The sequence below is a fragment of the Gordonia malaquae genome, from assembly GCF_037148075.1.
Lineage (GTDB): Bacteria > Actinomycetota > Actinomycetes > Mycobacteriales > Mycobacteriaceae > Gordonia > Gordonia malaquae.
In genome coordinates this window covers 227,886-275,012 of sequence record NZ_JBBCUB010000006.1, presented here as the reverse complement: position 1 = coordinate 275,012, position 47,127 = coordinate 227,886, and the positions used below count along the sequence as shown (strand labels likewise).

At 67.0% G+C, this 47,127-nt stretch carries 43 protein-coding genes and 1 riboswitch (1 of these 44 cut by a window edge); of the genes, 25 read left to right on the top strand and 18 right to left on the bottom strand.

Annotated elements, in window-relative coordinates; all coding sequences use genetic code 11:
• Positions 1-134 precede the first annotated feature (134 nt).
• Together WFK36_RS20020 and WFK36_RS20015 are read right to left on the bottom strand one after the other, a co-directional pair.
• A complete protein-coding gene (locus WFK36_RS20020) occupies positions 135-1,628 on the bottom strand; it encodes an MFS transporter (protein ID WP_336793776.1) in 1,494 nt (497 codons plus the stop codon).
• A 361-nt stretch (positions 1,629-1,989) separates the two neighbouring features.
• Entirely contained in the window at positions 1,990-3,396 is a 1,407-nt protein-coding gene (locus WFK36_RS20015) for an amidase (protein ID WP_336793774.1), read from the bottom strand.
• Between the two features lie 65 nt (positions 3,397-3,461).
• On the opposite strand from WFK36_RS20015, the gene WFK36_RS20010 reads away from it, so the two are divergent.
• Positions 3,462-4,658, top strand: a complete 1,197-nt coding sequence (locus WFK36_RS20010; protein WP_008379597.1) for an acyl-CoA dehydrogenase family protein — start codon at positions 3,462-3,464, stop codon at positions 4,656-4,658.
• Positions 4,659-4,685: 27 nt separating this feature from the next.
• The gene (locus tag WFK36_RS20005) at positions 4,686-5,801 is read left to right on the top strand and encodes an acyl-CoA dehydrogenase family protein (RefSeq protein WP_336793771.1); all 1,116 of its coding nucleotides are present in this window, start codon (positions 4,686-4,688) and stop codon (positions 5,799-5,801) included.
• 29 nt (positions 5,802-5,830) lie between these two features.
• Here WFK36_RS20005 and WFK36_RS20000 read toward each other — a convergent pair whose 3' ends face one another.
• From WFK36_RS20000 to WFK36_RS19990, 3 genes are read right to left on the bottom strand one after another with little or no spacing between them, the layout of a single operon-like run.
• Positions 5,831-6,481, bottom strand: a complete 651-nt coding sequence (locus tag WFK36_RS20000) for a TetR/AcrR family transcriptional regulator (RefSeq protein WP_336793769.1) — start codon at positions 6,479-6,481, stop codon at positions 5,831-5,833.
• Between the two features lie 40 nt (positions 6,482-6,521).
• Complete coding sequence (locus WFK36_RS19995) at positions 6,522-8,279, bottom strand: ABC transporter ATP-binding protein (protein WP_336793767.1); 1,758 nt, start codon at positions 8,277-8,279, stop codon at positions 6,522-6,524.
• Positions 8,276-10,057 (bottom strand): ABC transporter ATP-binding protein, encoded by a 1,782-nt coding sequence (locus WFK36_RS19990; RefSeq protein WP_336793765.1) that lies wholly within the window; start codon positions 10,055-10,057, stop codon positions 8,276-8,278. The genes WFK36_RS19995 and WFK36_RS19990 overlap by 4 nt, the downstream gene beginning before the upstream one ends.
• Positions 10,058-10,236: 179 nt before the next feature.
• Here WFK36_RS19990 and WFK36_RS19985 point away from each other — a divergent pair, with 179 nt between their 5' ends.
• From WFK36_RS19985 to WFK36_RS19960, 6 genes are all read left to right on the top strand, one after another.
• The gene (locus WFK36_RS19985; RefSeq protein ID WP_336793763.1) at positions 10,237-10,698 is read left to right on the top strand and encodes an SRPBCC family protein; all 462 of its coding nucleotides are present in this window, start codon (positions 10,237-10,239) and stop codon (positions 10,696-10,698) included.
• A 115-nt stretch (positions 10,699-10,813) separates the two neighbouring features.
• Positions 10,814-11,521 (top strand): phosphatidylserine decarboxylase, encoded by a 708-nt coding sequence (locus WFK36_RS19980; RefSeq protein ID WP_336793761.1) that lies wholly within the window; start codon positions 10,814-10,816, stop codon positions 11,519-11,521.
• Positions 11,521-12,549 carry a CDP-alcohol phosphatidyltransferase family protein gene (locus tag WFK36_RS19975; RefSeq protein WP_419717517.1) on the top strand — a complete coding sequence of 343 codons (1,029 nt, stop codon included), beginning with the start codon at positions 11,521-11,523 and terminating at the stop codon, positions 12,547-12,549. The genes WFK36_RS19980 and WFK36_RS19975 overlap by 1 nt, the downstream gene beginning before the upstream one ends.
• A 3-nt stretch (positions 12,550-12,552) precedes the next feature.
• The gene (locus tag WFK36_RS19970; protein ID WP_336793759.1) at positions 12,553-14,763 is read left to right on the top strand and encodes an AAA family ATPase; all 2,211 of its coding nucleotides are present in this window, start codon (positions 12,553-12,555) and stop codon (positions 14,761-14,763) included.
• 109 nt (positions 14,764-14,872) lie between these two features.
• Positions 14,873-15,313, top strand: coding sequence for a hypothetical protein (locus tag WFK36_RS19965; protein WP_336793758.1), 441 nt, complete (start codon positions 14,873-14,875; stop codon positions 15,311-15,313).
• Positions 15,314-15,751: 438 nt separating this feature from the next.
• Positions 15,752-16,675 (top strand): type IV toxin-antitoxin system AbiEi family antitoxin domain-containing protein, encoded by a 924-nt coding sequence (locus WFK36_RS19960; RefSeq protein WP_336793757.1) that lies wholly within the window; start codon positions 15,752-15,754, stop codon positions 16,673-16,675.
• A 373-nt stretch (positions 16,676-17,048) separates the two neighbouring features.
• On the opposite strand, the gene WFK36_RS19955 is transcribed toward WFK36_RS19960, so the two are convergent.
• Entirely contained in the window at positions 17,049-17,471 is a 423-nt protein-coding gene (locus tag WFK36_RS19955) for a hypothetical protein (protein ID WP_336793755.1), read from the bottom strand.
• A gap of 80 nt (positions 17,472-17,551) precedes the next feature.
• On the opposite strand from WFK36_RS19955, the gene WFK36_RS19950 reads away from it, so the two are divergent.
• From WFK36_RS19950 to mnhG, 6 genes are read left to right on the top strand one after another with little or no spacing between them, the layout of a single operon-like run.
• The gene (locus WFK36_RS19950; RefSeq protein ID WP_336793753.1) at positions 17,552-20,431 is read left to right on the top strand and encodes a Na+/H+ antiporter subunit A; all 2,880 of its coding nucleotides are present in this window, start codon (positions 17,552-17,554) and stop codon (positions 20,429-20,431) included.
• Positions 20,428-21,096: a Na(+)/H(+) antiporter subunit C gene (locus WFK36_RS19945; protein WP_008379610.1), complete on the top strand. Its 669-nt coding sequence runs from the start codon at positions 20,428-20,430 to the stop codon at positions 21,094-21,096. Before WFK36_RS19950 ends, WFK36_RS19945 begins: the two co-directional genes overlap by 4 nt.
• The gene (locus WFK36_RS19940) at positions 21,093-22,715 is read left to right on the top strand and encodes a Na+/H+ antiporter subunit D (protein ID WP_336793751.1); all 1,623 of its coding nucleotides are present in this window, start codon (positions 21,093-21,095) and stop codon (positions 22,713-22,715) included. Before WFK36_RS19945 ends, WFK36_RS19940 begins: the two co-directional genes overlap by 4 nt.
• Positions 22,712-23,527: a Na+/H+ antiporter subunit E gene (locus WFK36_RS19935; protein WP_336793749.1), complete on the top strand. Its 816-nt coding sequence runs from the start codon at positions 22,712-22,714 to the stop codon at positions 23,525-23,527. Before WFK36_RS19940 ends, WFK36_RS19935 begins: the two co-directional genes overlap by 4 nt.
• Positions 23,524-23,784 (top strand): monovalent cation/H+ antiporter complex subunit F, encoded by a 261-nt coding sequence (locus WFK36_RS19930; protein WP_008379615.1) that lies wholly within the window; start codon positions 23,524-23,526, stop codon positions 23,782-23,784. The genes WFK36_RS19935 and WFK36_RS19930 overlap by 4 nt, the downstream gene beginning before the upstream one ends.
• Complete coding sequence (mnhG, locus tag WFK36_RS19925; protein ID WP_008379617.1) at positions 23,781-24,107, top strand: monovalent cation/H(+) antiporter subunit G; 327 nt, start codon at positions 23,781-23,783, stop codon at positions 24,105-24,107. Before WFK36_RS19930 ends, mnhG begins: the two co-directional genes overlap by 4 nt.
• Before the next feature lie 96 nt (positions 24,108-24,203).
• On the opposite strand, the gene WFK36_RS19920 is transcribed toward mnhG, so the two are convergent.
• The 4 genes from WFK36_RS19920 to WFK36_RS19905 all read right to left on the bottom strand — a co-directional run bounded on the left by WFK36_RS19920 (position 24,204) and on the right by WFK36_RS19905 (position 26,957).
• Positions 24,204-25,337 carry a glutamate--cysteine ligase gene (locus WFK36_RS19920; protein WP_336793746.1) on the bottom strand — a complete coding sequence of 378 codons (1,134 nt, stop codon included), beginning with the start codon at positions 25,335-25,337 and terminating at the stop codon, positions 24,204-24,206.
• Between the two features lie 21 nt (positions 25,338-25,358).
• Positions 25,359-25,958, bottom strand: coding sequence for a superoxide dismutase family protein (locus WFK36_RS19915; protein WP_336793744.1), 600 nt, complete (start codon positions 25,956-25,958; stop codon positions 25,359-25,361).
• Positions 25,959-25,994: 36 nt separating this feature from the next.
• Entirely contained in the window at positions 25,995-26,507 is a 513-nt protein-coding gene (locus WFK36_RS19910) for a LytR C-terminal domain-containing protein (RefSeq protein ID WP_336793742.1), read from the bottom strand.
• A gap of 105 nt (positions 26,508-26,612) precedes the next feature.
• Positions 26,613-26,957 (bottom strand): DUF3263 domain-containing protein, encoded by a 345-nt coding sequence (locus WFK36_RS19905; RefSeq protein WP_008382266.1) that lies wholly within the window; start codon positions 26,955-26,957, stop codon positions 26,613-26,615.
• A 219-nt stretch (positions 26,958-27,176) separates the two neighbouring features.
• Between WFK36_RS19905 and WFK36_RS19900 the strand changes: the two genes are divergently transcribed.
• The 5 genes from WFK36_RS19900 (at position 27,177) to WFK36_RS19880 (ending at position 30,278) form a co-directional block, all read left to right on the top strand.
• Complete coding sequence (locus WFK36_RS19900) at positions 27,177-27,767, top strand: peptide deformylase (protein WP_008382265.1); 591 nt, start codon at positions 27,177-27,179, stop codon at positions 27,765-27,767.
• A 3-nt stretch (positions 27,768-27,770) separates the two neighbouring features.
• Positions 27,771-28,442 carry a GNAT family N-acetyltransferase, cg3035/Rv0428c family gene (locus WFK36_RS19895; RefSeq protein ID WP_336793741.1) on the top strand — a complete coding sequence of 224 codons (672 nt, stop codon included), beginning with the start codon at positions 27,771-27,773 and terminating at the stop codon, positions 28,440-28,442.
• Between the two features lie 74 nt (positions 28,443-28,516).
• Positions 28,517-29,029 (top strand): guanyl-specific ribonuclease, encoded by a 513-nt coding sequence (locus WFK36_RS19890; RefSeq protein ID WP_336793739.1) that lies wholly within the window; start codon positions 28,517-28,519, stop codon positions 29,027-29,029.
• Positions 29,026-29,490 carry a barstar family protein gene (locus WFK36_RS19885; protein ID WP_336793737.1) on the top strand — a complete coding sequence of 155 codons (465 nt, stop codon included), beginning with the start codon at positions 29,026-29,028 and terminating at the stop codon, positions 29,488-29,490. The genes WFK36_RS19890 and WFK36_RS19885 overlap by 4 nt, the downstream gene beginning before the upstream one ends.
• A 5-nt stretch (positions 29,491-29,495) precedes the next feature.
• The gene (locus tag WFK36_RS19880) at positions 29,496-30,278 is read left to right on the top strand and encodes an exodeoxyribonuclease III (RefSeq protein WP_008382261.1); all 783 of its coding nucleotides are present in this window, start codon (positions 29,496-29,498) and stop codon (positions 30,276-30,278) included.
• 315 nt (positions 30,279-30,593) lie between these two features.
• Here WFK36_RS19880 and WFK36_RS19875 read toward each other — a convergent pair whose 3' ends face one another.
• Both WFK36_RS19875 and WFK36_RS19870 read right to left on the bottom strand, forming a co-directional pair.
• The gene (locus tag WFK36_RS19875; RefSeq protein WP_336793736.1) at positions 30,594-31,346 is read right to left on the bottom strand and encodes a siderophore-interacting protein; all 753 of its coding nucleotides are present in this window, start codon (positions 31,344-31,346) and stop codon (positions 30,594-30,596) included.
• Between the two features lie 42 nt (positions 31,347-31,388).
• Positions 31,389-31,748, bottom strand: coding sequence for a GNAT family N-acetyltransferase (locus WFK36_RS19870; protein WP_008382316.1), 360 nt, complete (start codon positions 31,746-31,748; stop codon positions 31,389-31,391).
• A 179-nt stretch (positions 31,749-31,927) separates the two neighbouring features.
• Positions 31,928-32,039, top strand: a riboswitch (TPP riboswitch).
• On the opposite strand from WFK36_RS19870, the gene thiC reads away from it, so the two are divergent.
• Together thiC and thiD are read left to right on the top strand one after the other, a co-directional pair.
• Positions 32,033-33,721 (top strand): phosphomethylpyrimidine synthase ThiC, encoded by a 1,689-nt coding sequence (gene thiC / locus WFK36_RS19865; RefSeq protein ID WP_336793734.1) that lies wholly within the window; start codon positions 32,033-32,035, stop codon positions 33,719-33,721. (Overlaps the previous riboswitch by 7 nt.)
• Positions 33,722-33,768: 47 nt before the next feature.
• Positions 33,769-34,557, top strand: coding sequence for a bifunctional hydroxymethylpyrimidine kinase/phosphomethylpyrimidine kinase (gene thiD, locus WFK36_RS19860; RefSeq protein ID WP_336793796.1), 789 nt, complete (start codon positions 33,769-33,771; stop codon positions 34,555-34,557).
• 279 nt (positions 34,558-34,836) lie between these two features.
• Here the strand turns inward: thiD and WFK36_RS19855 are convergent, their stop codons facing one another.
• The 5 genes from WFK36_RS19855 to WFK36_RS19835 form a co-directional block, all read right to left on the bottom strand.
• The gene (locus tag WFK36_RS19855) at positions 34,837-36,060 is read right to left on the bottom strand and encodes an acyl-CoA dehydrogenase family protein (RefSeq protein WP_336793733.1); all 1,224 of its coding nucleotides are present in this window, start codon (positions 36,058-36,060) and stop codon (positions 34,837-34,839) included.
• A gap of 1 nt (position 36,061) precedes the next feature.
• Positions 36,062-37,084, bottom strand: coding sequence for a phosphotransferase family protein (locus WFK36_RS19850; RefSeq protein WP_336793732.1), 1,023 nt, complete (start codon positions 37,082-37,084; stop codon positions 36,062-36,064).
• Positions 37,084-37,536 (bottom strand): MaoC family dehydratase, encoded by a 453-nt coding sequence (locus WFK36_RS19845; RefSeq protein ID WP_336793730.1) that lies wholly within the window; start codon positions 37,534-37,536, stop codon positions 37,084-37,086. Before WFK36_RS19845 ends, WFK36_RS19850 begins: the two co-directional genes overlap by 1 nt.
• A gap of 28 nt (positions 37,537-37,564) precedes the next feature.
• Positions 37,565-38,320, bottom strand: a complete 756-nt coding sequence (locus WFK36_RS19840) for an SDR family oxidoreductase (protein WP_336793729.1) — start codon at positions 38,318-38,320, stop codon at positions 37,565-37,567.
• Between the two features lie 263 nt (positions 38,321-38,583).
• Positions 38,584-39,648: a helix-turn-helix domain-containing protein gene (locus tag WFK36_RS19835; protein WP_336793727.1), complete on the bottom strand. Its 1,065-nt coding sequence runs from the start codon at positions 39,646-39,648 to the stop codon at positions 38,584-38,586.
• 204 nt (positions 39,649-39,852) lie between these two features.
• On the opposite strand from WFK36_RS19835, the gene WFK36_RS19830 reads away from it, so the two are divergent.
• Complete coding sequence (locus WFK36_RS19830; protein WP_336793726.1) at positions 39,853-40,404, top strand: hypothetical protein; 552 nt, start codon at positions 39,853-39,855, stop codon at positions 40,402-40,404.
• Positions 40,405-40,761: 357 nt separating this feature from the next.
• On the opposite strand, the gene fgd is transcribed toward WFK36_RS19830, so the two are convergent.
• Positions 40,762-41,772, bottom strand: a complete 1,011-nt coding sequence (gene fgd, locus WFK36_RS19825; RefSeq protein ID WP_008381830.1) for a glucose-6-phosphate dehydrogenase (coenzyme-F420) — start codon at positions 41,770-41,772, stop codon at positions 40,762-40,764.
• Positions 41,773-41,972: 200 nt separating this feature from the next.
• Here fgd and WFK36_RS19820 point away from each other — a divergent pair, with 200 nt between their 5' ends.
• From WFK36_RS19820 to WFK36_RS19810, 3 genes are all read left to right on the top strand, one after another.
• Positions 41,973-45,893: a Pls/PosA family non-ribosomal peptide synthetase gene (locus tag WFK36_RS19820; RefSeq protein ID WP_336793725.1), complete on the top strand. Its 3,921-nt coding sequence runs from the start codon at positions 41,973-41,975 to the stop codon at positions 45,891-45,893.
• 5 nt (positions 45,894-45,898) lie between these two features.
• Positions 45,899-46,762, top strand: a complete 864-nt coding sequence (locus tag WFK36_RS19815) for a helix-turn-helix domain-containing protein (protein ID WP_336793724.1) — start codon at positions 45,899-45,901, stop codon at positions 46,760-46,762.
• Positions 46,763-46,870: 108 nt separating this feature from the next.
• A protein-coding gene (locus WFK36_RS19810) for a mycofactocin-coupled SDR family oxidoreductase (RefSeq protein ID WP_336793723.1) crosses the window boundary here: on the top strand, positions 46,871-47,127 show its beginning. The gene runs 580 nt beyond the window's last position; 257 of the gene's 837 nt are visible here — the first part of the coding sequence; it begins with the start codon at positions 46,871-46,873; the stop codon falls past the right edge of the window.

Here is a 47,127-nt window from a genome sequence, read left to right as displayed (position 1 = left end):
CGCCCTGTCGGCGCCCCCCCCCCCCGGGGGGGGGCGGCCCGGGGCCCCCCCCCCCCCCCGCCCGCCGGCCGCGGCCCTGGGGGGGTTGGTGCCCCCCCCCCCCCCCCCCCCCCCCGACACCCTAAGCGCATTTCTCAGGCGTCTTCGAGGACGATCTGTTCGATCTTCCGCGGAAGCAGCAGTGCAGCGACAGCACACACGGCACCCGCGGCGGCGGCGATCAGGAATGCGACCTTGAACCCGTCCTGCGTGTAGAACGTGTAGCCGCCGGTCATCTCCGGCGGGATCGGAGCGATGTACGAGTTATTCATCACCGTGAACGCGATCACCGGGAGAATCGCGGGGACGACGCTCTGGACCACACCCATGATGCTGGCGGTGGACGCCTGCAACTGCGGCGGGACGGCGGCGATCACGAGATTCGGGATCGCCGCGTAGCCCAGGCCCATGCCGAGGCCGACGAGGCCTGCGAACACGATCAGCGTGCCCTTGGTGTCGTTGGAGTACGCGGTCAGAGCACAACCGAGCGCTGCGATGACGCCACCCACGGCCAGCAGCGCGCGCGGCGCGACATTGCGACCGACGAGCACTCCGACGATGAGACCGCCGACGACGGTGAGCGCACCGATCGGCGCCTGGAACACTGCGAATCCTTCCGCGTCGACGCCGAATCCGTAGCCGAGGCCCATGATCGCGGGCGTCATGGCGAGGGTCGGAAGCAGCAGCGAGTACAGGCCGCTGACGCCGTAAACCATGCCCGCGCCGATCGCGGTGAAGGCGACCGACCGTCGCCCGAGAACATTCAGATCGATCAGCGGGTCGCTGACGAACTTCGCCGAGACGGCCCACGCGACGATGAGTGCACTTCCGCCGATCAGGTACAGGAGCGTCGACGACGCCGACCAACCCCACGTCGGGCCCATGCTCACGCCCACCAGGACGCCCGCGAGACCTGCACCCAGGAGGACTGCTCCGACCAGGTCCATGCGACCGCGCAATCGGACGGGCGACTCCGCCGTCGTCGCCAGGATCATCAGCCCGAGCACGGCGAGGCCGATCAGCATGAACCAGAAGACGCCGCGGAAGCCGAAGTCGTCGATCAGCCAGCCCGCGATGAACGGCGCCGGGATCGCGACGAGCCCCATTCCGCTCGTCGCGATGCTGACCGCGAGGGCGACGGTCTTCGCGGGGAAGACGTCGCGGATCAGCGAGTAGCTCAGGAAAAGGCACGGGACGAGCAGGCCGGCCAGGCCTCGACCCACCAGCATGAGCGCGAAGCTCGGAGCGACCGCCGAGATGAACGTCCCGACGGCGGCGATTGCAACGCACAGGAGCAGCATCAACCGCTTGCCGTGCATGTCGGCCAGTTTGCCGAGGAGCGGAGCGGCCACGGCGCCGACGAGCAGGAACGTCGTCAGGAGCCACGCGCCCTGCGTGGTCTGGTAGTGCGCGCTGATGGCCGGCTGCGCCATCGAGATCATCAGATAGCTGATGGTGAGCATCTCGAGGGTGAGCACGATCGCGCTGAGGGAGAGGATCAGCCGGGGTGTCCAGCGCTGATCGGCGTCGTCGAGACGGTTGCCCGGAGCATCGGCCGTGGGGGCGCCGACGAGGGGAGGCGAGACCATGGTGTGGTCCTTTCGTGGAGGGAAACGACACTCCAGCGCCCACACCGGGGCCTTCGTGTCGGTGACATCACAATCCACGGCAGATGTGCCCCACTACACACAATCCCATCCACCGGGACATCCCTCGACTACGTCCCGCTGACGAACCCCCAGGTCACGGCGATATCCGGCATTCGACGAGGATCACGCCCGGCCTGACGGTTCGTCCTCGCAGCCCAGAACTGCCAGCCAAACCTTCGCAATATGACCGTCGGCGGGCGACGCGAACTACTCGAGACCGCGTTCAACCATCACCGAGCAGCGGAAGAAGGCGCGTAAGAACGCCTACTGCCCCTGAGCGGTAATGGTTGGACGCGGAAAGTCAGGCGTCTTGGATCCGCGCGAACGGGCAGGCCGCTTCGAGTTCGTAGGAGAGTTCGAGGAGCGTGCGCTCGGCACCCATGTCGGCGGAGAAGTGGATGCCGATCGGCAGACCGTCCGGAGTCTGCCCGAGCGGCAGAGAGATGGCTGGCGTTCCGCTGACGTTGTTGGCCGGCGTGAACGACACGTAGCGCGTGAGCTTGTCGAACACCTCGTCGAAGTCGCCCGACGGGGAGAGGACACCGATCTCCGGCGTCACATGAGCGAGCGTCGGCGAGAGGACCACGTCGAAGTCCCTCGTCAGGCCGATGAACGCCTTGGTCCCGCGGTTCAGTCCGCGTATCGCGAACGGGAGGCGGTAGAAGCGGCGGAGGAATCGGTTCGACAGACCACGGGTGAACGGATCGATCAGCGAGTTGTCGAAGCCCTTGCCGACGGTGAACTTGCCGAGCCTGTCGATGCCGAACGCCATCAACGCCCAGTAGTCGGCGAAGTCGTCGACGAACGACCTGTCGACCGGAAGCGGCACCGTGGTGACCGAGTGACCGAGCGACTCCAGCAGCTCGACGGTCTCGTTCAGTGCGGAGTTTGTTGCCGGATCGAGGAGGTGCCCGGTGATCGGCACGTTGACCAGCGCGATCCGGAGGCGCTTGTCACCAGGTCCCTCGACGTGACCGACCGGCGGCAGATTCTTCGCCGGTGACAGTCGTTCGACGTCGGCGAGGAAGGCCGCGCTGTCGCGGACGCTGCGCGTGATGACGCCGTTGCTGACCAGGTCGATCGGCAGGTCTTTGGCCATCTTCGACGGCGCAGTCCGCCCGCGCGTCGGCTTCAGACCGACCAGACCGCACGCCGCGGCGGGGATACGGATGGAGCCGCCGCCGTCGTTGCCGTGTGCGAGCGGCAGAACGCCCGCGGCGACGAGCGCGGCTGCACCGCCGGACGACGCACCCGACGAGAAGTCGGTGTCCCACGGGTTGCGGGTCGGTTCGCGGTCGACGAACTCGGTGGTGGCCGTCAGCCCGTAGGCCGGGGTGGTCGACGCTCCGATCACGTTGAGGCCGGTTCCGACGAACTGGTCGGAGAACTCCTCGTTCTCGGTCGCCTTCACGTCCGGCGTCGCGGCCGAACCGTTCCGCGTGGCGATCCCCGCGAACGCGGTGTTGTTCTTGATCGCCGACGGCACACCCGCGAAGACACCGTCGAACGTGCCCGCGGCCCGCGACCGTGCACGCTCCCGATCGTCGAGGACAAGAGCGTTGATCGCCGGCTCCACCGAGTCCAGTCGGGCGAGGGCCGCGTCGAGCACTTCCGCGGCATTGACTTCGCCGGATGCGATCCGCTGCGCGACGCCCAGCGCGTCGAGGTCGCCGAGCGCGTCGTCGGTGAAGGCATGCACGTGTTTCATGGTTACGCAGCGTACTTCGTTCGACACCCGTGACGCGACGCACATCAGCGGGTAGGAATTGAAGCATGCAGCTGAGATTCACCCCAGAGGAAGAAGCCTTCCGGACCGAGCTCAGGGAGTTCTTCACCACCGAGATCCCCGAGGACATCCGACGGCGCAACGCCGAAGGCAAGACCATCTACCCGGACGACATCGTCACCACGACGCAGATCCTCAACAAGCGCGGCATCGCCGTCCCCGCGTGGCCGGTGGAAGCCGGCGGCCAGGACTGGACGCCGGTGCAGCACCACATCTGGCGCGAGGAGATGGCGCTCAACTTCGTCCCCGACCTCCTGCCGTTCAACGCGGGCATGGTCGGACCGGTGATCGCCCACTTCGGCAACGACGCGCAGAAGGAACGCTTCCTCCCGATCACCCGCAATCTCGACCTCTGGTGGTGCCAGGGATTCTCCGAGCCCGAGGCAGGCAGTGACCTCGCGTCGCTGAAGACGCGGGCCGTCCGCGACGGCGACCACTACGTCGTCAACGGCCAGAAGACGTGGACCACCCTCGGCCAGTTCGCCAAGTGGATCTTCATGCTGGTCCGCACCGATCCCGACGTGAAGAAGCAGGCGGGCATCAGCTTCCTGCTGATCGACCTCGACACCCCGGGCATCGAGATGCGCCCGATCCAGCTGATCGACGGCGGGTACGAGGTCAACGAGGTCTTCTTCAGCGACGTGCGCGTGCCTGTCGAGAATCTCGTGGGTGAAGAGAACCAGGGCTGGACGATCGCCAAGTTCCTGCTCGGCAACGAACGGTCCGGCATCGCCCGTGTCGGTTACACGAAGACGAAGCTCGCTCGAGCCAAGAAGCTCGCGAGCGAGATCACCACGCCGAACGGGACGCTCCTCGACGATCCGGCGATCGCATCACGCCTCGCCGACCTGGAGAATCAGCTCCTGGCGCTCGAGATCACGCAGCTCCGCGTGGTCGCGGGCTCGGCGAACGGCAAGCAGAACCCGGCGTCGTCGCTGCTGAAACTGCGCGGCTCCGAACTGCAGCAGCAGGCGATGGAGCTCCTCGCCGACATCGCCGGTCCGGACTCGCTGCCCGTCGCGGGCGTCGACGCCGCAGGTGCCAACGGCACCGCCGACGTGGCCTCTCCCGAATGGGCCCAGCTCACGGTTCCGACCTACCTCAACTACCGCAAGGTCACGATCTACGGCGGCTCGTCCGAAGTGCAGCGCCAGATCATCGACAAGGCCGTGCTGGGCCTCTAGGCCCGCCAGACTCATTAGGGAGCACAAATGGAATTCGACCTCTCCGAAGAACAGGTGATGTTGCGCGACACCGTCCGCGACGTCCTGACCTCCACCTACGACGTGGAGACCCTCCGATCCGTCACCGACACCGACCTCGGCTGGAGCCGCGACGTGTGGAACTCGCTCGCCGAGATCGGCATCCTCGGTCTCGTCTTCAGCGAAGACGACGGCGGCATGGGCGCAGGCCCGGAGGAACTGTCCGTCGTCATGGGCGAGCTGGGTGCGAGCCTCGCTCCCGAACCTCTGCTCGGATCGGTGATCGTGCCCGGCATGCTCGTCGCCCGCACCGCCGACGACGCCACCCGCGCCGACGTCATCGGCGGCCTCTCGTCGGGCGAACGTCTGCTCGCGTTCGCGCACACCGAACCCGGCGACCGGTGGCCGCACACCGCGGTCACGACGACAGCCGTCGACGGGAAGCTGACCGGGACCAAGACCCTCGTCGACCACGGCGACGTCGCCGACACCTTCGTCGTCTCCGCTCGTGAGCCGGACGGGACGATCGGGCTGTACCTCGTCGACGCGGACGCCGACGGCCTGGCCCGCACCGCGTACCGGACGCACGACCGTCGACGCGGAGCGCAGATCGAGCTGACCGGCGCCGCCGGAACGCGTCTGGGCAGCGGCGACGCGTCCCAGGTGATCTCCGACGTCGAGGTCGCGACACAGTCGGCCCTGTGCGCCGAGGCGGTCGGGGCGATGACACGCGCCCTGCAGCTGACGGTCGAGTATCTGAAGACGCGCAAGCAGTTCGGTGTTCCGCTCGCCACGTTCCAGGCGCTCACTCATCGCGCCGCCGACATGTACGTGTCGAACGAACTCGCGCAGAGCATGAGCACATACTTCACCGCGGCCCTGGCCGACGGCGACTACGACCCGATCATCGCCTCCCGGGCCAAGCTGCAGATCTGCCGCAGCGGACGGCATGTCGGCCAGGAGGCCATCCAGATGCACGGCGGCATCGGCATGACGGCCGAGTACCCGGTCGGGCATTACGTCAGCCGCCTCACCGCGATCTCGCACACTCTCGGCGACGCCGACTCACACCTGGCGCGGCTCTCCGGCTCGGTGTCCGAGTGGGACATGGTGACCGTCGGCTGACTCCACGGCGCGCGGAGGCCGACCGTCGGTCACAGCGACGGTCGGTCGGCGTCCAGCGCGCGGATCACGAACGCCAACTTGACGTCCAGCGCACCTCGGTCCTGCCAGTCATCGGAGGGCTGCAAGACGGCGGCAGCAGTACTCCGAGCTCGTGCACGCTCGAGTCCGCTCACTCCATCCTCGTCGACGGCGCGGTGTGCCTGTACGCCGATGTGGGTGGAGAACACGGTGTCGCCGATGAAATCGAGTGCGAAGGCTGCCTGGCCGCGTGTCCACCCGTGCACGGCCAGGGCCCGCGCATAAGCGGCGAAGACGTCCTCGATGCGCGTGAAGGCAGCCGGGTAGTCGTAAACGGCACGGTCGAGTCCTGGATTCTCCTCGCAGAGCCGCCATCCCTCATCAGCCCACAGGTGCAGGACTCCGCGCCAGTCCGCCCCGTCCTCGGGCACCCGGAAGGTCGCCGCTATCGCGTCGAGGCAGGCGAAAACCAGTTCCTCGCGAGAGCCGAAGACGCGATAGATCGCCGCGGTCACGACACCGAGTCGATTGGCGACAGCGGTCATCGTGAAGCTGTCGACACCCTCGTCCAGCGCGGCCCGCACCACATCCGTCGCAGAGAAGGCCGGCTTGCGTCCGACGGTGCGGCCCAGTCGCGCGGCTTCCATTCCTCGATCGGTCACGCTGCCAGGGTATCGGCCGCGAACGCGCGTCTGCTCGACGTCAGTCCGCTACGCGCCACCCCTGACTGGAACGGAGCCGCTGCCAGAACGACGCGTAGGTGCCGCCCGCAGCCAGCAGTTCGTCGTGATCCCCGACCGCCTCGAGTCGCCCCGACTCGTCGAGCGAGACGATCGTGTCGGCAGACACCACGGTGTCGAGACGGTGGGCGATGACCACCACCGTCGCGGTGCGCCGGAGCTGCTCCACAGCATGAACGACATGTGCTTCGTTCTCGACGTCGAGCGCAGACGTAGCCTCGTCGAGAAGCACGATCGGAGCCTGCTTGAGCAGCGCACGCGCGAGGGAGACTCGCTGACGCTCACCCCCGGAGAGCGCACGTCCGCCTTCTCCGACACCCGTGTCCCAGCCATCGGATAGACGACCGGCGACCTCTGTCACACCCGCAGACTCAGCGGCTTCGAGGATCTCGGCGTCGGACGCCTCCGGACGACCGACCGCGATGTTCGACCAGAGGGTCCCGTCGAAGAGGTAGGCGTCCTGGAAGACCATCGAGAGTTGCGACATCAACTGCTCGGTCGTCTGCTCGGCGACCGACGCTCCACCGACCGCGACGGTCCCCTGATCGGCGTCGTAGAAGCGCGCGATGAGCTTCGCCAGAGTCGTCTTACCGCTCCCCGACGGACCCACGATCGCGACCATCTTCCCGGGCGGAACGGTCAGCGAGATGTTCTGCAGCGCCGGTTCGGCAGAACCTTCGTAGGTGAATCCCACGTTGTCGAGGACGATCGATCCGGGTGCGCCGAGCACTGCGGGCTCGTTCGGCTCGGGTAACGGTCGCGCAGTCAGGACTTCGTCCAACTGATCCAGAAGCGGGCGACGCGACTCCAACGCCATCGCGCTGTCGGTTATCACCGACAGCGTCAAGGTGAATCGCAGCGCGAGACCGATGAACGCGACAGCGGGAATTGGCTCCAACACCCCGTCCACGGCGAGTGATCCAGCGGTCACGATCAGCGCCACCACGATGCCCTGCGTGGCGGCACCACTGAGCAGCAGTCCTCCCGTCTCCATCCAGAGCGCGCTCTTCTTGGCCTTGGACGCAGCCTCCATATCGGCGGCGAGCGGCGCGAAATCCGCGCTGTGACCCGTCGAACGCAACGCGCCCTGGCACTGCGCGAACTCGACGATCCTGTCCGCAAGAGCGATCTCGCTCGGTTCGTGCATCTCCCGTCCACGACGCAGCAGCGCCGTCGACCCGAGCGTGATCCCCACGAACACCGGTGCGGCAACGGTGAGAACGAGTCCGAGGAGCGGATTCCACACCCACGCGGCGATCACGATCACCGCGGCAGCGGTGCCGCGTGAGGCGAGCGGGCCCAACATGTGGGCGAGAATCTCGCCCGCCATCATCAGTTCGGTGGAGACCAGGCGCGACAACGCCCCCGAGATCGGTCGCGCGAACCATCCGAGCGGTTGCTTCGCCACCTGGTCCCCCACCAATCGGTGGATGCTGCGCAGGAAGTCGAGTGCTGCGTCGTACATGCGCCGAGCGGCGAAGTAGTTGACTGCAAAGCTCGCCACGGACAGGACCGCCAGCACTGCGACCCAGCCACCGATTCGCAGACCCCACACGGCATCGTCGGATGCCAGCGACGATATCGCCGGAAGCAGCGCTGCCAGCGCCAGGCCTTCGATCAGGCCTGCGCCCACTGACACCGCGAGCGCGCCTCGCAGTCGCGACGGTTGTGACAGCATGCGGCGCATACGCGCGACGATGTCGGTGAGCGGCAGGGTCATGACTGGAGTCCTTCACTGGTGGGAGCGGCCGTCCACAACCGGGCGTACGCCGGGTGATCGATGAGTTCGTCGTGCGTTCCACTCGCCAGCACCCGGCCCGAATCCAGAAGGACGATCCGGTCGACGCCCGCGATCACCTCGGGGCGATGCGCGATGAGCAGCACGGTCTTCCCTCGAACGAGCGTCGACAGCGCTTGCTGGATCTCATACTGCGACTCCGGATCGGTGAGCGCAGTCGCCTCGTCGAGGATCAGCACGGGTGCATCGACGAGGAGAGCCCGCGCGATGGCGACCCGCTGTGCCTGCCCTCCCGAGAGTCCGGAGTCGGAGCCGTACACGGTGTCGAATCCTTGTGGAAGAGCATCGATCTCGTCGAGTACTTGAGCAGCGCGCGCGGCGGCGCGCACCTCTTCCTCGGTCGCGTCCGGCCGTCCGAGCAGGATGTTGTCCCGAATGCTGACGCCGAGGAGTTGTGGGTCTTGAAGTACAAACCCGACGTGGGAGTACAACGAGCCGACATGCGGGAGGGGTACCCCGCCCAAGCGGATCGTTCCCGACGTCGGGTCGTCGAATCGTGCCAGGAGGGTCGCAAGCGTCGACTTCCCCGACCCGGAAGGTCCGACCAGCGCCGTGATGGTTCCGGGTTCCATGCGGAAGTCCACTGAGTCCACCGCCATCACCGCACTGTCGCCGGCGGTGTAGGAGTACGAGACCGAGTCGAACTCCACCGCGTTGCCCGAAGGGACTTCGATGTCAGACAGGCGCACAGGTGCGAGCACGTCGAGGTGGAGCAGACCGTCCAGACGCAACGCCGCGGCTCCAGCCATCTGACGGGACCATGCGGCGTTCATCAGCGTCTCGATCGCATTGGGAATGAGCAACGCGATCAGCGCCGTCGCGAGAACGTCCGCCGCCGACACCACATCGGCCCGCACCAGGAGAGCACCGCCGCCGACGTTGATGAGGAGCAGCAGGGGGACCGCGAGGAACGAACTCCCGAGTGCCGACAGTCTCACCAGCGGCTTCACCCAGGCGAAGTAGAAGTCGTAGAACTCGTCTGCGGACTGTTGGTACCTGTCGTGCGCTCGCCCGACACGACCGAAGGCCTTGACCACCGAGATGCCGGTGACGAACTCGACCATGCGCGCCGAGACCGACGACAGCCTCTTGTCCATCTCCACCGTCTTCTCACCCATGCCGCGCATCGACGTCGCCGTGGCCAACACGTACAGGGGCAACGTCGCGATCGACAGGAGCCCAAGCCGCCAGTCGACCACAAACGCGTAGATCATCAGCGCGACGGGCATGACCACCGCGACTGTTCCGTCGACCGGTTGGTGAGCGATCAGGTGGTGGACGGTTCCGATGTCGTCTTGCAGACCCTTGCGCACTCGCCCCGAGTTGACCCCGGTGAACCACGACAGCGGGGCCGACGCCAGACGGCGGACCATTCCCTCGCGGGCCAGTCTGCCGAACTCGATGTCGGCCAAGTGGGTCACAAGCAGTGCTACGAAGTAGATCAGCAGGCGGGCGCCGAACGCCGCGAGGAGTATCTGCAGCCAGCGTCGAACACCTGGACCGTCGACGGGGACGCCGTCTGCGGCCGCGGTCAGCAGGAGGTCGCCCGCCTCCACCAGGGCGATGTATGGGACGACTGCGAGTACACCGGACACCACCGCGAGCAGTCGGCCGGCTGCGAGACGTCCCGAGACCGGTTTCAACAGTTCGCGCAACGCTCGTTCACCGTCACGCTGCTGCGCCTTGTGCTCGTCAGCCATATCCATCCTTAATTTAGGTTTGCCATACCTATTACTAAATGCCTTTCACATTAGGATGCATGCCGCGCAGACACAACCCTCGCCGACTCGGCGTCAACCCGACTGACGCCACTGCGTTACCAGTCGTCACAGAAACTGGATTAGGGTGACCTGCGATACCCGATTGGAAGGAAGCCACCATGGCCGCACCCGTCATCGAAGACTCCATCGACGTCAACGCAACCCCCGAGGCCGTCTGGTCCGTGATCAGCGATCTTCCGCGCATGGGCGAGTGGAGCCCGCAGTGCAAGAAGATGATCGTGTTCGGCGGTGAGGTCAAGCAGGGCGCGCGCACTCTCAACGTGAACCGCCGCGGCCCGCTCGTGTGGCCGACCAGCGCGAAGATCGTCACGTTCGACACCAACCGTGAGATCGCCTTCCGCATCTCCGAGAACCACACCGTCTGGTCGTACAAGATCGACGCCACCGAGACCGGCTCGCGCGTCACCGAATCGCGTGTCGCCGAAGGCGGCAAGACCACCGCACTGTCGGCGTTCCTCGTCGACAAGGTGTTCGGCGGCAATGACTCCTTCGAAGACGAACTCCGCGAAGGCATCCGCGAGACGCTCGGCAAGATCAAGCGCGCCGCAGAAAGCGCCTGAGCTCCGACCTGGGCCGTGGTGCGGAACGGTTCCGCACCACGGCCTAGAATCGGGGGCGATGAATCCGCTCCCGGTCAGCAGTTCCGCCGGAGCCCGACCGAGGAGGAACCTGAAGGTGGCACGACGCCCCAAGGGTCCCGACGCACGCACCGGCGTCGGACACCTGATCGACCTGTTCAATCAGACAGTCCCGCCGATCCACCCGCGCGGCATCCCGTTCGTCGCGGCGCCCGCCGCGGTCGCAGTCCTGGGCCGCAGCAAGCCGTGGATCTCGCGCCCTGCGATGGCGCTCGCAGGCGCGTCCGCGCTGTTCTTCCGCCATCCGTCCCGCGTCCCTCCGACGGGCGCGGGGCTGGTGGTGGCGCCGGCTGACGGCACCATCGCGATCGTCGACGAGATGATCCCTCATCCCGAACTCGGTCTCGGCGATCAGCCGCTGCCGCGCATCTGCACGTTCCTGTCGGTGTTCGACGTCCACGTGCAGCGCGTCCCGATCGCCGGGCGAGTCCTGTCGGTGGTCCACAAGCCCGGCGAGTTCCTGTCGGCCGATCTGCCCGAGGCCAGCACGGCGAACGAACGCACATCGATGACGATCGCGACCCCCGAAGGACCGCAGGTCGGTGTTGTGCAGATCGCCGGTCTGATCGCCCGCCGCATCGTCAACGACGCCGAGGTCGGACACGATCTGGTCCTCGGCGACACGTACGGCCTGATCCGATTCGGTTCACGCGTCGACGTCTTCCTGCCCGCCGGAACCGTGCCGAAGGTGTCGGTCGGCCAGCGCGCCATCGGTGCCGAGACAGTCTTCGCGGACCTGAGCTGATGGCCGACGGACCGACCCGCCCGCGGCTGGGCCGGCGCCGTCGTGACGGCGCGCCGCGTCGTCGTGCCCGCGTCGCCGGCCAGATGCGGCGACGCAGCGACCGCGAGCGGCGCCATTCGTTGCGGGACGGCCGGATGTTCCTGCCGTCCGCACTCACGATTCTCGCCGTCTGCGCAGGTCTGAGCGCTGTTCGTTTCGCCGACGAAGGCAAGATCGATCTCGCGCTCGGACTACTGGTGATCGCCGCCGTGCTCGACGGCCTCGACGGCCGCGTCGCTCGCATGATGGACGCGACCACCAAGATCGGCGCCGAGATCGATTCGCTCGCGGACGCCATCAACTTCGGTGTGGCACCCGCCTTGATCGTCTACTCGGCGGTGCTGCGCGACTCCGACTCCATGGGCAAGGACGTCGGCTGGATCCTTGTCCTCATCTACTGCGCAGCGATCGTCCTCCGGCTGGCCAGGTTCAACACCCTGCTCGACGACGACGACGCCCCGGCGTACACGAAGGAATTCTTCGTCGGCGTGCCCGCTCCCGCGGCCGCCGTGATGGCGTTGCTCCCGGTCGGCATGATGCAGCACTTCGGAACCGGCTGGTGGACGTCGACCGCCGCTGTCGGATCGTGGATGGTGTTCGTCGCACTGCTCGCGGTGAGCCGCGTCCCGACGTTGTCGTTCAAGACGGCCCGGGTGCGCCCGAGTGCGCTCGCCGGGTTGCTGATCGTGGTCGCTGCGGCCGCCGCACTGCTGATGACGTTCCCGTATCTGCTGATGGTGATCGGCGTTCTCGCGTACCTCGCACACATGCCGTTCGCGTGGCGGATGCAGCGGTTGGTCGCGGCCCGGCCCGAGCACTGGGAGGTCCCCGCGCGTGACCGTCGCCTCCAGCGGCGAGACGAGCGTCGTGCCGCCGGCGGCAACGGCGTCCGCCGACGTCGAGTGGCCCCGCGCACGTCTGCACGCCTGGGTCTGCGGCGTCCGACGCCGCAGACCGAACGCCACGCCGACGACATCGTCGAGGACTGAGACGTGACGGAACCGTCGTTGGCACTCACCGCACGTCTGAACACCTCGGCCGCCGACTCGCGGCGTGGACTCGTTCGCGTTCACCCCGAGGTGCTGGCCGCACTGTCGCTGAGGGAGTGGGACGCGATCAGCCTCACCGGTGCGCGGACCGTGACCTCGGTGGTGGCCAGGGCGTCCGACGACGTGCCACCCGGGACCCTCCTGCTTGACGACATCACGTTCTCCAATCTCGGCGTCCGCGAGAACACCCAGGTGATCGTCGGCCCGGTGACCGTGTACGGCGCGTCGAAGGTCACGGTGAGCGGATCGTCGGCAGCGGTCTCCGCCGTGTCCGACGCGGCGCTGCGCCGCGCGCTGCTCGGCAAGATCGTGTCGGTCGGCGACGCCGTCTCTTTGCTTCCCCGCGACCTCGGTCCCGACCTCGCAGCGAGTGAAGCCACTCAGTCGATGGCCCGCACTCTCGGCATCACCTGGACGAACGAACTGTTGACCGTCACCGCGACCGAGCCTGCCGGCCCCGTCAGCGTGCAGACCAACACGGCGGTCGTATGGGCCTCCTCCCCGCCCATCGAGCACAGTCGAAACGCCTCCCCGCCCGTCGAGCGCAGTCGAGACGCCTCCTCGCCCGTCGAGCGCAGTCGAGACGCCTTGCCGCCGCGCCCGGTCGCGGAATTGGTCGGCGTCGACTCGCAGACCGCTCGGTTGACGGAGTGGCTGTCGGTGACCCTCGACTCCCCCGACATCCTGGCGGCACTCGGCGCGCAGCCTCGTCTCGGCGTGCTGGTGACCGGCCCGTCAGGTGTCGGCAAGGCGACCGTTGTGCGGTCGGTGTGCGCCGATCGGCCGTTCGTCGAGATCGACGGGCCCACCACGGGCGCGCTCGTCGCCGAGAGCCGCCGTGCCGCGGTGTCCGCGGCCGTCACGCGCCTGCGCGCGCAGGGCCCTGGCGTTCTGCTGATCACCGACGTCGACGCGCTGCTTCCGGTCGATGCCGATCCGGTGTCCACGCTGATCCTCGACGACCTCAGATCTGCGATCGGAAGCGGGACCGTCGCACTGGTCGCGACGAGCGCCGATGCGACGAAGGCCGATCCGCGTCTGCGCGAACCCGACCTGTGCGACCGGTCGTTGACCATCGGACTCCCCGATGCTCCGCTGCGCGCAAAACTGCTGGCCGCGATCCTGCGAAGCGTGCCAGTCGACGGTGAACTCGACTTCGACGACGTCGCCGCACACACTCCGGGCTTCGTCGCCGCAGACCTCGCCGCCGTGGTTCGCGACGCCGCATTGCGCGCTGCGGCTCGGGCGGCCGAGACCTCCGAAGAGCCCGCATTGCGGACGTCCGATCTGACCGAGGCGTTGGCCGTCGTCCGTCCGGCGTCCCGGCTGGAGTCGCCCGATGTGGCTCTCGGTTCGATCACGCTCGACGACGTCGGAGACATGGTCGAGACTCGCCAGGCTCTCACCGAGGCGGTGTTGTGGCCGCTGCAGCACCCGGACACGTTCACCCGATTGGGCGTCGACCCGCCGCGCGGCGTCCTGCTGTACGGCCCTCCCGGCTGCGGCAAGACGTTCGTCGTTCGGGCACTGGCCGCGTCGGGACGCCTCTCGGTGCACACCGTCAAGGGTGCGGAACTGCTCGACAAGTGGGTGGGCGCGTCCGAACGTGCCGTACGCGACCTGTTCACCAGGGCACGAGAGTCGGCGCCGTCGTTGATCTTCCTCGACGAGGTCGATGCACTCGCACCGCGTCGTGGTGGTTCCACCGACTCCGGAGTCGCCGATCGCGTGGTCGCGGCGCTGCTGACCGAGTTGGACGGCGTCGAACCGCTGTCGGACGTCGTGGTGCTCGGCGCGACGAACCGGCCCGACCTCATCGATCCGGCGCTGTTGCGTCCCGGCCGCCTCGAGCGACTCGTATTCGTCCCGCCACCGGATGCCGCCGCCCGCGCGGACATCCTGCGCGCGTCGTCGCGCAACGTCCCGCTCGCGGAGATCGACCTCGACGCACTGGCCGCCGACTTGGACGGGTACTCCGCGGCCGACTGCTCCGCGCTGCTGCGTGAGGCGGCACTCGCTGCGATGCGTCGTGACATCGAGGCCGCGACGGTCACCTCCGCCGATCTCGACGTCGCACGAGCGGCGGTCCGGCCGTCCCTCGATCCCGACCAGGTGGCCGAACTCGAGGCGTACGCCGAGCGTCGTCGCAGCTAGCCTCTTGCTTCCAGGGCACTGGCACGGGATCTCCAGCTTCCTGCCAGGTTGTGCGGGTTCTCTCGTAGTCGACAGCGGCAGTCGTGCCGCACGACACGAAGGAATCACGATGAGCGACGCCCAGGACCAGACTCCCGACAGCCCGGCCGCCGAACCCGACGCCGCGGCCGCGCCGACCCAGCCCATCGGGCAACCCGAACCGGCAGCTCCCGCAGTGCCGCCCGCCCCGTCGAAGCAGCCGGTTGTGGTCCCGGTCCAGCGACGGTTTCTGATCGCGGGCTCCGTGGTCGGAGCCCTCGCAGTCGTCGGACTGTCGTTCGGCGCGGGTTTCCTCGTCGGCGACCACTCCGGGGACAAGTCCGAGCGTCGTCACGATCGGATCGAGGTGATGCGGTTCGGGGATCAATCGGATCAGCAGGGCCAGTTCCCCGGCCTCCAACAGTTCCCGGGCCAGGGCGAGGTCCCGAACTTCCGGATGCGTCCGCAGGAGGGCGCACCCGATCAGACCGACACTCCCGCGACCCCCTCCACCCCCACCCCGTCCGCCTAGCGCGGCCTTCGCCGACAGACGCTGCTTTCGTCGACGTAGATCGACGCTTCATCGACAAACGCGGCCTTCCTGAAGGCCGCGTTTGTCAGTGAGGGTCGCGAGAGCGTTTCCATTCCTGTTCGGCGTTGGTCCTAGGTTCTGTTCAAAGATGCTGGGACAGCGGGGCGGCCGGTTGAGCGCGCCTTGTCCCGCCGGCATCTGGTCAAAGCATCTTTTCAGTCGATCCCGAAGGATCGAAGTCCCGACCGCCGGCAAGGAACCGCTCGCCGCGACCCCCACTGACAAACGCGGCCTTCACAAGGGCCGCGTTTGCTGACGAAGCGTCGATCTACGTCAGCGAATGCAGCGTTCGTCTCCGAGAGTCGCGAGGAGGCACCGAGCGACGAGCCTGTGGACAACGTGGGTGCATTTTTCGTGTTCACGTAGTTCACTACAGGCATGTGGCCGGTGAACAGGTACGGGATCGTCAGTCGGGCGTCGGCGTTGGACGCCGGGATACCGGAACGCCGGATCACCGAGGCAGTCAGATCGGGTGAGCTGCAGGTCGTCGGACGCGGGCAGTATCTACCGGGCGTAGTGCTCTCCGAGAGTGCACAGCCGACCGCACTCCTGTACCGGAAACGATGCATCGCCGCCGCGACTGGACCGGGACGTCTGGTGCTCAGCCACGATTCCGCGGCCGCCGTCCACGGACTTGAGCTCCTCTATCCCGACACCGTCCACGTGCATCTGACGAACGGACTCTCGGGCGGCGGATACACGCGAGCGCGGAGAATCGTGCATCCGGGGATCCTCTCCGACGACGAGGTCGTGGAGATCGACGGCGTGCTGGTCACCAGCCTCGAGCGGACAGTCGTCGACGTCGCGCTCGCGTCATCCCGCTTCGCTCAGTCCCTGACAGTCCTCGACGGAGGGCTCGCCCACGGGCTCACCGACGACAGCTTGCAGCGCGCCTTCTCCACTCCACGCAGGGGCGTGTCCCTGGCCCGGCGTGCATTGCGCTTCGCAGACGGACGGTCCGAATCGCCAGGCGAATCGTGGAGCCGTGCACAGATGATCGAGGACGATCTCCGTCTCCCCGATCTCCAAGTCGAATATCAGCTCCGATCAGGCCGGACCGCCCGCTGCGACTTCGGCGTACGCGACGTCTTCGTCGCCGAGTTCGACGGCCTCGTCAAATACCGCCGAGACATGCGCGACGGCGAGGATCCGGAAGACGTCGTGATCCGCGAGAAGATCCGCGAAGACGAACTCCGCGACCTCGGACTCGACGTCGCACGGTGGATCTGGTCCGACCTCACCGCACACCGCGTCACATCCATCGTCCGAGCTCACTACTCCCGCCTCGGCATCGACATCTAACGCGGCGTTCGACGACGAACGCTGCCCTCGTCGACACAGATCGACGCTTCGTCGACAAACGCGGCCTTCCTGAAGGCCGCGTTTGTCGGTGAGGGTCGCGAGAGCGCCTCCGCCGTGAGGTGCGCGGTGGCGGGCTTCGGTTCAAAGATGCTGGGGACAGCGGAGGTTGCCGGTCGAGCGCTCCTTGTCCGGCTGGCATCTGGTCAAAGCATCTTTTGACTGATCCCGAAGGGATCAAACGCCTGGAACAAACCGCCGAACCGCTCGCCGCGACCCCCACTGACAGACGCGGCCTTCACAAGGGCCGCGTTTGTCGACGAAGCGTCGATCTGTGTCGACGAAGGCAGCGTTCGCAAGCGAAGGCCGCGGAGAGTTACTTCGTCTTGGCCACTTGGTAGAAGACCGTCGACGGGCCGGATGAGGCGTCTGCGGAGATGCCGACATTCACCCAGAGGGTGCCGCCGTCGACAGCGCGAGAGAGCGTGACCGTCTGGTTCGCGGCGTCACCTGTCCTGCTCGATTCGACAAAACCGTCGTCGGTGAGCTTCTTGGTGGCGTTCACGAGCGCGTTGCCGTCGGCGGCGCCCGCCTGGACCGTGACGCGCCAGGTCCCGTCCTTACCGGTCGCGTCCAGAAGTGCGCCGTCGACGAGGGGGACGTCGCCCGACGGGAAGTCGGCCGGAAGCTCGACACCGGCGCGGTCCGACGTGGTGTCATCGCTCCCGCAAGCGGTCAGAACTGCGACGCCTGCGACAACGGCGAGAAGCGCGGCACATACTCGGAACAAGACGGTCATGGTCGAAACGGTAGAGTAGGGCGCAGCAGAACCAGAGTTCCGACACCCCGCCCGCCCCCTTTGACCGACGGAGTGGCCCCTTGATCGCAGTGATGATCGCGCTGGCAATAGGCGCGCTCGTTTCTCCACCGATCATGAAATTGTGCGGAACCCGAGGGTTCTACGTCCTCGCACTGATGCCCGCAGCCGCCCTCGTCTGGGTGATCGCGAACTGGCCGGAAGCCCATGCGGAGCCTCGCACTGAAACCCTGACCTGGGTGCCCGCACTGCAGATGGACATCGACGTCCGCTTCGACACACTGTCGGCGATCCTCTCAGTGCTCATCCTCGGCATCGGCTCGCTCGTCCTGGTGTACTGCGCCAACTACTTCGACACCATGCGACGCCGCGTCGAGACGTTCGGCGGTGAGATCGTCGCATTCGCCGCCGCCATGTTCGGGCTCGTGGTCAGCGACAACACGCTGGTCCTGTACGTGTTCTGGGAAGCTACGACGGTCCTGTCGTTCATGCTCGTCGGCTTCAACATGGTCCGCGCGACGTCGCGTCGCGCGGCGACACAGGCACTCCTGGTGACGACGTTCGGCGGCCTGGCGATGCTCGTCGGCATCATCATGCTCGGTGAACGAACCGGCAGCTACCTGCTCTCCGACCTTCTCGCGAACCCGCCCGCAGGCGGAGTGTTCGTCGACGTCGCCGTCGTTTTGATCCTGATCGGCGCGATCTCGAAATCGGCGATCGTCCCGTTCCACTTCTGGCTCCCCGGCGCGATGGCCGCGCCCACGCCGGTCAGCGCGTACCTGCACGCCGCGGCGATGGTCAAAGCAGGCGTGTACCTCGTCGCTCGCCTGGCCCCAGCGTTCTCCGACCGGCTGAGCTGGCAGGTGCTGGTGATAGGCCTCGGCGCACTCACCATGCTGCTCGGCGGCTGGCGATCACTCCGTGAGCGCGACCTGAAACTGATCCTCGCGTTCGGCACTGTGTCCCAACTCGGCTTCATCATGGTCCTCGTCGGGATCGGCGACGCCGGCGTGGCCATGGCAGGCCTCTCGATGGTGATCGCGCACGCGCTGTTCAAAGCGTGCCTGTTCATGGTCGTCGGCATCATCGACCACTCCACCGGCACCCGCGACATCCGACTCCTCGCCCGCCTCGGTCACCGTCTCCCGGCGCTCGCCGCCATCGCGGCAGTCGCAGGCGCGAGCATGGCGGGACTTCCGTTCACGTTCGGCTTCGTCGGCAAGGAGACGGCGTTCGGCGCCATCTGGAACACCGGAGCCCTCGACACCTGGGCCGCCTACACGGTCGACATCACGCTGCTCGTCGGCTCGATCATCACCTTCGCGTACACGACGCGTTTCCTGTGGGGAGCGTTCGGCCGCAAGGTCCGCACGTTCCCGACCAGGCCGGTCGCCGCGCTTCATCCGCCGAATGCCGCGTTCCTCGCGCCGCCCGCGATCCTGGCCGCCGCCGGTGTCGCCGCAGCGTTCGCCGCAGGCCGGATCGGCGAACAGTTCGTTCCCTACGCCGAGACGCTGCCCGACTACGGTCACGAGCTCGAACACCTTGCGATGTGGCACGGGTTCGGACTGCCGATCGTCTTCTCGATCATCGTCGTGGTCTGCGGAACATCGCTGTTCCTGTTCTTGCGAAAGCGTCGCCGGAAGGTGTTCAAGAACCCGCCGCCGCTGAACGCCGACCGCGTGTACGACGCCACTCTGCGCGGTGCGGACACCCTGTCGCTCTTCGTGACGCGGTACACGCAGCGCGGTTCCCTCCCCCTGACCCAGGCCGTGATCCTGTCGACCGCGGTCCTGTTGCCCGTCATCGCTTTGGCCCTAGGCAATCGTGACGCGTTGCAGGTCCGCGGATTCGACAACGTCGAGCAGGCGGTGGTCGGCGTCCTGATGACGGCGGCCGCCATCTCCGTGACCGTCCTGCGCAACCGTCTCGCGGCGACCCTCGTGGTCGGTCTCACCGGCTACGGCTGCGGCGCGCTCTTCGCGATGTACGGTGCACCCGACCTCGCCCTCACCCAGTTCCTGGTGGAGAGCGTCACGCTTGTCGTGTTCGTGCTGGTGCTGCGCAAACTGCCCTCCGAACCGGCGTCCCGCCACACCACCGGATTCAAGCCCGGCCGCGCCCTGATCGGTCTCGCATTCGGGGCGATGCTGGTCATGATCGGTTTGTTCGCCGCAGCCGCACGCTCCACCGAACCCCTCCAGCTCCGCCTCGGCGATGCGGCCTACACATTCGGCAACGGTTCGAACACGGTGAACGTCCTGCTCGTCGACATCCGCGCGTGGGACACCCTCGGCGAAGTGTCCGTGCTGATCGTCGCCGCGACAGGCGTCGCGTCGATGGTGTTCCGGAGCCGCCGTTTCGGCGCCGTTCCCCGCGTCACCGACGCGGCCCGACTCCAGGCCGGTCTGAGCGACGACGACGTCGTCTCCGACCGCACCACCTGGCTCCGCGGCAGCGAGTTCCGCGATCCTCGCCACCGGACGATGGTCCTCGAAGCGACCACCCGCGTCGTGTTCCCGACACTGGTGATCCTGTCGATCTATCTGTTCTTCGCAGGTCACAACGCTCCCGGCGGCGGATTCGCGGGCGGACTCGTCATGGGCCTCGCGTTGGTCCTCCGTTACCTCGCGGGCGGACGTTACGAACTCGGCGAAGCACTGCCCGTCGAAGCGGGGACCATCCTCGGTGCAGGTCTGCTGGTCTCGGCGACGACCGCTGTCACCTCACTGTTCCTCGGGGCGCCCGCCTTGTCGTCGGCAGTGATCGATCTCGAACTGCCGGTGTTCGGGAGCGTCCACATCGTCACCGCACTGTTCTTCGACCTCGGCATCTACCTGATCGTCGTCGGACTGGTTCTCGACGTGCTCCGCAGCCTCGGCGCTCGCTTGGAGACACCCGAGGACGCCCCCGCCCCCGAGCCGTCGGAGGCAGTCAAGTGAGCGTGAACCTCGGACTCTTGGTCATCGCGGGCGTCCTCGCCGCGTGCGGCGTGTACCTGCTGATGGAACGCAGCCTGATCCGCATGCTGTTCGGTCTCATGCTGGTCGGCAACGGCATCAATCTGCTGATCGTGACCCTCTCCGGACCGCCCGGGAACCCGCCGATCCGCGGACGTTCGTCGGCCGGCCAGACCGCCGACGCCGATCCCCTGGCGCAGGGCATGGTGCTGACCGCCATCGTCATCACCATGGGTGTCGCCGCGTTCGTGCTGGCCCTGACGTACCGCCTGTTCGTCATCAACCGCCGCGGCCCCGAGACCGCAGCCCCCGACGTGGAACCGACGTCCACCGAGGGTGCGGTGACAGTCGACGACGATGTCCAGGACGACCCGGAAGACCTGAAGATCGCGACCAGCACGCTCCAGACATTCCCGGACCGCGACCGCTCCGACGACCCGCTCACGGGTGCGGACACCGTCGCGGGCGACTTCTTCGACGACCACGGCAATCCGCTGACCGCCGAGGAGTTCGAGAAAGTGCACCTCGGCGTCATCGAGACCGACCTCATGCCGGAGGACGCCGACCTCCTCGCACACCTCACCGAGGACGGCGACGACATGCCCGAGGATTCCGACGACGAGACCACCGGCGGAGGTGATCGATGATCCCGCAGGCCTCCTGGATCGGTGTGCTCATCGTCCTCCCGACCCTCGCCCCCATGCTCGGCGCAGCGCTGACCCTGCTGCGGGGCCGCAGTCCGAACTTCCAACGCCCGGTGACCGTCGGCGCCATCACGATCGCCCTCGTCGCGTCGGCGATGATGCTGTATCTGACAAGCGTGCACGGCACGTTCGCAGTCAACATCGGCGGTTGGGGTGGACGCGACGGCGGCGACTCACCGCTCGGCATCACTCTCGTCGTGGACCGGCTCGCCGCCCTGATGCTCGTCGTGTCGACGACAGTGCTCCTGTGCGTCGTCGTCTACGCGATCGGGCAGGGCATCCGGGACGGCACAACCGAGCAGCCGGTGTCGATCTTCCTGCCGACCTACCTGATCCTCACGGCCGGCGTCTGCAACGCGTTCCTCGCAGGCGACCTGTTCAACCTGTACGTCTCGTTCGAAGTACTCCTCGCGGCATCGTTTGTGCTCCTCACACTCGGTGCCAGCGCCGAACGCGTCCGCGCGGGAGCGTCGTACGTGATGGTGTCGATGGTGTCGTCGTTGATCTTCCTCGCGGGCATCGCCTTCGCTTACACGACCACCGGAACGCTGAATCTCGCCGAGATGGCGGTTCGGTTGGACGACGTGCCCGACGGCACCCGCAATGCGCTCTACGCGGTGTTGTTGGTGGCGTTCGGCATCAAGGCCGCCGTGTTCCCGCTGTCGACGTGGTTGCCCGACTCCTACCCGACGGCGCCGGCACCGGTCACAGCCGTGTTCGCGGGCCTGCTGACCAAGGTCGGCGTGTACGCGATAATCCGGGCGCACTCACTGCTGTTCCCCGGTGGAACTATGGACACCGTCCTGATGATCGCGGGCCTCCTGACGATGCTCGTCGGCATACTCGGTGCGATCGCCCAGGCGGACATCAAACGTCTCTTGTCGTTCACTCTGGTCAGCCACATCGGCTACATGATCTTCGGCATCGCTGTCGGGTCAGTGGAGTCGACGTCGGCCGCCATCTACTACGTCGCGCACCACATCCTCGTGCAGACGACCCTGTTCCTCGTCGTGGGACTGATCGAACGGCAGGCGGGCTCGTCGTCGCTGCGCCGTCTCGGCGGACTCATCGCCAGCCCGCTGCTCGCGGTGCTGTTCCTGATCCCCGCGCTCAACCTCGGCGGCATCCCACCGTTCTCCGGTTTCCTCGGCAAGGTGGCGCTGCTGGAGGCAGGCGCCGCGCAGGGTTCAGTCCTGTCGTGGGTCCTGATCGCCGGTTCGGTGATCACCAGCCTGCTGACCCTGTACGTGATGGCCCGCATCTGGACGAAGGGCTTCTGGCGAGCCCGCGCCGACGCCCCGGAGGGCGAGATGGCGGCGAGCACCCCGTCGGCACTCGTCGAAGAAGGCACCGACGTGCTGATCCACGATCGTGAGGACGTCGGCCGCATGCCGGTGACCATGGTCGTCCCGACCGCGGCGATGGTCGCGTGCGGCATCGCTTTGACTGTCTGGGCCGGGCCCATCTTCGAATTCACCGGCAGCGCCGCGCACGCCGTCCTCGACCGCGCCGACTACATCGGTGCCGTGCTGGGCGGATCGACGGGGGAGGGTGCGCCGTGAGCAACACACCGTTCCCGGACCGACCCCACGTGAAACCGCGCGGCAAGAAGGCGATCCCGTCGTTCTTCGGACGGCTCTGGCGTTCGGCGCTGCTGTGGTTCGCCTGGCCGATCGTCAAGCTGTACGTGTGGCTCTCCGCGCATCTGAAGTTCCCCGTGTGGGCTGGCGGCGACCTCCGCGAGTTCGCGATGCGGCTGTGGAGCCTGTTCTGGCTGGCGTTCGTGTGGGTTCTCCTCTGGGGCGACATCACCTGGGGCAACATCATCGTCGGATTGGTGTTCGGGTTGGTCGTGATGACGGTGCTCCCACTCCCCCGCGTCCCAGTGGAAGGTCGATTGCATCCGCTCGCGGCGATCCGCCTGCTGCTGTCGCTGATGGTGAACTTCGTGCAGTCGAGCGCCCAGGTCGCGTGGGCCGCCGTCAAACCCGGGCCGCCGCCGCTCGGCGCGGTGGTCCGCGTCCATGTCGCCATCAAGTCCGACCTGGTCCTGACGCTGGCCGTCAATTACATCAACCTCGTGCCTGGCACGATGGTCGTCGAGATCGATCACCTTCGACGCATGCTGTACGTCCACATCTTCGACGTGAGCAAGCAGAAGTACATCGACGCGTTCTTCAAGCAGACCGCGTACGTGGAACGCCAGTTCATCAAGGCGTTCGAGCGCGACTCGGAATGGCACCCCAGCCCGTTCCACGGCATCGACGACGACTACCACCACGTCCCGTTCAGCGACCGCCAACGCGTCGCCGAGGAAGCCGAACGCGACAGGCCGTCGCGCGGCATGCGGCGTCGACGGAAGGACGACAAGTGACATACGTCTGGGGAGTCGCCGCCACGATGCTGCTGATCTCCGTCGTCCTGACCACGTATCGGACCCTGCGCGGCCCGACGACCCTCGATCGCCTGGTGGGCGTCGACGCGATCGTCGCGATTCTGATCTCCGGACTCGCAGTCTGGGTCGCGGCCACCGGTGACACCACGATCGCAGCCGGCATCGTGGTACTCAGCCTGGTGAGCTTCATCGGCTCGATCGCGGTAGCCCGCTTCCGCAGAAGGGACGACGAATGATCCGCGACATCCTCTCCGCAGTGTTCATTCTGTTCGGCTCGCTCGTCGCGCTGACCGCGGCGATCGGCATCGCCCGGTTCCCCGACACACTGAGCCGCATGCACGCCGCGACCAAACCTCAGACGTTCGGCATGATCCTCGTGCTCATCGGCACGCTCATCCAGTTGCGCGGTCACCCGGACAGCGGAATGCTGATCCTGACCGGACTGTTCACCCTGCTCACGGCTCCGGTGATCGCTCAGCGCGTCGGGCGCCTCGTATACCGCGAACAGCGCATCGACGAGCAGCTCCTCGACGAGTCGCAGCTCCGCGGCACCAAATAGGCCTCCGCTGCTCCATGAACGACGAACCGAGCCTCCCTGCTCGCTCAAGGAGCAGGGAGAAGTGCGCTCACTCGAGGAGCAGGGAGCAGTGGAAGATCAGTCGAGTTCGGCGACGACGGACGAGACGACGTCGCGCAACGATCCGGTACGGGCGAACACCTCGTGCTGGCGGTTGTAGCTGACTCCGCGGGCCACGATGTCGGCGACGGACGCCAGTTCGGCTGAGCACCCCAGGGACGCGGCGACCGGCTCGAGTCGGACGAGCAACTCGGCGAGATCCTCGGTCACGAGCCGCTCCGCGCAGTCGGAGTCTTCGATGATGATTGCGTCGATGCCGTAGCGCGCCGCACGCCACTTGTTCTCCTGCACCAGCCACGGCGCCATCTGCGGAAGAGTCTCGCCTGCGGTGAGGCGGCGGTCGAGGTCGACGATCAAACAGTGGATCAGTGCGACCAGTCCCGCGAGTTCCTGCCGGTTCGACACGCCGTCGCACACGCGGACCTCGATGGTCCCCAGATGAGGGGACGGGCGGATGTCCCACCGGATCTCGTTCAGATGGTCGATGATCCCGGTGGTCATCTGATCTGCGGCGAACGCCTCGAACTCAGCCCACTTCTCGAACTGGAACGGCAGTCCCGCGGTCGGGAGCTGCTGGAACATCATCGCGCGGTTACTCGCGTATCCCGTCTCGTGACCACCCCACATCGGCGACGACGCGGAGAGCGCCAAGAGATGCGGGTAGTACTTGAGCAGGGACGACAGGATGGGCAGCACCTTGTCGCGATGGCTGATCCCAACGTGCACGTGGACGCCCCAGATCAACATCTGCCGACCCCACCACTGCGTGCGGGAGATCAGTTCGGCGTACCGCGGTCCCTCCGTGAGCTGCTGCGCGGACCATTCCGCGAACGGGTGGGTACCCGCACCGTACAGGTCGACGCCGATCTCGTCGGTGAGTCCACGGACCACGTCGAGCGTCGCGCCGAGATCGTCCATCGCCTCACCGGTGGTGTGGCAGATCCCGGTCACGAGCTCCACCGTGTTGCTGAGCAGTTCCTTGTGGATCTGTCCGGCCCGGTCGACGCCGCGTGCGGCGATCAACTCGAAGAGGTCGGGTGCGGCGTTCGTCAGATCGCGGGTGTCCCGATCGACGAGCGCGAGTTCCCATTCGACGCCGAGTGTCGGTTCTGGTGAACCGACGAACGGTATCTGTGTGATCGGGACCCCCACCGCCGCGACCTGCGATTCCTGCTAGGCGCGGCCTGCGATGACACCGCACGCTTCGCGCTGGGTGCCGTCAGAGTCGCCGACCTTGTGGACGACGATCGCCTTGCCGCGGATGTCGTTGACCTTGAACGCGTCGGTCGACTTGCTGAGGGTTCCGGTGCCGTTCTTCAGAACCGTGATCGAGCCGAGGTCGCCGCTCTCCGGCTTGCCGGTGTGGCCGCCCACCTGGAGGTGGTCGCCCGCCGACGCGAACTTCGTGGAGGCTTCGCACTTGCCGACCGAGTGGATGTGGACGCCGTGCTCGCCTGCTTCCAGACCAGACAGGCGGATCTCGAAGGTGACGGCGTCGTCTTCGGTGGTGAAGGTCGCCGAACCGACGTTGTTGCCCGCGATGTTGACGATGGTGACCGTGGCCGCGTCGCTGTTGGACCGCTGGACGCCCGCATTGACGTCGTCACCGGGCTGGACCTGGTCGCCGGTGATGACTGCCGGACGGGTGCCGGGGACGTCGGAGGGGTGCTCGTCCGGTGAGCAGCCCGCGAGGACGGCTCCTGCGGCACCGGCCGCAGCGACCACTGCCAGGACTCGGGTGGTCGAGATTCCGGTGAGGTTACGGGCGAACATGACGCTCCTTAGATCGCGTGATGGAGAGGGCTGAGGTCATTTGGACACGACCACGACGGCGAGTTCGCCGGGGCATTTGGTGAACGCTGCGGGACGCTCGGTGACGTCGGCGCCGCCCGGCACCGATTCGGCGACCTTCTTGGCCGCCGATTCCTTGCCTGCACCGTAGAAGATCGTGTTCTCACTGATGCTGGCGGTGGAGAGGTTCGCGGCCTCGCTGACCGTGAAGCCCGCTGCCTTCAGCGCATCCGACACCTCACCGGCGAGACCGGTCTGGGTGCCTGCGTTGAGGACGCACATCGTCCCGACGCCGGCGGCGTCCGTCACGGTGCTGGGCGCGGTGGATGTGGACGCCTTCTTCGGAGTCGAAGCCGAGGGCGTCTGGTCTGCAGACGCACTGGTTTGCGTGTCTGCGAGATCGGCTTTGCCGTCGTCGCCGCTCGTGGCCGCGCTGTGCCATCCGAGGCCGATGCAGACCACGGCGATCGCGAGCAAGAGCATGGCCCCCGCTCGGAGCGGAAGCCGGTTGGTTTCTCGGTCAGCTTTCATCACGGCAACTTTAGCTCACGACGTCGCGTAGTACGTCTAGGGCGTGTCTGGAGAATCCCGCGCGGTGGTCGGCGTGCGGTGCGACGAGGCCGTTCGACTCGCTGATCAGATGTCGAAGCCGAGACGACGGGCGGCACGCGCCTTCTGGCGCGACGCACGCAGTCGGCGCAAACGCTTGACGAGCATCGGATCGGCGGCGAGCGCTTCCGGCCGATCGACCAGGGCGTTCAGGATCTGGTAGTAGCGGGTGGCGGACAGGCTGAAGAGTTCCTTGACCGCCTCTTCCTTCGATCCCGCGTACTTCCACCACTGGCGTTCGAACGCGAGGATGTCGTGTTCGCGTCGAGTCAGCCCGTCGGCTCCGACCTCGTGCGGGTCAGCAGGCAGACTGTTCTGCGCAGCGACGGCCGAGTCGTCGTCCTTGGGGGTTCGCGCGGTTGCGCCGTCCATCTCGCTCCCTTACCGAATGCCGTCGAAAAGCATGTCGCCGAGTGTCCACTGCCGAAAGTGCTTCCGCTCGCGCAAAGTCCCCGCCCGCCCGAGCCACCAGGCTCGAGGAGGAATCACACGCGTGTGGTTTCGCCGATGAGTCTAACCACTGACAACGCGTCACCTCACGACGACACGCACCGGCGACGACGACCGGTTACGCCGGTAAAGTGTTCAGCCATGGCAATTCTTCCGATCTGCATCGTCGGCGAACCGGTTCTGCACGCGCCGACGACTCCCGTCGAGCTCGACGACAAGGGCGTCCCGTCAGCGGAGATCATCACCCTGCTCGACGACATGTACGAGACCATGGACGCGGCGAACGGTGTCGGCCTCGCCGCCAATCAGGTGGGCCGTGACCTGCGCATGTTCGTCTACGACTGCCCCGACGGCGGCGTGCGACGCCGCGGCGAGGTGATCAACCCGGTGCTCGAGACGTCGGAGATCCCGGAGACGATGCCCGATCCCGACGACAACGACGAGGGCTGCCTGTCGGTTCCGGGCGAAGGGTTCCCGACCGGTCGCGCCGACTGGGCGAAGGTCGTGGGCACCGACCGCGCCGGTGAGCGTGTCGAGATCGAGGGCAACGGCTTCTTCGCACGCATGCTGCAGCACGAAACCGGCCACCTCGACGGCTACCTGTACGTCGATGTGCTCGTCGGACGCAACGCGCGCGCCGCGAAGAAGGCGATCAAGCGCAACGGCTGGGGTGTGCCCGGGCTCACGTGGACCCCGGGCGAGGTCCGCGATCCGTTCGGCCACGACGACTGAGTCGTGAGCACTCCCGATCCGGTGGTCGGCGACCGTGTTGTCGTGCGCTACCGGCTCGCGCGCGACGCGCCCGCCGATTGGCGGAACGCTCCGAATCCGGCTCTGCCACACAGTCCGACATTGTCGGACGTGACCGGTGTGCTCGTCGCCACCGACGCCGACCGTTTTGTCGTCCGCCGCGACGACGTGGAGCACACGATCCCGCGCACGGCGATCACCGCGGTGCGCACCCTGTCGCGCAGGGTGGTCCGGAACTCGGAGATTCGCGACGTCGAGCGTGCGTTGTGCACTGCGGCGGGAGGCGACCACGCCGAGATCGACGGGTGGTTGCTGCACGCAGGTGGAGTCGGACTCCGCGGCGACCTGGCCGTTCCGGTCGGCTTCACCGCGTCGTCGGCCGCGCTGCCGGACATCCGGTCCTGGTACGCCGACCGCGACCTGCATCCTCGCGCCCTTCTGCCTGATCGACTGGTGCGAACCGGATCGATCCCCGTACTCGACGCCGGACTCGACGTCGAAGTGCTCGTCACCGATGTGACGCCGACGGTCGACGCCGTCGAGTTCTCCCCCGGCCGATGGGCGACGACCCTCACCACCGACGATCGGACTGCACGAGACGCTGCTCGACGCGCTGGGCTGGCGCTCCACCACACAGGACGCATCCACGCTCTGTGATCGGCCTGCCGGACCGACTGGGTTGGTGCCGCCCGATGCGGCCGGAGCCGGGCGAGCCGCTACCGTGGACGGTGATGTCCTCCCCCGCAGACGCCCCCGAACACTCACGTCGCCGCATGGCCGCGTCCGCCCTCGGCGTGCTGGTCCTCCTCGCCGTCGTAGCGCTGACCTGGTGGATCGACGGCCGGAGCTCTACCGACGAGGCGACTCCCGCATCGTCGTCCATGAGCATCGTCGACGGAAGTAAGACCAGTCCGGCCGACCGCTCGCGTACTGAGAAGCCGGGACCGTCGGACACCCCCGCACGCGTGCAGCAGACCCTGCAGTACGTCGATGCAGGCGACTGGCCCGCAGCGGCGAATGCTCCCGGCACGCACGGCGGCGACGTGTTCCGCAACAACGAGCGACGCCTGCCGTCGAAGACGTTGAAGGGCAAGCGGATCACCTATCGCGAGTGGGATGTGAATCCGAAGCAGCGTGGCCGTGGCCGCGACGCCGAACGCATCGTGACCGGCAGCGACGGCTCGGCGTATTACACGCTCGATCACTACGAGACGTTCACCAAGATCCGAGGCCCGTCCACATGAGCATCGACGAGTTCGTCCGCACCGGCGTCGTAGGCCTCGCGACAACTGTGCCGTCGCTCTACGGCACCGGCGTGATCGCTCGACGAGTGAACGCCACCGAGATGACCACTGTCGACGAGGTGCTCGATGCCTTCGCGCTGGCCTGGGACTTCCCGGATCACTTCGGTTTCAACCGAGACGCCCTCGATGACTGCATGCGCGATCTCCCGACCGATCTGCGTACCGCCGAAGGCACTGTCTCCACCGGTTACCTGACCGTTGTCGGCGACGCGGACCGCCTGCTGGGCGCCCAGACCGACTCCCTCGATTGGTTCGCCGAATCGGTCGAGTTCTGGCACGACCATCATCGTGCCCACGGACGGTCGTTCGCGATCCTGCTCGTCTCCGACGATCCCGGCACCGTCCGCGACAGGTGGTCCGGGACAGGGGTTTCCGTCGCGACCGTCACTGGGAGAGACTGAACGGCATGCGCCTGGCCACTTGGAATGTGAACTCGATCCGCGCCCGGTCGGAGGACGTCGTCGCGTGGATGACCAGGCACGCCGTGGACGTGCTCGCCATCCAGGAGACGAAGTGCTCCGATGACCAGTTCCCGGTGATGAGTTTCATCGCCCACGGCTACGACGTGGCGTTCCACGGCACCGGTGGATACAACGGCGTCGCCATCGCATCCCGCGTCGGTCTGCAGGATGTACATCTCGGATTCGACGGTCAGCCAGAGTACGACGGCGTCCGCGAGGCCCGCGCGATGTCGGCGATGTGCGGCGGTGTCCGCGTGTGGAGCCTGTACGTCCCCAATGGACGGGCGCCGGGCGACCCCCATCTCGCATACAAGCTCGAATGGCTCGACACTCTCGCAGGAGTGATGCAGCTGGAACTGACTCACGACCCGGCCGCGCAGATCGCGCTCGCAGGCGACTGGAACGTGGCGCCGACGGACGATGACGTCTGGGACGTCGACTACTTCGCCGAACGCACGCACACGTCGGACGCCGAGCGTGCCGCCTTCCGCGCGTTCGTCGACGCCGGATACGCGGACAGCGCGGCGCCGTTCACGCCGGGCCCGGACACGTACACCTTCTGGGACTACACCGCGGGAAGGCACCAGAAGAACGAGGGCATGCGCATCGACTTCGCCCTGTGCTCTCCGGCGTTGAACGATCGTGTGCACGACGCGTTCATCGACACTGCCGCCCGCGCCGCCAAGGGTGCGAGCGACCACGCACCCCTCGTCCTCGACCTCTCCTGACTGCCCCATTGAGCGGGCCCGCTCCCATTAACTCCTTGAGCAGCTCACTCCCCACTGCCCCTTCCCCCTGTCGCTTGAGCAGCTCACTCCCCACTGCTCCTTGAGCAGCTCACTCCCCACTGCTCCTTGAGCGAGCGGAGCGAGTCGAAAGGTGTTGACCTGCAGACCTTTCGACTCGCAAGCTCGCTCAAGGAGCAGTCGGGAGCGAAGCTCGCTCAAGGAGCAGTAGGAGCGAAGCCCGCTCAACGAGTCAGGAGGAGCGAGACTCGCTCAGGGAGCAGTACTCACGGAATCTTCGCGGAGCAGTGGGAGCGCTCAGGCGAACGGCTTCCCGACGCGCCAGTAGGCACGCGACTTCACGCCGCCGCGCCCGAGCTTGAAGTCCGAGCGGAACGCCGCGGTGACAGCGCGGGTGCTCGCGGCGTCGAGGGCCACCCAGGCGTGCGCGCCTGATGCGTCGAACGCCGCGGCCTTGACCGCCTCAACGAGCCCAAGGCCGTCACGCTCGCGGCGGATCCAGTGGACGGTGTCCTGCGGACGGATGCGCAGCGGAAGGTCACGGTCGTCGTCGTGGGCGTGCTCGAACCAGATCGTCGCGGCCACATCGGTCCCGGTACCGGTGAATGCGTCGAGCAATGAGTTGATGGCGGCGAGCGACGCGGTGTCGCCGGCGATCAGCCATCGTGTGGGCGCAGGGTCGGGCATGTCGAACTTGCTGCCCATCACGGAGACGGACAGTCGGTCGCCGACCTTCGCCTTCTGCGCCCACCGAGCGGCCGGGCCGTCGTGCAGAGTGAACTCGAGATGGAAGGTGTCCGTTTCCGGGTCCGGGTCGACGAGAGTGTATCCGCGCTGATGGAGGGCGTCGTCGGACGGAAACCATCCGCGCACCCACATGGTCGGATGCACGGGGATCGCGGCGAGCAGACCCCCGCCTGCGAATCCGAGCCTCACATAATGCTCGGTGACCTGCTCAACGCCGGTCACCGTCAAAACGAAGTCGTCCGCGCGGAATGCCTTCATGATCGCACCCTGCCAACCGCGCGACGGCTGCTTCTTCTCACTCATACCGGCCAACCTCTCGTAGATGAGGTGAGCCTAACCGACTCCTCAGACGGGAGCGAGGGCGACTACGCCGGGATGCTCATCGACGTACCGCTTGGTGAACGTGCACAACGGCCGCACGCGCAGACCCTGGTCACGCATGTACTCCATGGCGTTGCCGGTGAGACGGGTGGCCAGGCCATGTCCGGAGTACTCGTCGTACAGAACGGTGTGCAGGATGGTGACCGTCTGCTCCGTGGTGTCGATGCGATAGCCGAGGACGCCGACCAGATCGCCCGCCACCCAGAGCTCGAACCGCTCACGGTCGGGGTTGTGGACGACTTCCGAAATCTGCTGGAGCAACGACCGCGCCGAACGATGCGGCGGGTGATGGCGATGGTTCCCGAGACGGTTCCTCAGATGCATGACACCTCCTGTGATGGCAGTCACAACCTTACGGTCGCGTAACCATGTGTCGCAAGTCACATCAGTCACATCTGCATCACGTTTCAGCGTCGGCCCGGGCCCTACCCGCCGCCGAACGCCATGACGTACGCTGACCATCGTGCCCCTCATCGCTCCGGCGAACGACGGCGAGCACACACAATTACACACGCGGGGGCTCTCACGATCCGAGGGCTGAGATGGCGACTGGCGGTCGTCGACCGCTCGAACCTGTCCGGGTAATGCCGGCGTAGGGAGGAGAAGTCATGGGCACACCTGTGTCTGCAGACAGCGTCACCACAGGCCCGATCCAGGGCAGCACCAAGGAGTACCTGCACGTCGACGAACTGCGCGTTCCGCAGCGACGTGTCCACCTGACGAACGGCGAGCACCTCGACCTGTACGACACCTCGGGTCCGTACACCGATTCGAGCGCCGTGATCGACGTCGAATCCGGTCTCGAGAAGACCCGCGACACCTGGTCCAGGCCGACGCCCGTCGACGGCGTCGCAACGCAGCTCGCATGGGCTCGGGCGGGAGTGATCACCCCGGAGATGCGCTACATCGCCGCCCGTGAGGGAGTCGACGTCGAACTGGTGCGCAGCGAGGTCGCGATCGGCCGGGCCGTGATCCCGGCGAACCACAAGCATCCCGAATGCGAACCGATGATCATCGGCAAGGCCTTCGCGGTGAAGGTCAACGCCAACATCGGCAACTCAGCGGTCACGTCGTCGATCGCGGAGGAAGTCGAGAAGATGGTGTGGGCCACCCGGTGGGGCGCAGACACCATCATGGACCTCTCGACGGGCAAGGACATCCACGTGACCCGCGAGTGGATCATGCGGAACTCCCCCGTCCCCGTCGGCACCGTGCCGATCTACCAGGCCCTGGAGAAGGTCAACGGCGATCCAACCAAGCTCACCTGGGAGATCTACCGCGACACCGTCATCGAGCAGGCCGAGCAGGGCGTCGACTACATGACCGTGCACGCGGGTGTCCTCCTGCGCTACGTGCCGCTGACCGCGAAGCGGGTCACGGGCATCGTCTCGCGTGGCGGGTCGATTATGGCGGCGTGGTGCCTGGCGCACCACACCGAGTCGTTCCTGTACACCCACTTCGACGAGCTGTGCGAGATCCTCGCGCGCTACGACATCACGTTCTCGCTGGGCGACGGTCTGCGCCCCGGCTCGATCGCAGACGCCAACGATGAGGCGCAGTTCGCCGAGCTGCGCACGCTCGGCGAGCTGACGAAGATCGCCAAGAGTCACGGTGTCCAGGTGATGATCGAGGGCCCCGGCCACGTCCCGATGCACAAGATCGCCGAGAACGTCCGCCTGGAGGAGGAGTGGTGTGAGGAGGCACCATTCTACACGCTCGGACCGCTCGCCACCGACATTGCTCCCGCATACGACCACATCACGTCGGCGATCGGCGCGGCGATGATCGCGCAGGCCGGCACCGCGATGCTCTGCTACGTCACGCCGAAGGAGCACCTCGGGCTGCCGAACAGGGACGACGTGAAGGTCGGCGTCATCACGTACAAGATCGCCGCCCACGCCGCCGATCTGGCGAAGGCGCATCCCAGGGCGCAGGAACGGGACGACGCCCTCTCGAAGGCGCGTTTCGAGTTCCGCTGGACCGATCAGTTCAACCTCGCGCTCGATCCCGACACGGCTCGCGAGTACCACGACGAGACGATGCCCGCCGAGCCGGCGAAGACCGCGCATTTCTGCTCGATGTGCGGACCGAAGTTCTGCTCGATGCGGATCTCGGCCGACGTCCGCACGTACGCCGAGGAGAACAACCTCGTCACCGCGGACGACATCGATCGGAAGATCGCTCAGGAGATGGCCGCGAAGTCGGAGGAGTTCGCGGTCGCCGGCAATCAGGTGTACCTGCCGCTGACCGAGGTCTCCAATGAGGGGGTTGCAAAGGAAGAGGTCGCCGCACCGTGACTGATCTGCTGCCCACCGCTGCCCCCGGCGTCACGCCGACGCGCGTCATGACGATCGCCGGGTCCGACTCCGGCGGAGGAGCCGGAATCCAGGCCGACCTCCGGACGTTTGCGCTCCTCGGGCTCCACGGCTGTGTCGCCGTGACCGCGGTGACCGTCCAGAACAGTCTCGGGGTCAGCGGTGTGCAGACGATCGACCCCGAGGTGGTGGCCGCCCAGATCCGGACGGTCACGTCCGACATCGGGGTGAGTGCCGTGAAGACGGGGATGCTGGCGACGGCCGAGATCATCTCGGCGATCGCCGACGCGTGCACCGAGGTCGGCATCGGCGGCGGAGGGGTGCCGCTGGTGGTCGACCCGGTGTGCGCGTCGATGCACGGCGACCCTCTGCTCGCGACAGATGCCCTCGACACGTTGGTCGGCCGCATGTTCCCGCTGGCCGACATCGTCACACCGAATCTCGACGAGGTCCGGCTCATCACCGGCATCGACGTCGTCGACGCCGACTCACAGCGAGCGGCCGCACGAGCCCTCCGTGATCGGGGCGCACGATGGGCGCTCGTCAAGGGCGGTCACCTCCGCGGCAGCGACCGCAGTCCCGACCTGTTGGTCGACGGCGCCGACTACATCGAGATCGACGGACCACGCATCGACACACCACATGATCACGGAGCCGGCGACACCCTCGCCGCCGCGATCTGCAGCGCGCTGGCCCACGGATACTCGATGCCAGACGCCGTCGTCTTCGCCAAACGTTGGGTGACGCGCGGTCTGGAGTCCGCGTACCCGCTCGGCGCAGGCCACGGCCCTGTCAATCCCCTCTGGCGCGTCCGCTGATCGTGCGCCCCACTGCTCCTTGAGACGCGACTCAACCGCTCCTTGAGCACGCAACTCAACCGCTCCTTGAGTGACGGTCGACCACTGCTCCTTGAGCGAGCGGAGCGAGTCGAAAGGCACCGACCTGCAGACCTTTCGACTCGCAAGCTCGCTCAAGGAGCAGTGAGGGCTCGCCATCGCTCAAGGAGCAGAGAGGGCTCGGCATCGCTCAAGGAGCAGAGAAAGCTCGTTGCTGCTCAAGAAGCAGGAAAGCTCGTCGCCGCTCGAAGCGAACGACGGTCAGCGGTTCTGCTGGCGGCGGATCTCGTTCTTGGCGAGGGAGTTCTTGTGGACCTCGTCCGGGCCGTCGGCGAAGCGGAGGGTGCGGATCGCCGCGTACGACTCCGCGAGCGGGAAGTCCTGCGACAGACCGCCTGCGCCGTGCGTCTGGATCGCCTTGTCGAGGATCCACTGGACGGTGCGCGGAGTGGCGATCTTGATCGCCTGGATCTCGGTGTGCGCGCCCTTGTTGCCGACGGTGTCCATCAGCCACGCGGTCTTGAGGACCAACAACCGCAACTGCTCGACGCGGACTCGCGACTCAGCGATCCAGTCGCGGATCACGCCCTGCTCGGCGAGCGGACGACCGAACGCGACACGGTTCGACGCGCGGTCGCACATCAGCTCGATGGCACGCTCGGCGAGGCCGATCGCACGCATGCAGTGATGGATGCGCCCGGGTCCGAGACGGGCCTGCGCGATCGCGAATCCCGCGCCTTCGGAGGCGATGATGTTCTCCACCGGGACACGGACGTCGGTGAACCGCAGTTCGGCGTGGCCGCCGTGGCTGTGATCGTCGTAGCCGAACACCTCCATCGGACGGACCACTTCAAGTCCGGGGGTGTCCCGCGGAACGAGGACCTGGGACTGCTGCGCGTGGCGCGGGGCGTCGGGATCGGTCTTGCCCATCACCACGAAGATCTTGGCGTTGGGGTTCATCGCGCCGGTGATCCACCACTTGCGGCCGTTGATGACGTACTCATTGCCGTCGCGCACGATCGACAACCCGATGTTGGTGGCGTCCGAGCTCGCGACATCGGGTTCGGTCATGGCGAACGCCGACCGGATCTGACCGTCGAGCAGCGGCTCCAGCCACTGGGCCTTCTGAGCGTCGGTGCCGAACTCGTTCAGCACCTCCATGTTGCCGGTGTCCGGTGCCGAGCAGTTGAACACTGCCGGCGCCAGATGCCCGCTGCGCCCGGTGATCTCGGCGATCGGTGCGTATTGCAGATTCGTCAGGCCCGCGCCGCCCTCTCCGGGCAGGAAGAAGTTCCAGTACCCGCGGCTGCGGGCCTCGGCGCGCAGTTCCTGCAGGATCGGCATGGAGTCCCACGCCCACCGGTCGTCACCCGCGGCGACCAGCTGATTGTGGAACACCTTCTCCGCCGGGTACACGTGCGATTCCATGAACGCTGTGACGCCCTCGACGAGTTCGGCGGTCTTCGCGTCGAATCCGAAATCCATCTCAGTTCTCCTTCAATGCGGCCAGCCCGGCGTCGAGCAGCGGGAACACACCCGCACCGACGTCGGCGAAGCCTTCGCCGACTGTCTGCCCTTGGCCGAACCGGTAATAGATGCCCTCGACGATGCCGGCGAGCTTGAAGCATGCGAGGGCGAGGTAGAAGCCGAAATCTCCGAGATCACGGTGGCTCGCCGCTGCGTACCGGGCGATCACCTCGTCTTCCGTGAGATATCCGGGAGCTTGGTTGACGTCGCTGACCGCACCCTCGGTGATGGCGGCGAAACGTCCGTAGACCAGCATCAATGCGAGGTCGGTCAGGGAGTCGCCGATCGTCGCGAGTTCCCAGTCGATGACGGCGGCCGGCCGGTCGTCGGGGTCGACGAGCACGTTGTCGAGTCGGTAGTCGCCGTGCACGATCCCGGGTGCGCCGTCCGCCGGGACACGCTCGACCAACTGCGCGTAAAGCGCCTCCATCGTCGGCAGGTCGCGAGTGTGCGCCGCGGCGAACTGCTTGCGCCACCGCTCCACCTGGCGACCGAGGAAGCCTTCCGGACGTCCCGCGTCGGCGAGTCCGACCTCGGCAGGGTCGACGTGATGGAGGTCGACGAGCGTGTCGACGAGTCGCTCGGAGATCGCCTTCGTACGGGCCTCGCCCAGTGCTCGCAGCTCGTGTTGCGAGCGATAGGGGACGCCGTTCACGTCGGACATCACGTAGAACGGCGCGCCGAGCACGTCGACGTCATCGCAGAACGCGTGCATGTGCGGGACCGGCACCGACGTCGGCGCGAGGGCCGACATCATCCGATGCTCGCGACCCATGTCGTGGGCGGTCGCCAGCAGCCTTCCGACCGGCGGTCGACGCAGAATCCACGTCGACTCACCGTCCGAGATGCGATACGTGAGGTTCGACTTGCCGCCCGCTATGAGCGTGGCCGACAGGTCGCTCCCCGCACCGTCGACGTGCGACGGCAGCCAGGCGCCGAGGACCTTCAGATCCAGGCCCGGAGTGTCGACGTCCCCCGACATCAGAACACCAGGACCGAGACGGTCTCGGCGACGCAGACGGGCTTGTCGCCGCCCTCGCGCTCGACGGTCACGCGCGCGACCACTTGGTGGCCCGCGGGAGTCTCGGTGACCGAGGCGATCTCGACGCCTGCGCGCAGCCGGGACCCGACGGGGACGTGGGACGGGAAGCGAACCTTGTTGCTGCCGTAGTTGACGCCCATCTTGGTGCCCTCGACCTTGTACACCTGCCAGGAGAGCATCGGGATCAGGGACAGGGTGAGGAACCCGTGCGCGATGGTCGTGCCGAAGGGACCCTCGGCTGCCTTCTCTGGATCGACGTGGATCCACTGGTGATCACCGGTGGCCTCTGCGAACATGTCGATGCGCGCCTGATCCACCTCGACCCAGTCGGAGTACCCCAGGTGCGATCCGACCGCCGCGACGAGTTCGTCCTTGCCGTTGAGAATCTTCATGGTCTTCTCCGCTCCTCCCTGGACCCGCTCAGTCCTTCGGGCCGCCGGCGACGTACAAGACCTGGCCGGAGACGAAGCCTGCGCCTTCGCTGGCGTAGAAGCTGACGGCGTGGGCGATGTCGGCGGGCTCACCGACACGCTGGACGGGGATCTCGCGAGCGGCGGCGGTCTTGAAGTCGTCGAATGTGACGCCCATGCGCTCGGCGGTGGCGGCGGTCATCTCGGTGGCGATGAATCCGGGGGCGATCGCATTGGCGGTGACACCGAAGCGGCCGAGTTCGAGAGCGAGGGTCTTGGTGAAGCCCTGCATGCCGGCCTTGGCCGCCGAGTAGTTGGCCTGGCCGCGGTTGCCCAGCGCCGACGTCGACGACAGGTTGACGATGCGGCCCCACTTCTCCTTGGTCTGGTAGGTCTGCACCTCGCGGGCCATGAGGAACGCGCCGCGGAGATGCACGGCCATGACCGAGTCCCAGTCGGAGAGGGTCATCTTGAAGATGAGGTTGTCGCGGATGATTCCGGCGTTGTTGACGAGGATCGTCGGTGCGCCGAGTTCCGCGGCGACACGCTCGACGGCCGCCTTGACGGCGCCTTCGTCCGAGACGTCCGCACCGACGGCGAGCGCACGTCCACCGGCGGCGGTGATGCCGTCGACGACGCTCTGGCAGGCGGCCTCGTCGAGATCGAGGACGGCGACGGCGTGGCCGTCAGACGACAGGCGGCGAGCCACTTCGGCCCCGATTCCGCGGGCTGCTCCGGTGACGATCGCTACGCGCTGGGTGGTCATGAGTTCTCCTGTCAAGAGTGGGTCCGCTGCCATGGTCGCCTCAGGTGTGGGCGCGTCGCAGGCGTTTCGCCGCAGACGCACCGCCTGTTCACCGTCAACTCGCTAAGCAAGCGCTTAGTTACGGTGATGCCCACTATGCCGCACGCTGTGATGCCCGTCAACCACTTCCGTGATGATGGCCTCCGTCACGACTCCGCCGACGAGAAAGCCCCGCTCAGACGATGTTCGTCTGAGCGGGGCTTCTGCTGATCCGAGATGTCGGGTCAGGACATGATGCGCTGGCGGTACTCGACCGGGCCGACGCCGTGCCGCGCCTTGAAGCGGTTTCGGAACGTCGCAACCGACCGGAAACCGGAGGCGGCGGAGATGTTGCCGATCGGCAGCCACGGATTCGCGATGAGCATCTCGCGTGCGGTCTCGATACGCGAGTCCGCGATACGAGTCGCCAGCGAGTTCTCAGTGTTCTCGAACAGGCGGTACAGCTGCCGGCGTGACAGGTGCAGCTCAGCGGCGATCGAGTCCGGCGTGAAGTCGGGATCACGGTGACGCCGGGCGATCAGGTCGAGTGCGGCCTGATGGTTGAACAGCGAGTCATCCTGCAGGACGTAGCGATCGTCCGACGCGAGCTCGGCGAGCGCCGCGGTCACGAGGTCGATCGCGGCGAGCTCGGTGTCTCCAGCAGGCGCAGGGAAGTCGGAGGCCGCGGTGTCGGCGGCGAAGCGGCGGACGAAGCCCGCGGCGGCGCGCGACAGCGGGGTCCGACTGTTGATCGGACGACGCGGCTGCTCCGCCACGAAGCGGTGCTTGCCGAGCAGCGAGAGGGGAATCACCAGGACCGACGGGTCGGAGACGGCCGCCGTCGTCAGCTGGAACTGGGTGGAGGTCGAGACGAACAGCAGGTCGCCCGCACCGTACGCATGCTCCTGGCCCGCCTGACGGACGACCGACTTTCCGCGCATCGACGTGACCGTCACCAGCAGCAGCTCCGAGGGGTTGACCTTGATGCTCTCGGCCGTGCGTTCCATCCGGACTGCCGAGTGGAGAGCACAGAACGTGCCCATCATCGACAGCTCTCGCGAGTAGCGAACGGCGCGGAACTGCTCGGGGTCGTGGGAGGTGACCTCGATGTCGGCGTTCCATTCCGCCACACCGGCGCTTCCGATGAAACGGTCCGGCCGGGACATGCGCTGGCGCTCGATGCCGAGTCGCGCTTCCCATGCGGCCACAGTGCGCGGAGTGAGCTGGGTGCCCAGCGTCATCGCGTCGTGATTTCGTGCGTGGGGGCGCGCCGTGGCCTGGGCGGGACGCGTCATATTCATGGTTGTCATAGAGATGACCTCAAAAAATCGGGGTTTCAAGGTCGGCTTGGGAGGGAGCCGAGGCGGTTGCCGTGATGAACGTTACTTCCACGAGCAAGCTTTCACCAGACTTTCCAGAAGAAATTTGATCGATCGATCTATTGCGGTTCGCGGTACTGTGTACGAACGCCCGATTCCGGCCCAGGCTGGACAGTCCCGTTCGAGGAGCATCCGTTGACCCAGCCTCCTATCCCGCCGTCGTCCGACGACCCGGCGGCAGGCGACCCGAACAGCACGCTTCCTCCGTACCAGAACGCTGACCACCAGCATTCGCCCGTCGAATCGAACGAGTACGCCCAGACGCCCTACGGCCCGGTCCCGACCGACCTCTACGGCAGTCCCACCGCGGCGGCGGCCGCGGCAGACAAGGACGCGGTCAACACCGTCGTACGTCGCTGGCAGATCATCACCGCCGTCGCCTGCGCGGCGGCGGCCATCGTGATCCTCGGGTTCTTCATCGTCGGCCAGAAGAGCGGCAGCCCCGCGCCCACCCGCACCGTGACCAGCGTCGCCACCACCACCGAGACCGAGACCGCCTCGGGCACCGCGAAGACTCGCGTCTCAACTCAGACCGCCACCGAGACCGCCGAGCGCACGCAGACCGAAACGGAAACCGTGACCCGTACCCGGACCGCTACCGTGACCGATACCGTCACCGACGATCCGCCGCCGCCGGTGACCGTGACGTGCCGGACCAACGCCGCGGGCACAGAGGAATGCAGCTGAGCAGAGGGACGCGGCAACGCTGCACTCCTCGACATAGATCGACACTTCGTCGACAAACGCGGCCTTCCTGAAGTCCGCGTTTGTCAGTAAAGGTCGCGACGGCACTCCGCACAGCACCCTCCCTTCGGGAGACGCCCAAAGACGCCATGACCAGAGGGAACTGGGCGATTCACGCTGAACCGGCCACCTCCCGTCGTCCCAAGCATCTTTTCGCCAGACCCACCCACAACGACACCGCACAACCTCCCCGCGGCCCTCAACGACAAACGCGGCCTTCAGGAAGGCCGCGTTTGTCGATGAAGCGTCGGTTTACGTCGACGAAAGCCGCGTTCGTCGAGGAACGCCGCGAAAGCCGAGTCAGGCGAGCTTGCGGAGCTCCGGGACGACGTCTTCGGTGAATGCTTCGAGGAAGCGACGTTGGTCGGCTCCGGGGTTGTGGAAGACGAGGTGGTTCAGGCCCGCGTCGATGTACTGCTTGATCTGTGCGACGGCGTCTTGCGGGTCGGAGGCGATGATCCAGCGCTTGGCGACCTGCTCGATCGGCAGTTCGTCGGCGAGGCGTTCCATCTCCACCGAGCTGGTCACCGAGTGCTTCTGCTCCGGTGTCAACGACAGCGGCGCCCAGAAGCGGGTCTGCTCCAGCGCGCGGGCCGGGTCGCGGTCGTAGGAGATCTTGATCTCGATCATCTTGTCGATGGTGTCGACGTCGCGTTCTGCCTTCGCCGCGCCTTCCTTGACCGCCGGGATCAGCTTCTCCGTGTAGAGATCCATGCCCTTGCCGGAGGTGCAGATGAATCCGTCACCTGCACGGCCGGCATAGCGGGCGACGACGGGACCCCCGGCGGCGATGTAGACGGGCACCGGCTTCTCCGGGATGTCGTACATGTAGGCGCCCTTGGTGGAGTAGTAGTCGCCCTCGAAGTCGACCTGATCGCCGGTCCAGAGCTCACGCATGAGGCGGACCGATTCGCGCAGGCGGGCGAAGCGTTCCTTGAACTCGGGCCATTCACCTTGGAAACCGGTGGCGTACTCGTTCAAGGCCTCGCCGGTGCCGACGCCGAGCATCACGCGATCCGGGTACAGGCAGGCCATGGTCGCGAACGCCTGCGCGACGACGGCCGGGTTGTAGCGGAACGTCGGCGTCATCACCGAGGTGCCCATCTGGATGCGCTCGGTGCGCTCACCGACAGCGGTCATCCAGGCGATCGAGAACGGTGCGTGGCCGCCGTTGTGACGCCACGGCTGGAAGTGGTCGCTGACCGTCACCGAGTCGAGGCCGAACTCCTCGGCTGCGACACCGAGTTCCACGAGATCGCGGGGACCGAACTGTTCTGCTGAGGCCTTGAGGCCGAGCTTGAGCGAAGCCATGCTTCTCCTTCGAGAGGGAGGACGAGGACGTGTACGCGCGCGGGCCGCCCACCATCGTTCCGTGTGGGCCGTCACACTCGAATCCACCATACGACGACCGCGGATTCGTCCTGCACTGCGGAGCGGCCCTTGGTGGGGCAAAATGACTGCGACGCGGTACTCGTGAGCGTCACCCGACTCAGTTTCGATCCTCGGAGGACATGCACGTGCCGATTCCAGCGGAGTTCCTTCTCGGCGATCAAGCGCCGGCCGGACGCACTCTCTGCGATGTCCTCGCCGAGACCGCGCGCACGTATCCCGACGCGCCCGCAATCGACGACGGGGATCAACTCGTCACCTACTCGGAACTGCTCGCACTGGTCCGTCGAGTCAGCGGCAGGCTGGCCGCGATCGGCGTCGGGCGCGGTCACCGAGTCGGCGTGCGCATGCCGTCCGGATCCCGCGACCTCTACATCGCGATCCTCGCGACCCTGTGGGCCGGTGCGGCCTATGTGCCGGTCGACGCGGACGATCCGGACGAACGCGCGAACCTCGTGTTCGGCGAAGCCGACATCGACGCGTTGTTCGACGCTGACGGCGTCCATCCGCAGTCTGGCCGCGATGCGACGGCTCCGCTCGATGGACCTGTCGCACCTGTCGGCACCTCCCCTGCCAGGCAGTCGGACGACGCGTGGATCATCTTCACCTCCGGCTCCACCGGCAAGCCGAAGGGCGTCGCGGTGACGCATCGGAACGCCGCCGCATTCGTCGACGCCGAAGCCGCGCTCTTTCTTCAGGACGAGCCGCTCGGCCCCGGCGACCGAGTACTCGCCGGCCTCTCGGTGGCCTTCGACGCGTCGTGTGAAGAGATGTGGCTGGCGTGGCGCAGCGGAGCATGCCTGGTCCCCGCGCCCCGCGCCCTTGTCCGCTCCGGCATGGACCTCGGGCCGTGGCTGGTGAAGCGGGACATCAACGTCGTCTCGACGGTTCCGACGCTCGCATCGATGTGGCCCGCCGAGGCCGTCGAAGCCGTCCGGCTCCTGATCTTCGGCGGTGAGGCCTGTCCTCCCGAACTCTCCGACCGCCTCGCCACCGACGACCGCGAGGTCTGGAACACGTACGGGCCCACCGAGGCGACCGTCGTCGCCTGCGCTTCGCCGCTGCGACGCGGCGAACCGGTCCGCATCGGACTTCCGCTCATCGGCTGGGATCTGGCCGTCGTGGACCCGAACGGCGAGCCCGTCGCCGAGGGCGAGTCGGGCGAGCTGGTGATCGGCGGCGTCGGCCTGGCTCGCTACCTCGATCCCGAGAAGGACGCCGAGAAGTACGCCCCCGCACCTGTTCTCGGTTGGGAACGCGCGTATCGCAGCGGCGACATCGTGACGCTCGACCGCCGCGGCCTCCTGTTCGTCGGCCGCGCGGACGATCAGGTGAAGATCGGCGGACGGCGCATCGAGCTCGGCGAGGTCGACAACGCGCTGCAGAATCTGCCCGGCGTGAGCGGCGCAGCGGCCGCGGTCCGCAAGACCGGGTCAGGATCGTCGATTCTGGTCGGCTACCTCGCATCCACCGACTCCGACTTCGACGTCGCCGCCGCACAGGCCCGTCTGCGCGACGAACTCCCCGCAGCTCTCGTCCCGCGGCTCGTCATGCTCGACGAACTGCCCACCCGAACGTCGGGCAAGGTCGACCGCGACGCACTCCTCTGGCCCGTCGCTGGCGCCGACGCGGGCGACGGCCCGTCCGATCTCTCCGGCACCGAAGGCTGGCTCGCCGAGCAGTGGACCAACGTCCTCGGTGTGACCATCGGCAACGCGAAGGCCGACTTCTTCGCCGAAGGCGGCGGATCACTGTCGGCAGCCCAACTGGTGACGGCGCTGCGCAGTCGGTACCCGGAGATCACCGTCGCGGACCTCTACGACCACCCCCGCCTGGGTTCGCTCGCGGAGATGCTCGACGCGCTCGACCCGTCGGCGGCCGTCGAACCGCGAGTGGTGAAGCCCGTCCCCCTGTCGACGGGCCTCGCGCAGACAGTCGCATCCATTCCGCTCGCCACACTCACCGGCGTGCAGTGGGTCACGTGGCTCGGCGTCGCGAACAACATCGGCCGCGCCGTCGCCGACTCGCTCGGCTACGACGCACCGTGGCTGATCTCGGTGAACTGGTGGGCGCTGCTCGCCGCATTCATCGTCTTCGTCACGCCGCTCGGTCGCATGATCATCGCCGCGGTCGGCGCTCGCCTGCTCCTCGCAGGTGTCGGACCCGGCGACTACCCGCGTGGCGGCGGCGTCCACATCCGACTCTGGACCGCCGAACGTCTGATGGCCGCCAGCGGCGCCCACAACCTGTCGGGCGCACCGTGGATGTCGACGCTGGCACGTGCGCTCGGCGCCACGATCGGCGAGGGCGTCGACCTGCATTCCCTTCCTCCGGTCACCGGACTCCTCCGCATCGGCGACGGCGCGGCGATCGAGCCCGAAGTCGACCTCGCGGGCTGGTGGCTCGACGGCGACGTCCTCCACATCGGAGAGATCATCGTGAAGCCAGGCGCCACTGTCGGCAGCCGGTCGACGCTGCTTCCAGGCGCGGTCGTCGGACGCGACGCCATCGTCGATCCCGGCTCCGCAGTCGTCGGCAAGGTGAAATCTCGTCAGCGCTGGGGCGGCTCCCCGGCGGTGAAGCTCGGCAAAGCCAAGTCGGAATGGCCGAAGGAACGGCCGCAGCCACGACGCTGGTGGGTGGCCGTGTACGGCCTCACCGCGCTCGGCATCTCCGGCGTCCCCCTGGTCTCCCTCGCCGCGGGGCTGGCCGTCGCGGGCAGCTGGGCGCTGTCGGCCGACCGACTGCGCACCGCGACCTGGCGGATGTTGGCGCTCGCTCCCGCAGGGGCGCTCGCCGCGATGGCGGTGTTCGCGATCCTCACCCTGATCATCGTGCGGCTCGCGTCGATCGGCATGACCGCCGGAGTCCACCCGGTCCGCTCCCGCGTGGGCTGGCAGGTGTGGATCACCGAACGCATGATGGACGCCGCCCGCACGTACCTGTTCCCGCTGTACGCGAGCTTGCTGACACCGTGGTGGTTCCGTGCTCTCGGCGCCTCCATCGGCAAGGGCGCCGAGATCTCGACCGCGCTCGTGATCCCCAAGTTCACCACGGTCGGCGACGACTCGTTCCTGGCCGACGACACGCTCGTCGCGTCGTACGAACTCGGCGGTGGCTGGATGCGGATCGGCGAGGCCAAGGTCGGCAAGCGCGCGTTCCTCGGCAACTCCGGCATGATCGCGCCCGACCGCAAGGTCCCCAAGAACGGTCTTGTGGCGGTGCTGTCGGCGGCGCCGCAGAAGGCGAAGAGCGGTTCGAGTTGGCTCGGCAGCCCGCCGGTCCGCCTGCGCCGCACTGCGGCCGAGACCGACTCGTCACGCACGTTCGCTCCCGGATTCGGAGTGAAGGTGGCGCGCAGCATCGTCGAGACGCTGCGTCTCGTCGCCGTCATGGTGTCGTTCTCGATCGGCGTCGCAGTGTTGTTCGCACTTCAGATCACCGCAGACAAGCGCGGCGTGGTGATCGCCGCGCTGGTCAGCGGTTTGGTGCTGCTCGCGGCGGGCGCCGTCGCAGGCGCCGTCGCCTGCATCGCCAAATGGACTGTCGTAGGCCCCATCCGCACGTCGGAGCATCCACTGTGGAGTTCGTTCGTGTGGCGCAACGAGTTGTCAGACGCCTTCGTCGAGACCGTTGCAGCGCCGTGGTTCGCAAACGCCGCCACCGGGACCCCGGTGCTGAACCTGTGGCTCCGCTCGCTCGGCGCGACGATCGGTCGCGGTGTGTGGTGCGAGTCGTACTGGCTGCCGGAAGCCGACCTCGTTGAACTCGGCGACGGTTCGAACGTGCAGCGCGGCTGCGTGGTCCAGACGCACCTGTTCCACGATCGGGTGATGGCGATCGACAGTGTCCGACTCGGTGCAGGCGCCACCCTCGGCCCACACTGCGTCGCGCTCCCGGCGTCGGGCGTCGGCGAATCCGCGACCGTCGGCCCCGCGTCGCTTGTGATGCGCGGCGACGTGGTCCCCGCCCACACCACGTGGCAGGGCAACCCGATCGCACCGTGGACCCCCGTAGTGCCGGACCGCCTGCATCTAGGCTGATACGCGTGGGATCCTCCGCACGCAGTGCGTCACCGCCGACTCGTCGAGTGATCGACGTGATCGAAGCACTGACACGACATCCGGGTGAGAAGCTCGGACTCTCCGAGCTCGCGCGTGTCTGCGGTATCAGCAAGCCGACGTGCCTCGCGATCCTCACCGAGCTGAGCGACGCCGGGTACCTGAGACTCGACGCCGGCACGAAGACCTACGGTCTCGGTCCCTCCCTGGTGACGGCGGGGCAGGCCGCACAACGTGCGTTCGCACTGCCTCCCGCGGTGGCCGAACGCATGCAGGAACTCAGTGACACGTTCGGATCGATGGTGGTCGCGGCCGCCCATGACGGCGACGACTTCCTCGTCGTGGAGGTGACGACCCCGGCAGGGATGCTCGCGTTGACAAGCGTCGGGCAGAGCTTTCCGATCGTGCTTCCGACCGCGTCACTGTTCGGCATCGGACAGTCCGATTCCCTGGAGTCGGAGGAGTTGCGGCTGCTGGCCGACGAGTACCGATCGGCCGGGTACGTCGTCGAGAACCTGTCACCGACTCTCGAGCGCGTCTACCGGATCATCGGCGAGAACTCCCGTGCGCTGGCACCGGAGGTCCTGGAGCTGATCGGGGATCTTCTCGCGACCATGCGAGAGCAGCGACTGCTCCTTCAGTCCGCTCTGCGCTCCGATCCGTCCGCAGTCCATCGCGTCGGCGCGATCTCCGCGCTGTGCTTCGACGGCGCGGGCGCGCCGTCGCTCATGCTGTCTCTGTACGCGCACGACGATCTCGCCGCGTCCGACATCGCCGAACGTGGACGACGGGTCCGCGACACAGCCGACGCCGTGACGTCTCTGCTCGACGGGCGCCGTCCGAATCTGTAGATCTCGACGAACCGTTGACCTGTGCTCAGGCAATGGCGTAGCGTGACGCCCATCACCAGTTCTACCGGATTGGTCGAATATTCGACCAACGAAAGGGCATGGCATCCGATGAGCAGCTTCTCCGGCCGAACAGCCTTCATCACCGGCGGCGCGCGAGGGCAGGGTCGAACCCATGCGCTGGCGCTCGCCGAGCGAGGCGCAGACATCGTGCTCGTCGACCGGTGCACCGACAGCGCCTCCGTCGCGTATCCACTCGCCACCCGCTCCGAACTCGACGACACCGCGAAGGCGGTGACCGACCTCGGTCGCCGATGCCTGACAGTCGTCGCCGACGTCGCCGATCGGACCGCGATGGACGACGCCGT

Bases quoted from the DNA above. Each gene is read 5' to 3' on its own strand.
- WFK36_RS20020 (WP_336793776.1), bottom strand. From the start codon at position 1,628: ATGGTCTCGCCTCCCCTCGTCGGCGCCCCCACGGCCGATGCTCCGGGC.
- WFK36_RS20015 (WP_336793774.1), bottom strand. From the start codon at position 3,396: ATGAAACACGTGCATGCCTTCACCGACGACGCGCTCGGCGACCTCGAC.
- WFK36_RS20010 (WP_008379597.1), top strand. From the start codon at position 3,462: ATGCAGCTGAGATTCACCCCAGAGGAAGAAGCCTTCCGGACCGAGCTC.
- WFK36_RS20005 (WP_336793771.1), top strand. From the start codon at position 4,686: ATGGAATTCGACCTCTCCGAAGAACAGGTGATGTTGCGCGACACCGTC.
- WFK36_RS19995 (WP_336793767.1), bottom strand. From the start codon at position 8,279: ATGACCCTGCCGCTCACCGACATCGTCGCGCGTATGCGCCGCATGCTG.
- WFK36_RS19990 (WP_336793765.1), bottom strand. From the start codon at position 10,057: ATGGCTGACGAGCACAAGGCGCAGCAGCGTGACGGTGAACGAGCGTTG.
- WFK36_RS19985 (WP_336793763.1), top strand. From the start codon at position 10,237: ATGGCCGCACCCGTCATCGAAGACTCCATCGACGTCAACGCAACCCCC.
- WFK36_RS19975 (WP_419717517.1), top strand. From the start codon at position 11,521: ATGGCCGACGGACCGACCCGCCCGCGGCTGGGCCGGCGCCGTCGTGAC.
- WFK36_RS19965 (WP_336793758.1), top strand. From the start codon at position 14,873: ATGAGCGACGCCCAGGACCAGACTCCCGACAGCCCGGCCGCCGAACCC.
- WFK36_RS19960 (WP_336793757.1), top strand. From the start codon at position 15,752: ATGTGGCCGGTGAACAGGTACGGGATCGTCAGTCGGGCGTCGGCGTTG.
- WFK36_RS19955 (WP_336793755.1), bottom strand. From the start codon at position 17,471: ATGACCGTCTTGTTCCGAGTATGTGCCGCGCTTCTCGCCGTTGTCGCA.
- WFK36_RS19940 (WP_336793751.1), top strand. From the start codon at position 21,093: ATGATCCCGCAGGCCTCCTGGATCGGTGTGCTCATCGTCCTCCCGACC.
- mnhG (WP_008379617.1), top strand. From the start codon at position 23,781: ATGATCCGCGACATCCTCTCCGCAGTGTTCATTCTGTTCGGCTCGCTC.
- WFK36_RS19915 (WP_336793744.1), bottom strand. From the start codon at position 25,958: ATGTTCGCCCGTAACCTCACCGGAATCTCGACCACCCGAGTCCTGGCA.
- WFK36_RS19910 (WP_336793742.1), bottom strand. From the start codon at position 26,507: ATGAAAGCTGACCGAGAAACCAACCGGCTTCCGCTCCGAGCGGGGGCC.
- WFK36_RS19905 (WP_008382266.1), bottom strand. From the start codon at position 26,957: ATGGACGGCGCAACCGCGCGAACCCCCAAGGACGACGACTCGGCCGTC.
- WFK36_RS19900 (WP_008382265.1), top strand. From the start codon at position 27,177: ATGGCAATTCTTCCGATCTGCATCGTCGGCGAACCGGTTCTGCACGCG.
- WFK36_RS19890 (WP_336793739.1), top strand. From the start codon at position 28,517: ATGTCCTCCCCCGCAGACGCCCCCGAACACTCACGTCGCCGCATGGCC.
- WFK36_RS19885 (WP_336793737.1), top strand. From the start codon at position 29,026: ATGAGCATCGACGAGTTCGTCCGCACCGGCGTCGTAGGCCTCGCGACA.
- WFK36_RS19880 (WP_008382261.1), top strand. From the start codon at position 29,496: ATGCGCCTGGCCACTTGGAATGTGAACTCGATCCGCGCCCGGTCGGAG.
- WFK36_RS19875 (WP_336793736.1), bottom strand. From the start codon at position 31,346: ATGAGTGAGAAGAAGCAGCCGTCGCGCGGTTGGCAGGGTGCGATCATG.
- WFK36_RS19870 (WP_008382316.1), bottom strand. From the start codon at position 31,748: ATGCATCTGAGGAACCGTCTCGGGAACCATCGCCATCACCCGCCGCAT.
- thiC (WP_336793734.1), top strand. From the start codon at position 32,033: ATGGGCACACCTGTGTCTGCAGACAGCGTCACCACAGGCCCGATCCAG.
- thiD (WP_336793796.1), top strand. From the start codon at position 33,769: ATGACGATCGCCGGGTCCGACTCCGGCGGAGGAGCCGGAATCCAGGCC.
- WFK36_RS19855 (WP_336793733.1), bottom strand. From the start codon at position 36,060: ATGGATTTCGGATTCGACGCGAAGACCGCCGAACTCGTCGAGGGCGTC.
- WFK36_RS19850 (WP_336793732.1), bottom strand. From the start codon at position 37,084: ATGTCGGGGGACGTCGACACTCCGGGCCTGGATCTGAAGGTCCTCGGC.
- WFK36_RS19845 (WP_336793730.1), bottom strand. From the start codon at position 37,536: ATGAAGATTCTCAACGGCAAGGACGAACTCGTCGCGGCGGTCGGATCG.
- WFK36_RS19840 (WP_336793729.1), bottom strand. From the start codon at position 38,320: ATGACCACCCAGCGCGTAGCGATCGTCACCGGAGCAGCCCGCGGAATC.
- WFK36_RS19835 (WP_336793727.1), bottom strand. From the start codon at position 39,648: ATGACAACCATGAATATGACGCGTCCCGCCCAGGCCACGGCGCGCCCC.
- fgd (WP_008381830.1), bottom strand. From the start codon at position 41,772: ATGGCTTCGCTCAAGCTCGGCCTCAAGGCCTCAGCAGAACAGTTCGGT.
- WFK36_RS19820 (WP_336793725.1), top strand. From the start codon at position 41,973: ATGCACGTGCCGATTCCAGCGGAGTTCCTTCTCGGCGATCAAGCGCCG.